We start from the raw sequence: 57,671 nt of genomic DNA on the forward strand, positions 1-57,671 counted from the left end.
CATTACTTACATACAAAATGAAGCCGAAACTGACTTCATTATGAATCTAATGGTGATTAAAGAACTTCTTCAAGAAATTTTTGATGTGGCAATTTATTATTAGCTAAATCAATGGCATACTCCTTCAAGTCTTCAACGTTAGACTCCGCATAATGCTCTACTAAATATTCCACTAACTCATAATCAAACTCCACCGTCTTCCCAATAAAAATCTTCGGAAACACCGGCTTCTTATTCACTTCCTTATCACTCAGAAGCTCCTCATACATCTTCTCCCCAGGACGAATCCCATTAAACTGAATCGGAATCTGCTCTTCTGTAAAACCAGACAGATGAATCAAGTTCTTCGCAAGATCAACAATCTTCACCGGTTCACCCATATCAAGCACAAACACTTCTCCACCACGAGCAAGAGCCCCGGCTTGTAAGACCAATCTCGAAGCTTCCGGAATCGTCATAAAATAACGCGTCATATCCGGGTGAGTAACTGTAACCGGCCCACCTGCAGCAATCTGCTTCTTAAATAGTGGAATAACACTACCACGGCTTCCAAGTACGTTACCGAACCGGACAGCCACAAACTTTGTCTGGCTTTGTCGCCCAAGGTTTTGCACGATCATTTCTGCAATACGTTTTGTAGACCCCATCACGTTAGGCGGGTTGACCGCTTTGTCCGTAGAAACGAGCACAAAGGCTTTCACCCCTGCATGGTGTGCAGCTTCGGCAACGTTTTTCGTACCGATGACATTGTTCTTAACTGCTTCTTTCGGGTTCGCTTCCATTAATGGCACGTGTTTGTGAGCAGCTGCGTGATAAATGTAGGATGGAGCATAATCCTGTACAACTTGGAAAATGCGCTCTCTGTCCTGAACATCGGCAATAACAGTCACAAGTTCTGCATCGATGTTGTATTGTTTTAATTCCATATGAATCGTATAAATGCTGTTTTCACCGTGCCCCAGTAAAATGAGTCGCTCCGGACCGAACTTGACGAGCTGCCGGCAGATTTCTGAACCGATGCTTCCACCCGCGCCTGTAACCATGACCGTACGTCCTTTGACTTCGGATTCGATGGAATCGATGTCAAGTTCGACTGGCTCACGGCCGAGAAGGTCTTCAATCTGTACGTCTCTAATTTGGTTCACTGACACATTACCCAAGGCGATATCCTCAATCATGGGCAGTGTCTGGACATTTTTAACAGATTTTTTTGATATTTGTATGAGTTTTTTTATCGTTTCCTGCTTAACAGATGGCATCGCCATGACGATATGATTGATATAGTGCTTATTAGCTAGATGTTCAATTTCATCTGTTCTTCCAAGGACAGGAAGTCCTGCAATCGTCAGATGGTGCATGGTTGCATCATCATCGACAAAACCAATCACTTCCCCCTTGAATTCTTGGGAGCTATTCATTTGCCGGGCCAGCATTCTTCCTGCAGCCCCTGCTCCTACAATTAGAGTGCGTTGGTGGTCAGGGTCTAAGTTGACGATTTTAGCTTTTCTTAATTTAGGGGTCAGTGTTATTCCATAAGTTTTATAATATTGCCAGGCGAAACGAACTCCACCGATGAGTAAAATATGTAGCATCCATGTAATCGTTAAGGCACGTTCATATACGTTTCCAAACGCTAACCATTGGACAAGTACGGCCGATAGAATCGATAGCGTGACCACACCGATAATACCAATTAATTCTTCTGTGCTGGCATAACGCCACTTTTTCTTATACATACCTGTAATACTGGAAATAAAATGATGGCTGATTAATAAGGTGGCTGATAGAACAATCATGACTTGATCGAAAACAGCAACGTAAGGGTTTAAAAAGAAGTGGGACATATAGACGGAGAAAAATACGATAAAGGAATCGATTAAGATTAATAATAGGAGTCTTCTTTTATAAGCCGTGGTCAACAGGAACCCTCCTTTTTCACACGTAATATCTTTCGTTGTTTCAAAGCGTTACCTATTTCTCTTTCTATTAGAGACAGTTTTTCATCCGGAGCTTCATACTTGATGTAACGTATGGTTTTCATCGCGGACTTTGGTAATTTTTTCTCTTTCAATTGCATTTCACGACCTTTATTCACTTTAGTTGGATATGATTAACATTTCATTGTAACTTTTTTGTAACATATGTATTGTATCAGTAAGTTAGTAACTGTGGAAGGGAATTTTTGCGAGAATTTACAACTTTTTTATATTTTTTGTAAGTGGATGTTATAAAGCGTTTTCACATGGCGTTTATTGTTAAAATAAAAGTGATTTTGCGAAGAATGCCAAAATCACTTTTATTTGTTTACCTGCCAAACAATCCGAATATTTTTTTCTTTTTAATATGTTCGGGTGGTTCTGCCTGCATTACGCGGCCTGCGATGACATCTTCAGCATTTTCAGAAAGCAGGTATACCATATCCAGTCCATAATTGCTCCTTATTTCACTATAAGCTTCTGTCAGGCAAAAACCTCGTGAACTTGTATTATGAGCATCATTGGCGATCAAATGGGCTAGGTTTGCTTCAAGAAGCTGCTCAGAGAACTTCTTAATCTTCTTCCCAAACTTCCCACAGACACTGGCGGATGTCAGCTGTACAAAAGCCCCTTTTTTCACAAAAGAATAGAGCAGATCAGGATTCTCTATGATAGCCTTATTTCGTTCAGGATGAACGATGATTGGCTGATACCCTTCCACTTGCAGATCAAAAAACAGTTGAGAGGCAAATCGCGGGACAGAATTCGATGGAAATTCTACAAACAAATAGTTGGTATCGTCATTAATAGGTAGAATCTCGTTCGAGCTTAATGCTTCGACCATCTCACCAAAAACTCTCGTTTCCTGTCCAGGAAGCACTTGAAGATCTATGCCTCGTTCCTGGAAAGTTCGGTTGAGCTCGGCAACCTGAATCTTAATATCATTCTTGTAATTGTCATACGCCCCGTTCTGGTGATGCGGGGTGGCTACAATGTGTGTAATGCCATCTGCTATCGCCGCTTCTGCCATTTCAATGCTTTCTTCGATGGTTTGGGCCCCATCATCGACACCTGGTAGGATGTGACTGTGAATATCAATCAAAAGACCTACTCCCCTCATTTATCTATCTGGAATAATTAATAATAACATGAAAAGTTATAATTGTGATTATACCAATAATAGACAACTATTTGAATAGCTTGGATAAATATTTTGCAAATATTTACGAGTTTTTAAAAAATATCACAAATCCATGTTTCTTTTTGTAGGTTTTTAAACAAAAAGAAGAGCCGCAGCTCTCCCTTTAATGGCCATAATAATAGTAATAATTGCTGGATTTAACATCCTGATCATTCAGCACGACACCTAAAATGTTAGCCTTTGCCTGGTCCAATTGTTCTTTAGCTTTAACTGCTGCTTCCTTCTCTGTCTGTTTGCTTCGTGTGACGAGCAGTACACCATCAACAAAGCTCGCTAACACCTGGGAATCTGTCACCGCAAGGACGGGTGGCGTATCGAAGATGATCATATCGTACGTCTGTTTGGCTTCCTCTATGAATTGCTGCATTTTCTTTGAACCAAGCAATTCAGATGGGTTCGGTGGGATAGGGCCACACGTAATGACATCCAGGTTTTCGACATCGGTTTCCCGGGCTAATGCAGTGACTTTCTCTTTCCCCACCAGGTAATTGCTCAATCCACTCGTATTGGAAACTCTGAACGTATAATGGACGGTCGGCTTCCTCAGGTCAGCGTCAATCAAAAGCGTCTTCTTCCCTTGCTGGGCAAAGACGACCGCCGTGTTAGCCGTTGTGATCGACTTCCCTTCCGAAGGGCTTGCCGATGTAACCAACATCGTTTCCAATTCATGATCAACGGTTGTAAATTGCAAGTTGGTACGGATGGTACGGAACTGTTCAGCGATAGGTGATTTTGGGTTTTCATTGGCAATGATATTTCTGCCTCTTGTATTAACCATTTGTTTCTTCTTACGTACCAACAGACTCACCCCTCATTTCTGTAACGTTCGACTCTTTTCTGGACCGGCCTGGCGCTGGCAGGTCATCTGCGGTAATAGTTGACACGACGCCTAGTACAGGTAAACCAAGGTTCTCTTCAATGTCATCTTCACTTTTGATCGTGTTATCTAAATACTCCAGCAAGAAAGCAATTCCTACACCCAGCATAAGCCCGACAACCAGGGCAATCGCAATGTTTAAGGCTGGATTCGGACTCACTGGAGAAGGATCCGGGCCTATTTCAGCACTGGATAGAACATTGACATTATCGACATTCATTAATTGAGGGACTTCTTCCTTAAATACTCTTACAGTCGTATTCGTCAGCTCAGCTGCCAGTGTCGCATCGCTGTCTGTAGCTGTCACACTTACTACCTGGGATTGATCCGAACTTGATACTTGCAGCTTCTCTGCAAGTAAAGCTGATGAATAATCCACTCCGGTTTCATCAACGACAAGATCAAGAATACGAGGACTTTTAATGACGTCATTATATGTATTGATTAATTCCACATTTGTACGAATGTCATTAATATCGTAGGGAGTATTCTGTTGTTGATCCTGTGACTGGCTGACAATGAATTGTGATGATGCCTGGTACGTAGGTGTAACTAAGAAAAAGGTGTATGCCGCACTTATAGCTGCAGCCAAAACGGCTAAACCGATAATAAGACCTATTCTTTTTTTCAACACCTCGAAAATTTCTTTCAAGGAAATCGTTTCTTCCATGGATAAACCTCCTGTTGTTTGTCAAATAAAACAGATATCGACATTATAGCATATGTCATCTTCCTATCGACCTTGAATTCTTGAATATTTAACTATTTTTTTACATAACCTATGAATCTTTCTAAACAGTATTATCGGGTGGCTTTCTTCCAGGTTGTAGAGAAATCCATGAAATACCGTCTATTATCCTAGTAGCTTATATACTTAAGTGAGTGTAAAGATACATATCAAAGTGAATATATGGAAAAGTTATATAAATACTAATTTCATTCAGAGTATTTCAAATCGTTTTTTCACTCCTGTTTATTTATAAGGGGACCTCGAATTTTAGTTCTATTGTGAAACTATTACATAGAAAAAGACCTTTTTCTTCATTTTTCTATTCTATGTTGCTTCATAATTATATAGAAGAAAGAAGTCGATTTTTGACATCAAGTCATAGTCGTAAAACTGGTGTAATACCATCTGAAGGCTCACTCATTTTTCCTCTTGCATCCTTACATGAACAGCCCCATCTAAGATGAAAAACCTATATTACTTAAAGCTCCTCCCCTATGAAATGAAGCTGGATCACTAAATAAATCGCTCTATATTCCCGCTCAAATCAACAGTAAAACCTATGAAACCTAAATGTTACACAACTGTAAAACTATGACGAATATTGTTGTGTTACGCTTGTAAAGGATTAAGAGGTTACATAAAAAAACACAAGGGGAGTATTACTAAAATGAGAAAAGTCTTGACGTCACTTGTCGCATTCGCCACGATCTTTCTACTATTTACACCTAACGCTTTTGCCAACCAAAAGGTTCGGGACCAAGTAGTAGATATTGCCTATCAGTATTCTGGTTCACCATATGTTTACGGGGGAACTTCACCAAGTGGATTTGATTGCTCCGGATTTGTACAGTATGTTTTCGGAAAAGCAGGAATCGACCTTAACCGAACTTCTCGTTCACAGTACCATCAAGGCGAATACGTCAAACGTTCGGACTTGCAGAAAGGGGACCTCGTTTTCTTCGGCAGCCCGATCTGGCATGTAGGAATATACATAGGGAACAACAAGATGATTTCAGCTGAAAATCCTGGCGATGATATTGAAGTTGCTTCTCTTAGCGGTTACTGGGGCCGTAACTATGCAGGTGCAAAACGTGTCATCGATGACGAGCCTGTAGAAGTTGCAGAAACAAAACCTGAAACCCTTGATCAATACAGTGATGTGCCTGTTAACTACTGGGCAGCGGATCACATCGAGCATATGAGCGATGAAGGGATCATCGAAGGTTACAATGGTTCATTCATGCCGACAGATCAAATTACTCGTGGTTCCGTTGCGAAGATGTTAACAACGGCACTTGGCATCAGCCCTTCAAGCGATCAGCAATTCTCTGATGTTCCTTCTTCCCACTGGGCTTCCGGTCACATCAACGCTCTAGCGAAGAAAGGCTATATCACTGGATATGAGAATGGCACTTTCGGTCCGGATTCAGATATTACACGTGAAGAGATCGCTGCTTTATTCAACAAAGTTTTCGATTTGAACGGTACGACTTCAAACTTCAATGATGTCAGCAGCCAGCACTGGGCATACGATGACATCCAAAGTCTTGCTGCTTCCGGTGTGACCCACGGTTATCCGGACAACAGTTTCAAGCCTACAAAAGAAGCATCAAGAAGTGAATTCACAGTATTCTTGTACCGCGCACTCTATTAATTAAAAAAGGTTCACAGCTTATATAAGCTGTGAACCTTTTTTAATGGAAGAAAGAATTTCAACGATACACCTATATAATAGAAGAAACTCATCATCCCTTCACAATTCCTATATAGTTCCAGTAATAAGAGAAACGGGCATCTAGAGATCCAAACGTTTAGATGAATATAAAAAAGGGAAGTCGGTACTGTAAGCACTCGCCTTCCCTTTTTTATGTTAACTCTCTTTCCATTCGTAATAATCCATGATCCCTTCGGAAATTGCCTTCGCTGCTCTATCTCTCCAGTAGCTGGAGCCAAGCTTGGAAGCGTCGGAAGGGTTTGTTGTAAAGCCTAGTTCAACGAGTGTAGAAGGAATAGGTGTACTTCTAATCACTCGGTAAGGAATGTCTTTCACACCACGATTGCTGGTGTCGATCGCTTTATATAAGCGGTTCTGTATAAATGTAGCGAGCTGTTTACTATCTGTCACTCTTTGGCTTTGGGAGGAATAGTAGGTTTCCGACCCATTAGCGCTCGGATCACTGAATGCATTGGAATGGATGCTGACGAACGCATCAGCTCCCTGATCTACGGCATAACTGTTTCGTTTATCAAGTGCGATGAACGTATCATCTTCCCTTGTCATCACAACTTCTACGCCGGCATTTTCCAAGTAATCTCTAATCCGTTTACTAACATTCAAATTAATCTCTTTTTCAACAAGTCCGTTATATGCAGCTCCACCATCGGGGCCGCCATGACCGGCATCAATAGCGATGACTCTGTTACCATTTGACTTACGGGCTGTATAATCACCATGTACATAACCATTCAAACTGCCTGTCGAGATTTTCAGCCACTTTCCATCCACCTGGTGGACCTTGACTGTCGTTCCTCTGGTAAGCTGGCCGACACGGGAATATGAAGTGCCCGGACCTGAACGTACGTTCAGGACACTTGTCGTAACGACACGTTCTTCAATCGTAGAGTCGTCTTGAGAGACTCTGTAATCATCATTCATTCCGCGTGCAACGAGTAGAGAGTATTCGGTTCTAGTAATCGATTTCGCAGGTCTGAATGTACCATCACTGTACCCATTGGCAATCCCTGCTGTCGATATTTTATTGATCGCTTCGTATTGAGATCCTGCACCATCGACATCCTTATAAGAAACAGGGCTTTGATCTTTAAGTGAAAAAGCTTTAGAGATCAGATAAGCCATCTCTCCGCGTGTCATCGTCTTTTTCGGCTTGAATGTTCCATCGGGGTATCCTGTAATGATTCCTTTTTCATAAGCTGACTGTATGTATCCTGATGCATAAGAATGGGCATCCACTTCCGAGAAAACGGTCTGCCTTTGATTTCCATTTAACCCTAAGGCTCTTCCTACCATTGTAGCCGCCTGCTCTCTTGTTACTTCATCGTGCGGCATAAAATCCCCACTCGGATATCCCTTAATAATTCCTCGATCCACTAAATAATTGATTTCCGTTTCATATTTACCAGGTATGTCATGCATCGCAAATGCTTTCCCCTGCGGCATGAGTACGGCAACAACAAACATCAGAAACCCAAGACTACCATATAACCATTTTTTCGACATGTTCGATTATGCTCCTCCTTTATTTTACGTACTTCTGTACATCCATATCTATTATACTATCTTTTATTCGCTAATAAAGAGGATAAATCGACTCATTTCGTAAATTTTCCAGTACTTCTTTACCTGATTGTCACAAAATGAATGGGTAAAGACACAAAAAAAAGGACCATTCCTCGGAAGAATGGTCCTTTTTCTTGTTATCTCTTATTCTTTGAAACGATCATCTTCTGCTCTAGCTAAGAACATGGCGAACTCTGATCGTCTTGTCTCATTACTAGGTTTGAACGTGCCATCTGGATAACCAGTGGTGATTTCATTCGCTGATAGTGTGTTGATGTAAGGTGCTGCCCAGCTTGACGGGGAAACATCCTTGAAGCGTTTCGAAGTCTTACCTTCAAGATCATACGCTTCGACTACGATTTTCGCCATTTCAGCACGGGTCAGGGTCTTATCAGGCATAAATTCGCCTTCATCAGAACCTACCATAATGCCGGCATTAGCAATAGCTGCAATTTCACCATAAGCACGATCATCCTCATCTACATCCTTCAAACCTGGATTCTCAACGTTCGATGTATCCAGATCGAAAGCACGGACGATCATTTGAGCAGCCTGGCGACGGGTGATCGGATCATTGATTCCGAAATCACCGTCCGGGTAACCATTGATGATACCTGCTACATTCAGTTTCTGGATCGCTTCTTTGCCCCAGTATCCATCGCTGATATCATTGAAGTTTTTCGGTTCATCGTCGCTGTGGTAGACCGTAACGGTTTGTTCCGTCATGTTACCAGCAGCATCTTCCACTTTCACTTGGAAAGTATTCTTGCCTTCTTCCAATTGAACCGTATGCGTATAATCTTTCTCTGTAGACTTCATGCTGTAAGGTGTTTTATTCCCTTGAGCATACACTTCATTTCCATCCATATAAAGTCTGAGAGAATCATCGTTATCTTTCATATTCGCATGCAGGTCAATTTCGCTTTCACTTGTAATATGCGGCCCCTCAACGGTAAGTTCAGGACTTGTAGAATCAAGAAGGAAACGACGCATGAATGAAATATCATTTCCGCTATCATCCACAGCCACGAATTCAATCTCTTTCAGACCATCTGACTTGAATTCTACGGTCGTATTGAAATCAAAACGCTTCTCAGCGGAGTTCCAGGTCAGTTTGACTTCTTTTCCATTGACAGTAAGGCTTTCCACTTCAGAGTCATCGGTAACATAACCAATCACCGGCACAGCACGATCCGTCTGGAATTCAAGAGCCAATGGAGTCAACGCTGTCACATAAGGAATCGTATCATCGTCCACTTCCAGGGCACTTTCCGTTGTACTGTTCCCTGCATAATCGTGAGCGACTACTCTCACATTTTCCACTTCTTCTGTATCAAGCTCGAAGGACTCCGTATTTGCAGATAGTGGTTCTTCCGTAACGCTGTTTCCGTTAACCAGAATTTCAAAGTGAGAGAGGCCGGCACCTTGATCGGTTGCTTCCCATATCACTTCATTCGTTTCGCTGTCGTAGTCGACATTAAGTTCTGGAGTTTTTGTATCCACGCGCACCGGAATTACTTTAGACTGCCAATCAGCATCTGGATAATCAACAACAGATTTAATTTCATAGTAATACAGGCCATCTTCTACAACTTCACCGTCCACTTTTCCATCCCATGCGGCCTGGTCATATATATTATAGGAAGGACCTGCTCCTCCGTCAAAGTAATTCTTTCGCACTTCATCTTCCGTACGCAGGGTACGAAGTTCGTTCTTATCTTCATCCAGAATATTGAACTCAACTTCTTTCGCGTTTCTTAAGAATGATAGAATCGGCATGACCGTATCTGCCATCTGATCTCCATCTGGAGAGAAACCGATATGAAGTTCAGAACCAGTTAAGGCATCTTCTTCACCAAGGAGTGGATCGACCCCTAGATAAAACAATTCTGCCCCGAATGGTGTTAATAGACCTGTTTGACCATAGAAGGATTCTCCTTCTGTTTCGTAAATGGTATCATCCACAATTGGTGCTTCGTCCCAATCGCCATTGAATCCGACATATGGAACGTTCAATGTAGGATTGACATCCGCCGGGTCGACCAATTTAACGAATCCTTCCACGAAATAACCATTTTCAAAGATTTCTTCGAGCGGCATGTTGTAAGCCCAATCGACTGTGTTTTCAAGATCAATCTGTACATTGATGTCAATGGAAGAGCCGGCAGGAACGAACACTTGGTAATCATCATTGACCTGACGTCCATTTTTCGAGGAAACTTCAATCGGATATTCCCCAGTAAATGGTGCCTCTTCACTGATTGTTCCTTCTTTATAAATACCCTGTGCTTCTTCTCGGCTTCTGCCTTCGACAATAAGGTCTGTCTGTACAGTGCTCTCTACATTATAAGTCGCTCCTTCATCACTGAAGTTCTCGACTGTCAATGTAAAGGAAGCTTCATCATTGATTTCTTTAAGGGCGACCTTTCCAAGTTCGGTTTCTTTCTCCGTCACAATGGCAGGAGTCTGCATAGCCGCATGCAAGTCCATCAATCCTGCTCCCTGTCTTCTTGGAGAGAATGGCAGACCGAAATTATAGGCGTCGTTGAATTGACCGGTATCCATCTGCGGAACAGATGTGTTCATCATGATATTCTTCGCCATTTCGACACGGTCTTCACCAGCCAGTTCAAATTCATCGTTGATTCGCTGCATGACTAGAGCTGACCCACCGGCAACGTGTGGAGCTGCCATGGAAGTCCCACTCATCAATCCATATTCATCGTCTTGAAGGGTAGATAGAATATTGCCACCAGGTGCCGTGATTTCAGGTTTGAAATCAAGGTTCGGTGTTACCCCCCAGGATGTAAAGGAAGACAAATTTCCGAAGTCTGGGTTAAGCGACTGGACTTCTTCGCCTCCAAAAGCAACTTCCACTGTACTTCCGTCTAATAATTCGTCCCTCAAATTCTGACCCAGGTCTTTCATAATGGACAATTGCGGAATATTGATTTCTCCGCTGGAAGCCATACTGATATATCCGGAAACGTTATTGAAAATAATGACACCTTTGGCTCCGCGTTCTTGAGCGTTAAGTGTTTTACTGACAAAGGTAGACTCTCCACGCTGAATCAGCGCGATTTTACCTTCGACATCGACATCTTCAAAATCATTCGCTTCCGGTGATGCATCAGAATCACCAGGCGTTCTTCCTAAACCAGCATAGACCAGTTCGTGATATCCTTCTTCGAGAGAATCAGGATGTACATCACTGGCTGAAAGGAAAGGAATCGGTGTTCCTTCTTCTCCATTAATCTTCGTGTTCATTCCATCAAGCATCAAATATTTATTTTCGAATGATGCTACCTGCAGGGAGTCTGTGGATAATCCCGGTGCACCAACAAGACCGATGTCAGGGTTGGAAGCAAGCGGGCTATCGAAACCTGCACCGAATTTGGCAGAGTTTCCTGCTGAAATGGCCATCATGACGCCATTGTCCACAGCTCTTGCAATCGCTTTCTGTTCAGGATCTTCTTCATCTACAAAGCTTGCTGTAGAGCCGAGACTCATATTGATGACATCTGCTCCGAGAAGGATGGCATCATCAATAGCTTTTACGTAGATGTCTCCATATGTTGATGGCATTTCAGGATCATTACCAAATACTTTCAACCCAAGAATCTGAGCTTCTGGTGCGACCCCTTTAATGCCGCCATTATCTTCGTCTCCATTGGCACCGACTGTTCCGGAAACGTGCATTCCGTGCATGCTTGCATCCGGCCCGATGTCCAATACTTCGTTATTCTCATCGGCATAGTTATACCCATAAGGGACTTTCTCTGTGAAGTACTTCCCATCAAGCTCGCCTGAATCCGTCAGTGTCTCGACATCAGAAGGGCTGATTTCAGGGTCTGTACCTTCACTTAGGACCATGTCCTGATGTTCAGGATCAATTCCTGTATCAATGACACCGACCGTCATACCTTCCCCTTTATAGCCATACTCCTGCCACGTCTTTTGAGCATTCACCAGTTCTTTACTGTAAAGCATTTCCGGCTGCTCTGTCGGACGTTCGTATTCATTTGTGATATGTACTTTCCCAACATTCGGTAAGCGTTCTATCACTTCGACAGATTTGTATGTCACAGTACCACTGAAACCATTGACTACAGTTGTAAAGCTTTCTTTGTAATCCATCGGAATGGATTCACTTTGAATGGATGCTTTTACCTGTTCCTGGGCATCCAATGCAGCTTTTCTCAATTTCTGTTTGTTCGAATTAGATAGTTCGTGATAACTCTTACCTAAACTTTGCGCGGAATAGATCGTTGGTTTATCTTCCAGTTCTACAATGACTCGGACTTCTTCATTAGGATCGAATTCTTTTTCCTGCTCTTCTGTTTGAAATACTCTTTCCGTACCTTTTTCTGCCCGCTCATCATTGGATTCTCCTAAACTCTTATGGCTTGGAAGACCACTGGCTGCGAAGGCAGAGTTTGAAAAGGCCAGAAGGAAAATAAAAAACAAAATCAAGCTCTTCTTTAGATTCAAAAGGTTTCCTCCTCTTTCTATTTTAATCGATTACGAAAGTCTCCTCTCCTTTCTATTATTTTACAACCTCAATTATATTCAAATTATTCTAACAAATCAATGAAATCGACGAATTATTTCGATACTGAAAATAGTTTGATCGGGAGGAATGTAGAAAAAAAGTCTTAGAACATGCTAATATATGAAGTAATGACTATTTTTTCAAGGAGCGTCTGTATAGATGATAGATTCAATGAAAAAGATTATGCCCACCAAGAAGGAACGTCAATGGAAGAAATATGAGTCATCTGTCCAGTCCATCAATAAGTACGAAGAACAAATGGTAGATCTTTCGGATGATGAATTGAAGTGTAAGACCTTACAATTTAAGCAGGCGATACATAATGGGACATCAATGGTTGATATAAGAGAGGAAGCTTTCGCTGTTGTCCGTGAAGCCGCGAAACGTGTGCTGGGCTTGCGTCATTTTGACGTCCAGCTCGTGGGTGGACTTGTATTGACCGACGGCGATATTTCTGAAATGGCTACAGGCGAAGGAAAAACTCTAGTCGCGACTCTTCCCAGCTATTTAAGAGCATTGGAAGGGAAAGGTGTCCATGTGATCACCGTTAATGAATATTTAGCAAAACGTGACTTTGAAACCATGGGTCCGCTCCATGAATTTCTAGGACTGACGGTTGGCCTGAATGTCCCGGAACTTTCCCAGTCTGAAAAGAAAAAAGCTTACGAAGCAGACATCACATATGGAATAGGGACTGAATTCGGCTTTGACTTCCTCCGTGATCATATGGTCAATGATCTGAGCCAGAAAGTGCAGCGTCCCTATCATTTCGCTATTGTCGATGAAATTGACAGCGTACTGGTCGATGAAGCAAAAACCCCCCTGGTTATCGCAGGACGGATGGAGTCGAGCGCCAACCTTCATAAAGTGGCAGCGAGATTAGCCCGTTCCTTCCAGCGTGAGGAGCACTATCAATATGATAGGGAGACGAAGAGTGTCTCCTTGACCGAAGAAGGTATGACCAGAATCGAACGCGCTTTCGGCATCGACAATTTATTCGATATCGAGCATCAAACCCTCTATCACTATATGATCCAGGCGGTACGAGCCCTCGTCATGTTCGAAAGAGATGTCGATTATATCATCGATGATCAGCAGTTAAAGCTTGTCGATATGTTCACCGGCCGCTTAATGGAAGGACGCACGATGTCCGATGGCCTCCACCAGGCTTTAGAAGCTAAAGAAGGGCTGGACATCACTCAGGAAAATAAACCACAAGCTTCGATTACCATTCAAAATTATTTCCGCATGTATCCGACATTGGCCGGGATGACAGGAACAGCAAAAACGGAAGAAAAAGAATTCCAGACCGTCTATGGAATGGATGTGATCCAAGTTCCGACCAACCAGCCGGTGGTACGGGAGGATCGTCCGGATAAAGTGTTTCTTACCAAGGAACAAAAATATGAAGAACTCGTCCGGGAAGTAAAAGCGGTTCACGAGACAGGACAGCCGATTCTCATCGGGACCTCCTCCATCCTCCAATCAGACAAAGCGGCAGAGTATTTGGGGAAGGCTGGCCTTTCTTATGAATTACTGAATGCCAAAAGCATCGAACAGGAAGTGCGTCTCATATCACTTGCCGGTCAAAAAGGGACGATTACGATTGCTACGAATATGGCAGGGCGCGGAACGGATATCATGCTCGGTGAAGGTGTACAGGAGCTCGGCGGTCTTCACGTCATTGGAACGGAACGTCATGAATCCAGAAGAATCGATAACCAGTTGAAAGGCCGTTCCGGTCGTCAAGGAGACCCGGGGTCATCTCAGTTCATCATTTCTTTAGAGGATGACATGATTGAAAGATTCTCCCAAACGGAGCGGGATCGTAAACTTAAATCTGTTAAAACGGACGATCAGGGCATGGTATTGAATAAAGACCTGCACAAGTTCATCGATACGGTCCAAAAAATTAGTGAAGGCAGCAATTATAATATCCGTGAGTTCACGTTAAAACTGGATGATGTCATTAATGACCAGCGTAAAGTGATCTACGAGCTACGAAACCAAATTCTGAAGGAAACGAACATCATCACCCTTGTCTCCCCGATGGTTTCAGATTACCTGCAACACGAAATTGACCGCTACTGTCCGGATACCGTCGTCCCTGAAAATTGGCCGCTTCAGCACTTGGAGGAAGAACTGCAGCGTGGCATTCCTCCTATCCAGGAGGCTGGACTCTCAGAAATCACTTACGAACACACGGATGATTTGAAAGAGAAACTCTCGCCCATCGTCGATCGTTATTTGAACGAATTAGGGAAGTTTAAAGACCATCCCGCCATTCAACATCGATGGAAACAGGAAGCGTTGAATGCACTTGACCAACACTGGGTCCGCCATTTAGAAATGATGAATCGATTGAAAGAAGGAATCGGGATCCGCCAATACCAACAGGAAGACCCCCTCCGACTTTATGAGAAAGACGGCCTGGACATTTTCCAACATAACTTTAACCAGATAAAGAAGGAAATGGTCACCCTCATGGGCATGTTGTCCCGTCCACCGAAGAAGAGAACAACGAAGGAGGGAGAGAAACATGTTTAATTTCTTGAAAAAGAAAGACAGACAAGGAAACGGTCCCTTTGACGAAGGAGCCGTCCATGTGGGAGACTTCATGGACGGAAAGTCATTGAACCAGGAGGATGAAGAAGTCTTTACCGACCTTTCCATCCACCCTGAATGGCGCCTCCCGGAAGAAGAGATCTATGTGTACCGCTTCTTAAATCAAGAACTTCCCCCATTACGCCCGAATCAAGTAAGCGTGTATGGAGTGGACATTCAAGAAAAAGATGGTGGCATCATCGTTGATGGTTTCGTTCGAAATTCCTTACCCAAAGGCATTCAAATGAAACCCGCGGCTATACTTGTCCTTGATAAACAGGGAGGAGTGATCGCCCGTAAAACTTTCGATTTGAATGCAGTAGGAACTGTCCCTGGGAAGTCCAGTCGGCCCTGGACCTTTTTATTCCCTCCTTCCACCGTTCAAACGGAAAATAAACTTCCTGTTCACGGGTGGCGTTTAGCTTTGGAGTTGAAAAAGAAACCCGCCAAACACACGCTCGATCTACCCGATCACTGGAAGGAAACCCTTCCCTTGGAAGAGGTGCAAAAACTTCAGAGACTCGTAGATTCCATGGAAACTCCGAAAGCAGGAGAAGTGAATTTCTTTGGCCTCGATGCCAGACAAGCTGAAAATCATGATCTCCATGTCACTCTTTTGATCCGGAATGGGACAGAACAGGATATAACGCTTCGGCAGCTGCCTCTCCGTTTTGAAGATGCTTCCGGAGAAGTCGTGGCAGAGGGAGGTTTCAAATTGAAGCCGCTTCACGTCAAGATGAATACGAGTAAACCCTGGACATTCATCTTTCCTGCAAATCGTATAAACAAAGAGACGCTGGATTTGACGAAATGGAAGGCTTACCCGGTACAAAAATAATCAATTTTAAAATGTAAGGCACAATAATTAAAAGAACCGCTCCCTTCAAGGAAACGGTTCTTTTTTTATGAATGATTCTTATATTGATTCTCTAAATTGGTTTTAATCAATTCATACATATTGAACTGTTTGGAGGCGGACGAGCTCTCAGCATGAGTCAATTGCCTTAAGAAAAATTGTGTGGAAAAGGACATGAAAGCACTCTTGCTGATTCCCAGTTCTTTCGCTTTTTTCTCAATCTCCTGATTCAAGCTTTCTTCGATACGAACACTCACCTGTTTCTTCATACCATTGTAACCCCCTACGAAAGTCTAAGATGTAACAAATATGTAAGTCTATCCATCTCATATTATACTTAAAATACCAGTTATTTGCTAGCATTCTACTATCTTCATTTAACCCCCAACCATATTATGGTACTCTAGTAGGTGCGAACATACTAGAAAGGGGACGCCATACATATGAAAAAAATCCTGGCAAGTGTCATAACGATCGCTGGACTGTTAACTGTTCCGATGTTTTCAGCCCATGCAGCGGAGACCATATCTGAGAGATGTCATTTGGAAAATCTACCCGAGGATAACCCTGACTTACAAACGGTCAACTGCTTATTGACTGAAACGGCTCTCAAGTATGAGATCCCACCTGAAATCGTCAAAGCTGTTGCTGAGAAGGAAAATGGAGATTGGAAACACTTTGATGAAAAGGGAGATCCGATCGTCTCTGAAGATGGAGGCATTGGACTGATGCAGGTAACCAACAAGCCCTTATTGGATGAAAAACGACTGAAGTACGACTTACCCTACAATATTGAGGCAGGAGTTCAAATCCTTGATCAAATGTTTGATCGAAAAGATCTGCCAACCATAAACGGTATGGAAAGGAACGTCATCGAACATTGGTATTTTGCTGTCATGGCCTATAACGGTATCAAACCAGTGAACAGTCCTATCGATCGTGATGGAGAATATAACGCCAATGCTTATCAGGAGCAGGTTTTTCAAAACATAGAAGATTTCAGTAAAGTAAACCTTGTGTCCCTGCCGTTTGAGAAGAGTGATTTCGCGTACGACCGTGAAAGCAGCGATAACATTACATTCAAAACCATGGCTTACGATATTGAACTTCCGTTGACAAAAACCCGTCATCACTTAGAAGATGGGTACCAGGCGGAAGTTACCACCGCTACAAAGCTCAGGAAAGACCCTACGACAAAAGACAGCGATGTCATCACTGTCCTTAAGGAAGGTGAAAAAGTAGAGATCACCGGGCCCTTTGTTTATGAGAAAGTAGAAGATCGTAAAAATCATTTTGTTTGGTATCCCGTGAAGACAGAAGAGGGAAAGACAGGTTTCTTAACTTCTATGTACATCGCCTTTTCCTTCAGTGATGTGAGTGATGATTATTATGCAAAGGAGCATATTGAGTATTTGTACAACCGGAACATCATCAATGGAATCCCTGGCGGAAAATTCGGGGTCGGCGATCCGTTAACCCGGTGGCAGGCCGTTCTGTTAATAACCAGAGCAAATAACACAACCATTGGCGATCGACCGGATCCCGGCTTTGAGGATGTCTCAAAAGATTATGCCTATTATGAGGAAATTGCCGCAGCCGTAGATGAAGGGCTGTTCAAAGGTACAGGAGATCATAAGTTCAAACCTTCAGCTACATTGACACGAGCGGAGATGGCCGTGGTGCTGCAGCGATTGTATGAATTTCCGGAAACCCATGAAGGTCACCCTTTCTCAGATGTGAGTCAATCATGGTACACAGATGCTGTGAACAGACTGTACCATGCCGGCATAACAAATGGATACGGGAATCTTCATACATTCGCTCCTAAAACAACCGTGTCACGAGACCAATTTGCTGTATTTATGACCCGCTCCATCGACACAGCTTACCGTATCCATTAAAAACATGAAAAGAGGCGCAACCTTCAGTGAAGGTTGCGCCTTTCTCATATTTATTCTCCTGCTGCATCTTCGATTCGATTCTCGATTACTGGCTCTACTGTCCCTTTATCAGCTACATATTCACGGAAGACTTCCCAATCGGAAAGGCCAAGATCTGTTACACGACCTTCTTCATATGCTTTCGCAAAGACGTCATAACCGTCCCCGCCCTTAGCTGTAAAAGCATTCGTTGCGATGACATACGTTTCATTATTGTCTAATGAGACCCACCCGCCATCTTCATGCAGCTTAACTTCTTGTACACGTTCTCCTGCAGACTCGGAGCTATCGTACGTATAGTTTAATCCGGCGACCTGCAGGAAGCCACCGCTCTCATTCGGAGCATTGCTTACACTATGTTCCAACGCTTCTTTGACTTCAGCACCAGTCAGTTCCATCGTAGCAAGGGTATTCCCGAAAGGCATGACAGTTAGAATTTCACCGATAGTGATCGGCCCCTGGTCAATAGAAGTACGAATGCCACCGGAGTTCTGGAAAGCAGCAACCGTTTCACTGTTAAATTCCTGAGTTTTATCCAGCATACCGTCTGTGATCAAGTTTCCAAGTGCTGTTTCGCTATTTCTTACACTCGTCGAACCATTCCCATCGGAAATTCGCGGGTTAGGAAAAGCTTCTACAGCCACTCCGCCACTCTCTTCATTTCTTACTTCATCGACTTGTTTGGAGTATTCCTCCAGAGCCTTCGCAGCTTCCGGGTCTTCCTCTACTTCGGCTACGTCAATCAACTCACCTGCATATCCGACAACAACTCCATCTTCGTCAAATTCTACATCCAAAACGCCTAAATCGTCTCCATATTGACCGGCCTGGACAATAATTGTCGGATCTTTAGGATCTCCGTTCTCATCTTTCGTCACTTCCACCGGCTCATCTAAAACCGTATGGCTGTGACCACCGACAATAATATCAATACCGTCTACTTCTGCCAGCATTTGATCATTATCATAGGCTGGATTATCATCATATCCGATATGAGTAAGGGCAACGATTTTATCGACACCAAGTTCCTCCAGAGCTTCCACACGATCCTCTGCCGACTCGATGTAATCTTCAAACTGAATCTCCGCCGGACTGGAAATGTCTGCCGTTTCTTCTGTTGTCAAACCAAAGAAACCGACTTCTTCTCCATTTACCTTTTTGATGATACTATTATAAGCCATACCATCTGAAGGTAGTTTACTTATATATTTTTTGTACAGCCCATTCATGTTTTCATCTTCACTGAAATCGACATTGGAACTTACAAATGGAAACTCCGCACCTTTGACGAATTCAGCTAAGGCTTTGTGACCTTCAGGACTCGATCCGAGGTCGAACTCATGGTTGCCAAAAGTCATCATGTCGTATTCCATCATGTTCATGAACTGAAGATCTGCCTGTCCTTTGAACTCGTTGAAGTAAAGCGTTCCTGAAAAGACATCCCCTGCATCAAGAAGGAGTGCATCCGGCTTTTCTGCACGTACTTCTTCCACTGCTGTGACTCTACGGGCGACATTGTCTAAATGACCATGGGTATCGTTCGTGTGCATGATGGAAAGCTCATAATTTTCAGGTTCCGGTTTCGGGAGCTTGTTTCCATGTTTATAATCGGTAGTCGCTAATAACCAGGCAAAATCGCCTCGTTTGATTTTATGGGCGGGTCCGAATTCTGTTTCAGACAAACCGGAAATCAACCCATGGGCATACAGCGTTTCAACAGCTGATTCATACCAGGAACCTTCCTCCAAATCTTCAAAAGGGTGGTCAATCTCCTTCCTTTCCAGTTTGTAGGCATCCACAATCAGTTCAGCAAACTCGGCACGGCTCATCTCTTTATATGGAGCAAACTTATCGTTTCCAATCCCATCAATATAGCCCGCTTCGCTTAATGCATGAACGGATGCTGCATACCAGGCGCTTTCGGGAACATCGGTAAATCTGGATTTTGAAGTACTCATATCCAGGTCCAGCATCTTGGCCATCATTTTTGCGGCTTGGGCTCTTGTGACGGGATCTCCGGTATGGAATAAACCATCACTATACCCATTTACAACACCTGCCTCATACAGGTCATGAATAACACCATGGTACATGTGATCTTCAGAAACATCCGGGAAAATGTGGTCAGCAGATACGGTAACAGCGGGAGTAAGAGAAGCAGCGAGCATAGCAGCTCCGACAGCTGTAATGGAAACTTTTCCTTTGTTCAAGTTCTTCATAATGGGAACTCCTCCTTGAATATGGTTTCAGTTCATAACAAAAGCTACGGATATACAAGTGACCCTTAGGATTCTCCTCTAAAGTTCTTAGAGACTATGTATCTATAATTTAATATTACAAGAATTTCCGGTAGATTCCTACATATATTCTTCTAATATGACAGAATTTTTACATACTGTTTATATTTTGATTTTCATTCAAGCTCAAAAAGCAGCCCGGCTATGATTCTTAATCATAGCCGGGCTGCTTTATTTCGATTAATCTTCCGGATGTCGGGCCTGTTGATATTGTGCAATGGTCTGCTCTTCAAACGTACTATCGACCATTCCGCATTCTTCAATATCATTTTTAATCGTATTCGTTATCTTGTAAAGATCAGATAATGTTCTCACCTTTGTTAAGTCTGCCGGAGATAACTGGCTCACGACCTTTTCTGCCAGCCTCTCACTTTCAAATGTAATGTCAAGCTGTTGGAGAATTTGAACCTTATTCGTCATGTCTACCTGCTCATTCAAAGTAGACAGATGTTTCTGTAACCTCGTTATTTTTTCATTGACTTTGCTTACCATTTCTTCCTCTGGCAGGGCTAGAACCTCTTCTTTATCCAAGCGAGTCATGACCCACTTTCTTCCTAAGGATCCTAAATTAATAAAATCCACAAGCTTTCTATTAATGAGTTCGTCCTCCAACGTATTTTCCTGGTTACTTTTCTCTTCTTTTTGCTTATAATTGTACTGTTTTTGCAACTTCCTCAGCTTGAAAAGCCCTTCTTCGTACCATTCTGATTCAGGAACAAGTCCCACTAATAAGGACCTGAATTCTTCCAAATCTTCTTCGAGCAGAAGATCTTTCGTTCGCAGATATGCGTATTGCTCCTGCATTGTTTGATACTTGTAACGGGGGGTTGTATATGGAGTGGACGTGAATGTAATTTTTTTCAGTTTAATAGGTTGGATTCGGCCGGAAGCTCTCGTTCCAGTCTCAGTTGTTAAGTTCATCATCTTAGATTACTGCCTCCATTTATGTAAGAAAGAAGCCAACCAAATGGTTGGCTTCTTAAATATAGATTTTAGATTAGAAGTTTGCAACGATAGATGAGATGGAAGTATAACCTTCTTTATCATCGTCACCATCTACATAATCAGGACGGGCATCTAGTACGTTTTCTGCTACAGCTAGCTGTTCAGCAGCAGAAAGCGCTTCGTACTCTTCAATGTTAAGAGCTTCTAGAGCCTGATCTGTTTCCGTAATAGATTCAGCATCGTTAACGTCTTTAATCAGCTCAAGATATCCTCTTTCATCTGTATCAACATCGTTAGTGATGACTTTAGTCAGAGCATTGGAAATATTTTCAGAAGATGTGTAATCATCCTCCATGTCTTCAAGATCAGCTAAGAACCACTCTGCTACTTCCAGACGTTGTACACCTGAAAGATTGTTGAAGCTTCCATTCTCAAGGTTTACAAGAGCTGCGGCAAGATCTTCTGCCGTTTCAGCATCGTTAATAGAACTCACGAGTTCAAGTTCTTCCGTCTCCGCTACAAGAGCTTTTGTTGCCTCTTCGATATCCGCTTCTACCTGCGTATCCGCATCAAGAGCAGCTGTTACAGCTTTATAAAGATCGGAATCTTCATCTCCACCTGCCGCAAGATAAGCTTCCTGTGCAGCCTCAGCTTCAGCTACTGCTTCATTTAGGGATACAGAGCTTTCTGTAGCCGCCTCAAGAGCAGTTGTCGCTTCAGTTAAATCACTAGTTACATCTGTAAGAGCACCTACACTGTCATAGTCAACATCTTCAGCAACTTCCAGTTGATCTTCTACAGCTGTGTATAGATCATCTTCTTCACTGCCACCTGCATCAAGATAAGCTTCAAGAGCATCTTCAGCAGCCGTTACTGCTTCAGAAAATTCTTTTGTAGCAGTTTCCAGATTTTCGAAGCTGGTCTGGTAGCCTTTGACCACATCAAGAAGCGCTTGTTCTGCTGGAGTAGCCGTTGCGTTATCATCATCATCTTCTTCACCAGTCATTGGCACAAGTTCTTTCAGTGCATCAAGATCCTCTTGAGTTGTTTCAGCATCTACTGTGAAGTCTTCTACTGTGTTTTGGGCGTTCACGAAGTCCACTACATACTGAAGGTCTTCTACTGTGATTGTATCCACGTCGTAATCAGTCTCATCGACAGTTACAGAGCCTTCTAATGCTGTTTCGTAATCTTCAATGTTATCTTCATTTACATTTTCAAAATCAGCCGTTAGCAAGTTGAATAGTTCCACTTGTGTTTTCGCCGATAGAACGGGCTCAACAACGTTCACATAGTTTTCAACTACTTCTACAGCGTCATCAAGGCGCTCTTGAAGGTCTTGTGCTGCTGTTTGGTCATCATCTTCGTTTACTTTGTAGTCAGCAGGAAGCTCATCAATAGCTTTTTGCGCTTTTTCTACCATTTCAGCGAAGTCTTCTTCATCGAAGTTATCTGTATTGTAGGAACCTTCATTCACTTGATCTTCCAGTGTTTCTAAAGCTTGTACAGCTTCAGTAGCAGCATTAAGATCCGCTTCTACTTCAGCATCAAGCATAGCTTTGTTTACGTCATCAATGACTGACTGGATACTTTCCACTGAATCATATCCAAGTTTGTTGTCTTCATCATCTGTAGGTTCGTTCTCCTCAAGTGCTGTCACGTAAGCACTGATATAATCTTCGTTTACGTCCATGAAAGGCTTAACATCCAGCGCACGGAATGTTTCCAGTTCACCCTCTGCATCGTTTACAGCTTCGATGATGCTGTCAAGTTGATCTTGAACGTTGACAAGACGAGCGTTCAATAGAACTTTAGCGTCAGAGTCAGAAAGCTCATCCACTAGCTCTTGTGCGTCAGCTAGATCCTCTTCAAGTAACGTCTCTTCAGCTGTTTCTACAGCTTCTGTCGCTTCTGCGATAGCTGCCGCTTCTGCTTCAAGAGCTTCGATTGTTTCTTCAGCTGTTACAAGAGTTTCAAGACCCTCAATATCAGCATCTTCATCCATTTCATATACAGCTTCTACTAGTTCACGTGCCATTTCTACTGCTTCAGCATCTTCCAGGGTCAACTCTTCCGGAAGTTCTTCAATCGCTTTTTCAGCTGCTTCTACAGCTGGAGCAACTGCATCATAGTCAACTGTTACTGTGTAATCGACGCCGTCCACATCAAACGTTACTGTGTTTTCGCCGTTTACTAGAGCTTCGTCTAATTCCACAGTAGTTGTTTCTCCATTACTCCAAGTAACTTCAAGAGTCATAGCGTCTACTACTGATGTGCTTTCGATAGAAAGTTGCTCTTCGTTTTGCATAGCACGGTAGACCATTACTGCGAAATCTTTACGCGTCACGTTATCTTTAGGCATGAACTCACCAGAGCCATTCCCTTTAATGATGCCATTTTCAGCCGCAACTGCGATTTCATCTTCTGACCAGCTGCCCTCTTCAACATCAGAGAAGTTATGGTCAGTATCTCCTGTAAGCTCGTACGCACGCACGATGATTGCTGCTGCTTGTTCACGAGTCAAATTATCGTAAGGGCTGAATTCTCCGTTATCCCCTTCGAAAATCGCTGGAGAAGTTGAACGAACGGCGTTATAGAACCAATCATCTTCATCTACATCTGAGAAGTCTTCTGTCCCACCAGGAGTGATTCCTTTTGCTTTCATTAGTACTTCAGCAGCAGAGGCACGGATGATATCTCCGTCCGGGTTGAAAGTACCATCTCCAGATCCTTGAAGAATCCCCTGATCTGCAAGTTGTTGAATAGCTTCTGAGTAATATTCGCCATCTTTTACATCACTGAATTCGTGGTGGTCGGCGGATACAGCAGCTGGTGCTACTGCGGATGCTACGACTGCTGTAGTAAGAGCTGTAGCGTAAAATTTACGGTTGGATTTAGGTTGGTAAGACATAGTGTTGTTTCCTCCTAAAGGTATTTTTCAACTGATTGAGCCCAATTGGCCCCTTTGAGGGTAGAGGGACAAAACCAGCAGATTTAATTAAGTCATAAAACCCAGATCTCACATTATGTAGGTATCTTTGATGCCTTTATGAGACTTACAGATTACTAAATTGGATGTTTTTATCTGTAATGGATTAAATTTTCTCAATTACTAATTTTACAAGATTTCGATTTTATTTCAACCAATAAAATCCTATTTTTGAAATATTTTTGGAAATGGTGTCGATAAAACCCCTACACACAAGTGTTATATCGACAGGAAACTCTAAACATTTAACCCCTTTTCTGGTATTTATTAAAAAAATTCTGATTACCTACCTGTAATAGTTCAGAATATTATTATTTCACGCAGAGTCTATGAACCCAAGTCATAAGTCCCCAATTCATAGTTTCCAGCTATTTAAAAATACAATTGTACTTGAAAAGTGATAGAATATAACTTGGCATTTTTTGTGTGTAATTCCTAATTAATATGGTGGTGCTTTATGGTCTTCAGTCATTTAGTCTTTTTATTTTTCTTTCTTCCCGTGATCATCCTTGCGTATTTTATATCACCAAAAATCCTAAAAAATTCCGTTTTACTGCTTGGGAGTTTATTCTTCTATGCGTGGGGCGAACCAATCTATATTTTCCTGATGCTGTTTTCCATTCATTTGAATTATTTCTTCGGGTGTTTGATTGGGAGGGGTTCTGCAAAGAAAGGGATGTACCTCACATTAGCGATTACCGGAAATCTGTTGATTCTCGGTTTTTTCAAATATGCGGACTTTTTTATCATGAATACGAATCGTTTGTTTGGCACTTCGTGGAATTTATTGGAGCTTCCGCTTCCTATCGGGATTTCCTTCTTCACATTCCAGGCCATGAGTTATGTGATCGATGTGTACCGGAACGATGTGGCACCACAAAGAAACCTGATTTCTCTGGCTCTATACATATCATTCTTTCCACAATTGGTGGCTGGGCCAATCGTTCGTTATCATTCCATCAATGAACAGTTAAAGAGTCGCAAAGTGACCCTGGATAAGTTCTCTTATGGAGTAAAACGGTTCATTACCGGCCTTGCTAAAAAAGTACTCCTTGCAAATGCCTTTGGTGAAGTGGCTGATGCCGTGTTCAACAGTCAGGCTGAAGAATTGAGTACAGTCATGGCGTGGATTGGAATAATCGCCTATACACTTCAAATATACTTTGATTTTTCCGGGTACAGCGATATGGCTATTGGACTTGGTAAAATGTTCGGGTTCGATTTCCTGGAAAACTTCCGATACCCATATATCAGCAGAAATGTGACTGAGTTTTGGAAAAGGTGGCACATTTCCCTCGGTTCATGGTTCAGGGATTATGTATATATCCCCTTGGGAGGCAACCGGGGAGACACAGCAAAAACCGTACGGAATCTCCTGCTGGTTTGGACGATTACCGGGTTCTGGCACGGAGCAAGTTGGACGTTTATGGCCTGGGGATTTTACTATGGAGCACTTATTACGCTGGAACGCCTTGGTCTGTCTACTTGGTTAGAGAAATTATGGCGTCCCATCCAGCACCTCTACCTCCTGCTTATGGTCATGATTGGATGGGTCTTCTTCCGGGCAGACGATTTCCCTTATTCCCTATCTTATATTCAGACCATGTTCGGAGGAAGCCGCATCCTTATCGACAGTCAAAGTTATATTTATTTAAACGACTATTGGTATATTTTCCTTTTCGGTATGTTATTCAGTCTGCCTCTCCTCCCTTTCGTCCAGGAGAAGACCGGCCGGTTGTTGGAACATAAATCGATCCGCTTCCTCTATCCAATGGCAGCCGCTGTCTTTTATATGATGTTAATGATCGGTTCAATGCTTCAACTGGTGAACTCCACCTACAATCCATTCATTTATTTCCGTTTTTAAAGAGGAGGGGATTTTGTGAAAAAAACAACGAATCTATTGGTCACGGGGTTTTTCCTGTTCACTATTTTTTTGTGCGGCATCCTTGTCATCGTCACTCCTTCCAAAGACACGTCTTTCATAGAGAATCGAACACTTGCTACGCCTCCTCCCTTTAAAGGGGAAGAGTTCATAAATGGAGGGTTCATGGAAGATTTCGAAACGTTTTTCACAGACCAGTTTCCTTGGCGGGACCAATGGCTGGAAGCTTATGTAACTCTTCAGTCCAGTCTTGGAAAAACGTTTCTGCTCGGCTATTATGTATCGGAAGATGACTGGATTACGACAAAACCTGATCCTTCTTTTCCTAAAGAAAAATTGGATGAAAAGGCACACCGAGTCAATGAATTTCAACAAGCGCTGAATGATCGTGGCATTGACTTTTATTACGTTCAGACGCCACATAAAGTGAGCAATATGCAATTTCTTCTTCCCGATTACATTGATAAGGGAGCCTATGATTCTGTACGGGAACATTTCCAATCCTCCCTGTCTCCAGAAGTGCAGAAGCTTGACTTGTTGGAAGCATTCAATCAATCGTACTCAGAGAAGGAAATGAAAGAGTTGTTCTTTAGAACGGATCACCATTGGAATGCCAGAGGAGCTTTTGAAGGATATAGAAGGATCATCGAGTGGTTGGATGAAGAACGAGAAGGGTTTCTATCTCAACCTGATAAGCTTCAATTGGAGAACTACAAGGAAAGCTGTTTACCAGATAAAGAGTTTATCGGCAGCTTCAACAGACAGTTGTATCTAACCGTAGAAACAGAGGAAAGAAAATGTGCGTACTATCCAAAAGATGAAGGTTTCACTGAATTTCTCGTTGAGAAAAACGGGAAAACTACCAATGGTGAACCTATATATGGACAAGCTTTCCACCAGCAGGAGGACAACGTGTACTACAGTACCCTGCATACCGGTGATTACCGTGAATTGAAAATTACCAACCCCGCACTTGAAGACAGAGGGGATCGTGTTCTCATCATCAAGGATTCTTATGCGAACGCTCTGTCTTTTCTATTTGCCCAGCACTTTCATGAAACGACCTATTACGACCAGCGCCACAACAAAGACCGCTCTCTGCTTGATTACATCGATGATCATGAGTTTGACTTCATTCTCATGATGTATACAGACCCTTCGAGTGAAGGAGCAATCTATGAATTCAGAGACCCACAGGAATAAATCAAAAGAAGCGTGGAATCATGATAAACATGATTCCACGCTTTTTAGATCAGCGGTTATTTAACGCTCTCGCTAGAATAGTTGCAAACTCTGAACGTGTTATATTTTTACCCGGACCATACGTTCCATCAGGAAAGCCCGTTACAATTCCTGAAGCCCACACGGCATTCACTGCATCATAGCAGTAACAATCGGAAGAAACATCAGGAAAAGGCTTTTCTCCATCTGACTCTAATTGAAAAACCCGTTCAATGATGACGGCGACTTCTCCTCTCGTAATCTTCTGTTTAGGAGCGAATGTGCCATTCGGCAGCCCTTTAATGAATCCTTCTTCTACAGCAGACGCAATATACCCGGAGCCGAAAGTTCCTGGATCAACATCCGGGAACGGCTTCTCGCGCTGTTCACCATTCAGGTCGATACTTCGCCCTACCATGGTAACGACTTCTTCTCGGGTAATCTCTCCTAAAGGTGCGAATGTGCCATCTTTAATCCCTTTTACCGTTCCATCCTTATAAAGTTGTTGGATGAACGAATAATAGTAGTTTTGATAGGAAAGGTCAGAAAAAGGCTGATTCAGCGCTTGAACCATCCCGTGTCCATAATCGAAGTCCTTCCCTTTCTCACCTAAATCAATGGCATGGTCTATCAGAAGTTCCTTAACAGAAGTCAAATCTGTATTTGGATAGGCCTGCATCGTCAAAGCCAATGCACCACTTACGTACGGGGCTGCCATAGATGTTCCATTCATACTGTTATATCCATCGGGATGTTTTTCGTTCGTAATATAAGTACTGTACACTTTAGTCCCCGGGGCTACAAAATCCAAAGAATCCCCGCTGTAGGAAAAAAGTGCTCTCGTGTGCTTCTGGTCGATGGCCCCAACACTGATTACACTTTCATAACGAGCCGGATACATAACATCATCCAAATATTCTCCACTGCACAGCACGCCATTTCCAGATGCAGCCACGACAGCAATACCTGAATTTTCAGCGCGTTGAATGGTATTCTTCATGGCTGTGGATGGCTGACAGGATGTAAGACTCAAGTTGATAATATCAACCTTTTCTTTAATCGCCCAATCAATTCCTGCGATAATTTCACTTTCCCATCCATCCCCTTCTTTGTCCAAAGCTTTGACAGCGTATAAATCAACTCGTGGAGCCATACCGATCGTCCCGATTTCATTATCTTGAGCACCTATGACTCCAGCAACGTGCGTGCCGTGACCATTGTCGTCGATCCAGCTATTATGCTCATCCAGTACACTGATGCCTTTAGTAACGTTCAAATCAGGATGTTCTGGATCAATACCGGTATCGATGATGGCGACTTTCACACCTTCCCCATCAAGGCCCCAGGTCTCGGAGTCAACCGCGCCCGTTGCTTCATATCCCCATGTTTCTTTTTGCGTACTGGTTTTCACCTTTTGATCTCGCTCCACCCACATGATATCCGGATGGGATTGCAGTTCCTCCACATCTGCTTCATCCAGTGAAGCAGCAACTGCTTTCATATTTTCATATGTATGGTGAATATCAAAATCCTGTAGGATCTCCTCATTAATAGATCCATGAAAGCCAATGATGACACGCATGGTACCTTCCTGCTCAGCAGCTGAAACGTTTCCCCCGGTTGAAATGATGAACAATACCATGAATAAGAGTACGAGTTTCTTAATTTCCTGATGCATAAATTTTCCCCTCCCGGATGATAAAACAAATAGGAGCGAACAACCGTCCGCTCCTATTACCTTATTCTTTCCAATTATAATAGTCAACAATCCCCATAGCTATTGCTCTGGCCGCTGCTTCTCTATATTTTTGCGTCTTCAGTTTAGAAGAATCTTCTCCATTGGTCAGAAAACCAATTTCTGTGAGTACCGCAGGAAGAGGATTGGCTTTAATCACGCGGTAACCAACGTCCTTAACCCCGCGATTATGCATATCCATCTCTTTATACAGACGATTGTTGATGAAATGCGCTAGTTTGTAACTTGCATACTCCCGGTCTGATAAACCTGACGCATAATAAAAAGTTTCCACTCCTGTGGCACTCTTCAAAAAGGCATTTGCATGAATGCTCACGAACGTATCTGCATGATGATCTTTTGCAATGACCACTCGTCCATCCAGGGATGGATACCAGTCACTCTGGCGTGTCATCACCGTATCGATGCCTGCATTCTCTATATACTCCCGGGCTTTCAGGCTTACGTCAAGAACTACTTCTTTTTCGATCAATCCATTAGCTACAGCACCTGGGTCCTTCCCACCGTGACCAGGATCAAGAGCAACCTTCCAATCCCCTTTTGGTTTATCTAAAAGATAATAGGAATGAACGTACCCTTTGAGGTTACCGGACTGAATATATCTCCAGTCCCCTTCTTTTTTATAAACGGAAACCGTCTCTCCTGTCATGAGCTTACCGACGGTTTTGTGAGAGGTGCCTGGACCTTGGCGAACATTCAAAAAGTCAGCATCGACGACTTTTTCGCCGAGCACTTGTAAAGGCTCTTCATCTTCTTGCGAAACTTTGAAGTCAGCATTTAATCCTCTAGCTAAGAAAAGGGAAAATTCTGTTCTGGTAATCGTCTTATCAGGCATGAAATCACCAGCCGGAGTCCCTTGAGAAATTCCAGCTGTTGTTAACAAGTTAACCGGTAAGGAAACATTACTTCCTTCCTGAATATCACGATAAGAAACGTCACTTGTCTTCTCAAGCTTGAAGGCATTGGAGATCAAGTAGGCCATTTCCCCACGGGTCATAATGGACATCGGTTGATAGGTTCCATCTGGATACCCTTTTATAACTCCCGCTTCAACCGCTGATTGTATATATCCAGAAGCATAGGATTCCTTAGTTACATCCGGGAATTTCGTTTCTCTCTGTTTCCCTTTCAAACCTAATGCACGACCGACCATTGTTGCGGCCTGCTCTCTTGTTACTTCATCATCACCGTGGAAATGACCGTCTGGATATCCTTCGATAATAGCTTTCCCAGTCAAGAACGTTATTTCATTCTCGTAAGCAGATGGAATGCCCTTCACAGCAGCTGCAGAAACTCCCATTCGCTCACTTTGCCCTACGACTAAACTCAACAGCAGAAGTCCTATCAACAAACTAGAAACTTTCTTAATCATTATATCGTTCTACCCCTTTATGATTTTATCCCAGAAGCGTATTTCGACAGTGTAACGACCGTATCCTTCCCTCCGATCTAATGAATTCCATATTATGTAATAAAAGCCAACATCTAGTTGTTCATTATATCGGAATATACGACACGTTTTTCATCCAACTATATTCCTATTTTTCCAATTTAATAGGAATTCCCTCACTTTTATAGTTTTTTCGACGATAAATAAGGGTAAGAGATTCTTTTTTTACCATCAGTCATTCAATCAAACACTTCTGACCCTTTACCACTTGGAAGAGAGCAGGGCCGGAGAAGATTATATCCAGCTTAGAAAATATACTAAATTTTACTAAAGTATAAAGAAATAGTGCTATTCAGACATTCGACTTTCTGATAGGTTAATTGAAGAATCTACTATTCGACAGGGGAGGAAAAAATTACATGAAAAAAGTGCTTCTTATGTGTCTGACTCTTGTCTTTTTAGCCGGAGTGGTGGCACCAATCACTTCTGTTGCCGAAGAAGATGATATAACAGGTACGCTATTTGAAGAAGACATGAGGGCTCTTATAGACGCGGGAATTATGCAGGGATATGGGAATGGACATTACGGGCCGGATGATAAAGTCACGCGCGCCCAATTTACGACATTCATCGTCCGTGCTCTGGACATCCAATATGGGGAAGAAGAGATCTCAGAAGTTACTGCTTCTGAAGATTATAATTATGAAGACGTTGAACCTTCCAAATGGTATTATCCATTTGTCATGGCAGCTACAGAAGAAGGGCTGATCAAAGGTTACCCTGATGGGAACTTTGGACCGACCGATTACATAACTCGACAGGACATGGCTATGATCATGGTAAGTGCCGCCGAGATGAAAGGCGTCATCAGTGAAGCTCAGGAACTGGTATTTGATGATGAAGAAGAAATCAAAACGTATGCCCTGGAAGCCGTCAAACGATTAGTAAACCTGGGTATCATTAATGGGAAACAGCAAAAGGACAGCCTTTACTTTGCCCCGTTCGATAAAACATCCCGTGGGGAAACAGCAGCGGTTATCAATCGGTTGTTGAAAGTATTGGATCCACCAAAAGAACTGGACTACGAAGTGGCCAGCCTTTCCACAGAGAAAGATCCCGTTATTCATAAGAAATTTGAGACTTATGATGAAGCCGTTTCTTATGCAAGCGAAAATCAAGTCGTTTTAAAAGGAAAGAACATCGTATGGATTCCAGAAGGTAAAGGGACGACAAATGCCTTCACCATTCTTTATACTTCCGAAGCCTTTTCTTCCAACTCCACCTATGTAACAAGCGGAGTGGACGTTGAGTTACTGGAAATCAACGAAGACTGGATCAGAATCCGTTTGGCTGACACCGAAGGCTATGTGGATCCTCAGAAGGTTAATTTAACACCTGACCATATGGTGAAAGACCAGTCATATTATGAAGTGAAAAATGGGCTTCTTTACCACCGTTTGTATAACGCCATTACAGAAAGAAGCTCCAGCTACTTGTATGGGGAAGCTGCAGATTTCATGAAAGAGAATGGAAAATATTACAGTGATAATGGGAATACATTCTATAATGAAAATGGCAAACTTATGGGGGAAGCTTATCAATATTTCAACCGATTGCCCCTTTATTCCAAGACATCCTATACAGGAGAACAATTGGACGAGTATCTAACTCACATTTCTCCGGACAGTCCCTTGATCGGCACTGGAGATGCTTTCAAAAAAGCTGAAGAGGAATATGGAACGAATGCTCTTTATTTACTCGCGCACGCTATTCACGAAAGCAATTGGGGAAAAAGTAAGATTGCAAGAGATAAGAACAACCTGTTCGGAATTGGAGCGAACGATGGGAATCCATATGAAGACGCATGGGAATATGAAAGCTATGAAGACGGAATTCTTGAAGCTGCCGAAACCTTTATTGTCCCTCGTTACTTCACCTCGGGATCTTCCATTTATAATGGGGCTCACTTAGGAAATAAGAGCTCGGGGATGAACGTCAAATATGCTTCCGACGCTTACTGGGGGCAGAAAATAGCCGGTCACATGTTCCGCGCCGACATGTACTTAAGTGGAAAGCTTGAGCAATCACCGGAAAACGGAGCTTATAAATTAGCACAAACTATTACCCCTTATGTGAATGTACGTTCTGCTCCTGAAGTTACGGACAATAAACTTTATCAAATCCCAAGGAACGGGGTCACACTCCAAGTGTTGGACAGAGTGGAAGCAAAGGGAACATGGTATGAAATCACACCGGAGAACTTCAATAGAACAAAAAATGAAAGATACGAAAAAGCATTTGTATACAGCGATGGCTATAGTACTTACGGTACAAGCCTGAAACAATTACCGATTGCTGATGGATCGGATTCATAAACGAACAAAGCTCGTAGAAAATCTCTTTTTCTACGAGCTTTGTTTCTTAACGCGAATATCCACTCCTCTCCTTCTTTCAGAGGAAATTCCACCTGTATCCTGCTATTCTTAAATAAGTCAGGAAAAAGGTCACTAATTGACGAAGAAAGTCTAATGCTTGAAGTGAACATCTATATCGTACTGCCAGATTTATGTTATTATTATTGGGAGTAGGATTGTGTAATTTAAAGGAGTCACAACATAAAATGAAGCAGGTAAATATATTAGGGATACCATTCACAAACATGGACCATGTCACGTTAGTCCAACAATTACAACTGCATATTGAACAAAGGGAAAAGTCTTTCGTTGTTACCGCGAACCCTGAAATTGTGATGCGTGCGCATGATCATCCCCATTATATGGATTGTTTACAAGCCGCTTCATACATAACGGCTGATGGAATCGGTATTGTGAAAGCCTCACAACTTCTTAAAAACCCTTTACCCGAACGGGTGACGGGATACGATATCATGATGGAATTCCTGAACATAGCTGACCAGCAGAAATACCGTGTCTTCTTACTGGGAGCCAGAGAAGATACATTGAGACGAGCAGAACATAATATACATACTCATTACCCTAACGTGGAAATTGCCGGTTCAAGAGACGGCTACTTCGATTGGGATGATCCAACAGTAGCTGAAGATGTCCGCCAGGCAGACCCCGATATTATATTCGTTGCGCTTGGAGTACCTAAACAGGAACGGTGGATTGCTGAGAACTATTCCAAATTCAACAAAGGAATTTTCATCTGTGTCGGTGGGAGTATAGATGTTGTAGCTGGAGACGTAAAAAGAGCCCCGATGCGCTGGCAGAATATGAACCTTGAATGGCTTTACCGTCTCATGAAACAGCCGAGCAGGTGGAGAAGGATGCATGCCCTCCCCCGCTTTGCCTATCAAGTTATGAAACAACAAAAGGCTGGTCGTTCGTCATGAGGCCGGGCGATTTTCTAAAAAGCACGCTGATTCTGACGATTGCCACTCTATTGTCCAAGTTGCTGGGCAGTTTATTTCGTGTACCGTTGCAGAATATCGCCGGGGATGAAGTGTTAGGAATTTTCAGTCTCGTCTACCCTATTTATATGGTAGCGTTGATCCTTTCTGTTGCCGGCATTCCCATTGCAATTTCCAAACTGATTGCTGAAGCTAGATCCACCGGAAAAGAAACAGATATTTTTTATATACGAACAACAGCCCGTACGTTGGCCCTATTGCTTGGCATAAGTAGTATGGGCCTTCTTTTGATTGGATCCAGACCATTATCTCAAATGATAGGAGGGGACTCTACAAGACCCGCATTGATTATGGTTTCATTCACCTTATTGTTCGCACCCTATATGGCTGTAGACAGAGGTTATTTTCAAGGGTTTGAGGACATGCGTCCTACTGCCGTATCGCAAGTTCTGGAGCAGTTTGTTCGTGTGTTATTCTTATTGGTCATCGCCTACACGTTGTCTGTTCTTGAGTACAGCCATTCTATTATAACCGGCGGCGTAATGGCCGGATCTATTTTTGGAGCCCTGACTTCTCTCGTATATTTGAAGCTCCGTTTAAATCGTTCAGAAATCTCTATAAAAAAAGACTATCCCTATCCTTTTTCTCAATTTAAGACCTGGAGCTGGAAAATCCTTTCCACCTCTATCCCGATTGCGATAGGAACATTAACGATGGCTCTCTTTAATGTAGTGGATAGCTTAACTGTTCCTATTAATTTACAAATGACATCTAACACAAATGAAATTCCGTTCGTATATGGAATTTACGGGAGAGGACTCGCTCTTGTGCAGATTGCCACGGTTTTCGCCACATCCGTGATCCTCCCGCTGATTCCTTCACTTACGAAGAAGTTGAAGGATGGGAAGCTCAACGAAGTCCATCATTTGATTGAAGGCACCCGCTGGTTAACCCACACAATAGGCTGGCCTTTAGCCATTCTTTTAACGGTCTTAACGATACCGATGAACATCACTCTGTTTACGGATGCTCAAGGAAGTCTGATGATCGGCATTATGAACATCAGTTCTGTTTTCATTTCACTTACTCTGGTAGGAACAGCCATTTTACAAGGGTTGAATGCTGCTCGTTTAGCAGCATTTTTGATTCTCTCAGGAGCTTTCATAAAAGGCTGCCTCAACTTCATTTTTGTTCCAGAGTTCGGGGTAGAAGGGGCTGCCCTGGCTACTTTATTCACTTATATGGTCTTAACAGCACTTCATACATTTTTGATTCATAAACACATCCAAATTCCCTGGATGCCTCCACATCTTCTTAAGATTGTGATGATAGCAGGGTTTCTGGGAGGATTGCTATGTTTCCTTTATGTGTTCACCGAACCCCTATCCTGGGGGAGAAGCGTGTCGTTAAGTGTTATCCTCATTACCGGGTTGCTTTATATGATTCTGTATATATGGATCTTATTCAAATGGAAGGCAGTAGATGAGCGGATGGTAGCACAGGTTCCTTTCCTGTCGAAGCTACGACGTTAACATCAATGAAAGTAGGTTAAAATATGAAGATCGTCTTATCTGGATATTACGGTTTCCACAATACGGGGGATGAAGCGATTCTCCAGTCCATCATTCAGCAATTAAAGACTCATAGGCCGGATATCCATATTATCGTCCTTTCCCAAGATCCTGTTTATACAAAACAAACGTATGAAGTGGATGCGGTCAATCGATGGAACATGAGGGAGATCATAAAAGCATTGAAGCAATCGGACGGTTTCATCAGCGGAGGAGGAAGCCTCCTTCAGGATGCAACCGGACCTAAGTCCATTCTATATTATACAGGTGTCATCCATTTGGCCAAATGGTTGAAAAAGCCTGTCTACGTTTATTCACAAGGCATGGGCCCGTTTCATATGAAAATAAGCCGTCAGCTGGTCAAACTGGCTTTAAATCGTGTGGATGGTTTATCCGTACGCGATAGGCTTTCCAAGAACCTTTTAGAGAGAGTAGGGGTTTCAGAAAAAATCGAGATCATCCCCGATCCAGTATTTGCTATGTCGCCTCCAGCCTCTTCTGGGCAAGTTTCAGAAACGCAAAAAATAGCCGTCAGTGTCCGGGATTGGAATAACGCTGACCACTATCTCCCTAAAATTGCAGCTGCTCTGGACCAGTTCGTCAACCTGGGGTATGAAATTGTCTTTGTTCCTATGCATGGGGAAGCAGATGTAAAGTGTTCTAAACGATTAGCGTCTTCTATGAAAGAACAATCTTCTATCTACACAGGAAACTCCACTATAGAGGAGAAGTTATCCTTCATCGCATCTTCTGCTGTACTTATTGGAATGAGACTGCATGCGCTTATTTTTGCAAGCATCTGCAACGTTCCATTCATGGCTTTATCCTACGACCCCAAAATCAAAGCATTAACGGAGCAGCTTGGTTTTCCAGTAACAGCCGATGTAGAAGATGACACATGGGCAAGCCAAACCATAGTCGAAGGTATTGAAGAAATTCTTCATAATAGAGACACTCACCAGAGCGTGTTGGCTGAAAAGACAGCTTTACTCAGGGAAGGTGCTACGTCCGCTCCCTTAAAAGCTCTCCACTGTTTTCAATCCTATAAATAAAGAGCCGTTGTCCAATGGACAACGGCTCTTTATTTTTTCGACTTCCAAACTTTCACCAGGAAAGTAGGAAGTTTAATTTGTCGTTTTATTCTCCATGGCTCTTTGATCAATCGATACAACCATTCCAAACCTAACTTCTGAAAACCAGCAGGCGCTCTTTTCACTTTACCTGACAGGACATCGAAGGATCCTCCGACTCCTTGAAAAATACGAACATCAAGCTCATCCATATGATCGACGATCCAATGCTCCTGCCTAGGGCTGCCTAAGGCCACAAATAGAATATCAGGCTTAGCTTCATTAATCGTCTCTTTGATCAAATTCTGATCCTTCACGTAACCATCGAGAACACCGGCAATTCGCAAGTTTGGATATTTTTCAACCAGACGGTCTTTCGCTTCTTCCGCTACATTAGGTTTAGCCCCATAGAGGAAGACGGATTTATCATGAAGGGAAGCCTGTTCACATAAGGCCAGTAACATGTCAATACCGGTTACTCTCTCTCGAATGGAACCGCCCTTCAGTTGCGATGCGATAAGAATACCAACCCCGTCCGGGATTTGGTACGTCGCTTTATTCAAGAGGTTCAGCAAATCCCTATCCTTCTGTGCCTGAAGGATTTTCTCAGGGTTGATCGCCACAATAAAGGACTGACGTTTCTCATGGATATCCGATATGATATTGTTCTTCAACTGATCGTACGTAAAGTTGCTTACGTCAACCCCTAAAAACTTTTCCTTCATGATTTCACCTAGACCTTATCCGTTTTTTGAATCTCCTAAGCGTTTAGCTATGAAGCCAGCTTGCTTCCACTCATTCAACGATAGCGCATTTTTAGTATCAAAAACAAGTCTATTTTTCATTTTACCTTGTATATATTCAGGGTCAAGAGCTTTAAACTCATCATGATCTGTCAAAATAACAAGAATATCCGCACCATCCAGAGCTTCATCCATACTCTGTGTCTGATTGGAAACGACATTCTCTTTAATATGTGGGTCAAAGGCAGTAAAGCTGATTCCTTTCTCCACTAATTCCATGATTACTTTCAATGAGGGACTTTCCCGCTGGTCATCGATGTTTGCTTTGAAAGAAAGACCGAAAAGCGCTACCTTAGGATCTTGAATAAACTGTTCTTTCGTCAATTTTTGTATTTGCTCTGCTGTATAAATCGGCATGTGGTCGTTGGTATTACGGGACAGCTGAATCATCTTGGATAAATCCGGTTCAATTTCTGCTAAAAACCATGGATCTACAGCGATGCAGTGACCCCCAACCCCAGGCCCCGGCGTGTGGATATTTACACGAGGGTGGAAATTAGCCAGCTTGATCGCCTCCCATGAGTTCACACCAATCTTATCACTGATCAATGCCAGTTCATTGGCAAAGGCAATGTTTACATCCCGGTACGTATTTTCAATCACTTTCGCCATCTCAGCTGTCGTTGCATCTGTAAGGTGAATATTACCTTTAACGAATGATTCATACAGCTCTTTCGTCATCTTTGATGACTCTTCGTTAATCCCACCAACGATTCTGTCATTGTCGACTAATTCCTGAAAGACTTTACCTGGAATGACTCGCTCAGGAGAATGGGAAACGAAAAGCTCTTTTCCAATCTCCAAACCTGTCTTTTCCAGAACAGGAATCATAACGTCTTCTACTGTACGTGGAGGGACGGTTGATTCCAAAATGACAAGGTTTCCTTTTTGGACATAAGGAACGATTGCTTCTGTGGCTTTTCTCACATAATCAAGGTTTGCTGTCTTATCTTCTCTGATAGGGGATGGAACAGCAATGACGAAGACATCCGCTTCATCAGGTTCTACGGAAGCTTTAAAGTTTCCTTCATCCACAGCCTCTTCCAGACGCTCCTGCAAACCATTTTCCTCGATATGAAGTTGTTTAGCATTAATCATTTCAACAGCTTTACGGTTAACATCGACCCCATGAACTTTGTGGCCATGTATAGCGAACATAACAGAAGTCGGCAGACCAATATAACCTAACCCGACGACACATAGTGACTTTTTCATTCAAATACTCCCTTTCTTACTATCCCACATCTTAAGGTGATTAGTCTAAATGATTGATAACGAATTTATGTTTTCCACCCTTAGTCTTTTCAAATTGCTCCGTAATGATGATTCGAACATCATCTAAATCTGCTTTCTTCTGAATCTGATTCTTAATGGAATCCAGCTGCTTCTCAAAAGCAGAGTCTGATAACTTCAGCTTAATGTCAACGGTCCCCGCTTTTTCCTGGATGACTTGAAATTGTTCCACTTCCTCATATTGTCTGAAGGTGGTGGAAAAGAAGCCTCCGTGCACTTTCCTGCTCCCTTTAGCATAAATGAATTCCTGCTTTCGACCTTTGATATGAGTGAACCGTATCAATCCGCGTCCGCACGGGCAAGGGGCTGTATTCAAGGCGCCGTAATCTCCGACTTCATACCTTATAAACGGCATGGCAGCGTTCGTAAGGTCTGTGAGCAGGATGCGCCCTTCCTCACCTTCAGGAACAGGGTTACCATCATCATCGACGATTTCCACTACACATCGTTCCATACCTATGTGCATGCCCTCGTGTATGTCGCATTCAAAAGCGGAAACTCCACCATCATTGGCTCCGTACTGATCGAAAACAGTCGTTTGAAAGGCCTTCTCTATCGCATCACGATAATTCGGCATAAGCACTTCAGATGTAGTAATGACTCCTTTTAACTTAATATTATATGAATGCTTCAAGATATAATTGGCCAGTTCATAAATCGACGAAGAATAACCATATAAGAAGTCCACATCATCTTCACGCAGCTTCTTTATGTATTGTTCCATCGTCTCTTCCGACATATCATAAGAGGAAAATGGAATCCAATTATTCAAGTAGTAGTAAATCTTCCTTTTATAATCAAATCCAGATAATAATGATCCTCCTGCTAGCACGGCAACCTTGTCACCAGGTCTGTACCCTGCCGCATTCCAACCACGCCATATATTTGCCCACATGACAGAATGAGAGGTTTTCGGAACATAGTACTTGAGGGGCTCACCAGTGGAACCCCCTGTCCGTTTTTCCTCAGCTTCCATGTCCTCTATATCCTTCGATAAAAAATCATTTTTATGGCGTTTTAATGTCTCTTTATCAATGATAGGCAGTTGCTGAAGTTGATCCAATGATTGGAATGAACTTGGATTGATATTATTTTCCTTCATATAATTCCTGTAAAACGGAACTTTCTCATATACATTTTCTATTAAAGTCAGTAAGCCGTTTTCCTGTTCTTTGATAAGATCAGGTGTATGTTTCCATTGGTTGCTTTTATATTCATGATAATAACTCATGGCATCGGTCTTTCTCATTTTTTCCATGAGTTTGATTTTCTTATGGTTGATCCAACCCATTAGATTCTCTCCTTAGTTGGTCGTTGTCGTTGATTGGATGGATGAATTCTTCAACTATTCATTGTATCTTAATTTCATTTCAATATCTATTCATGCCTTATATGCATATGGTCTAATTATACGTCTTCTATATTTGCTTCTTCAACAAAATTATTCCTTAATCATCAACTTCAGACAAAGTTATTCGCACATAGACAGTCATTTAGGAATGGTTTATACTTCACTATGTCCCACCTATTTTACTGGGGTAAAAATTATTGAGGTGTTATAAATGTCAAGATTGTTTCAAAAAGAGTTTTTCACTAAGCTTTTGCTCCTATTTATTATTCTACAACCCATCCTTGATATTCTTACATATTTATCTCTACGGACTTTTAATATCAGTTTAACCGTAGGTATAATCGTCCGAATCTTATTCATGGGAATTTCCATATGGTTTATTCTCTTTGGGAATTCCAGCAAGTTCAAAAAATACGTCATCGGTTATTTAATCATGATGGCGGTTGTTTTCGGCATCGGTTTGATTTACAACTACTTTGCTAAGCCTATTTTCAATCCTTTCCTTGAACTTCAGTTCTTAGCTAAAACTGTCTATTTTTCTGTTATGTTAGCTGCCTATTTACTATTGTTTACCACACTGGAGGAGATTTCATCCGTCCGTATGGAAATATTAAAGGCGATTTACATCGGTATGTTGATCGTTTCGACAACCATGTTTCTAGCCGTCCTTACAGGAACAGCCTCTCAGACATACGAGTGGAATAAATTCGGCTTTAAAGGTTGGTTTTATTCCGGGAATGAATTAGGTTCCATCGTAGCCATCAGTTTTCCACTCGTTTATTTGTACACGTTAAAGAAAGTGGAAAGCATACGAAAATCCTATTACTTTATACCATTAGTCATGTTAGCGATCGTTTCGATTCTTCTTGGAACAAAAGTAGGGTATTTCGCCGTTCTTGGAGCTGCAATCATCGTTTTTGCGAGCTACTTCGTTTACTGGATCATCCATTTCTTCAAGCAAATAAAAGAACCTCTCATCCATTTACGGTTGATTTCATCTTTTATATTTTTAGTTTTGCTATTAGTTGTAGCGCCCTTCTCTCCTGCTTTTACGAACGTAAGTGGTGATGTTGGCCAAATTAATGAAGAACGAGAATCCACCCAACAGGAAGAAAGCCAGAATGGCGGGGAAACAGGTGAAGAATCCGGCGAAGAAACAGGAGACGGGGAAACCGTCGGAGGAAATGATGCAGCTGCTGCACTGGGAGAACAGGCTTTGATGGAATCCCCGATCCTGCAGATCATCCTGAGCTCAAGAAACATCTATTTTTCTCACATTTATGGAATGTATGAAGACGCAGGCCCTGTCCAGAAGTTACTGGGAATGGGGTATGCAGGAAACTATGAAGAAATTCGCAAATTAATCGAAATGGACTTCTTTGACCTGTTTTTCTCTTATGGGATTCTAGGAATAGCATTAATCCTCGTTCCTTTCTTGATCATCATCGGACTGTTTATGCGATTACTCTTTAAGGTCCCTGGAAAAATGCTACATCCGGAGAATATCCTGATTCTATTATCGATCGGTTTCGGTACAGGAATTGCTTTTCTTGCCGGTCATGTCCTATATGCCCCGGCAGTCAGCATATACCTTGCCGTCAGTATCGTCCTGTTGATGATAAATATGCTTAAAATGAATAGAGAGACCCGAGAAGCTTAAGTCTTGAATGTCAGGAGCATACCCATGAAAAAAAGAACCGTGTTGCACGTCGGACCTCTCCCCCCACCCATTGGAGGCATGTCCGTCTTTTTACAACAATTAAAAGAAATGAAAAGTGATAAATATGAGCTTCGCTTTTTCAATATCTTCCCGAAAAAAAATAAACCGCTTCATAAAGCGGCTTACAACGCAATCGTTTTATTCAAATTCATTTTAACTCTACTAACAACAAGACCTGATCTGATTCACATCCATACAGCCGGATACCGTGCCTTTACTAAAAGCAGTTACTTCGTGCGGATCGCCAAAAAGCTTGGTTTTAAAGTTGCCCTGCACATCCATAGCGGAAAATTTGTGGAGTTTTATCAAACCTCCCTCCCTAAGAAGCAGCGTCAAATTCATTCAACTTTATTACTTTGTGACAAATTGATCTGTCTTTCCGAGACCTGGAAAAAGAAGTTCAGCACAGTATTTGCTATAGAAGAAAGTCGATTCGAAGTATTAAAGAATGCAATATTCGTTGATGAATTTGAAGGTGTCACTCCTGCCTCTCCGGAAGGTGGGAAAACCATACTTTTCGTTGGAAAACTGGGAGAAAACAAAGGGGTGCTTGATATTATCGAAATGGCAAAGCTTCTTAAAGACCACAAAGATGTGAAGTTTTTATTGATGGGAAGCGGGCCCCTCAAAGATAAGTTACGTCAAGAGATCCAAACGCATGACTTAAATGTAGAGCTACTGGGCTCATTATCAGGAGAAGAAAAGATCACCCATTACAAAAGAGCCAACCTCTTCCTTCTTCCTTCCTACTTTGAGGCCTTGGGATTATCCAACCTTGAAGGTATGGCAGCAGGACATGTCATCCTCACCACCCGGGTAGGAGGGATCCCTGATATCATTCACGATGGTGAAGAAGGTTATCTGTTCGACCCAGGTGATGTGGAGGGCTTTGTAGATAAGATTCTGTCCCTCAATCCTGAAACGATGAGTAAAATCAGCATCCATAACCAAGCTGCCATCCAACACTATGATTTCTCTGTATTAGAAAAAAATTTAGAGAACATCTATGATCGTCTATCTATTTGAGCTGCACCTACCTCCAGCTCTTTGTTATTCATTAGGCTCTGTTAAATGTTAAAGTTCAGTGTTGACATTTGCACCAACGGATGGAAGGGACCATAAATGATAGGGTGGTAAAAGAGAATTTATTTCCAAGTGTCGAAAACTTTAGTTGATCTACTTTCACAATGTAACCATTGAACCTTGTTGGATCATTATTTCGAAACTGCCCCTTATCATCTCCCCAACTAGAATTGCTGATTATGCATGAAGGGGTTTCGAGACACTGATCTAGCCAAGGGGCGGAGGGGGATGGCGAGACTCCTATCTTAAGTGTGCAGGCGCCTCGTTCAGCGGCGTATGGACTGGACTGAGCTGGCGGAGATAAAGGAAACACGAAGAACGAAGGGATTCGATGTTGACTTATCGTACAGAAGCGAGGGAAGTCTCACTAGCCGCTAGGCGCAGAAACCGGATAACTACGAGGAAAAGAGTGCTTGGTGAGACCCCGCAAGGCGTAAGCCTGAGGAAGCTCACCGCGCTCCCACGGAAAGCGAGTCATCCCCCGCAGCCCCGAACTACCGCACAAACACCTCCAAATAAAGTCTTCAAGAAAAGGGAGCCTTAGTTGAATAAGCCAAATATAAAAAAGAGGTTCCTGATCAGGAACCTCTTTTTAATTATGAAGTTTTAGATTTTCTTTTTCGCACAATCTCGATCAGTTTATTAAATCCTTCTCTATAAAACAGGTATAACCCCACAACATATGTCACGGCTCCGATTGGAACGAGAATGGACAATTGAATAAGGGAATATAACTTTTCAATCGGTGTAAAAAACTCAATAAGCAGAATGGGAAGAGCCATTAATGCTGTTGGCAAAGCTACTCTTCCAACAAGCTTTATTAACCTGGAAGCTTCTCCATTCGGCATTTCTTTATAAATAGCATAAGTTACAAATGTTAAATAATATAAGGATACGACTGAACTGGATAGTGCTAAACCTGGATACCCGAATGGGATTAAAAATAGATAGTTCAGTAAAGCATTCAATAAAATCGTTGTTGAACTTATTTTCAAAAGCTTCTTTGTAGCGCCAAGAGCGTACATTCCTTTTATAGGTATCATAATCAAGCCTTGGGTGACAATTAAGGGAATGTACATATAAAGGACTGTGACTGTATTTTGAACGTCCTCTGCTGTATAAGCCCCACGTTCAAAGATAAAGGATATGGCCTGCTCTCCGACAAGCCAAAGACCGATGGCAAGTGGCATTAAGGCAAGTAATCCCACCTGATAGCCCATATATAAGGTATCTTTGAATTTCTCTTTATTGCCGCTTTGCTCAGACATTAATGTGAATATGATCGCAACTATGGTCGTCTGGAAGATGGCACTCGGGATACTCATAAGCAAAGATGAATTGTTCAAATAAGTAACCGCCCCGCTGACTGTACCAGACGCAAACATTTTATTAACAAAAACATTGATATGCCCAACAGACGAGTGCATGATAGCTGGCACTAGCAGAACGAAAAAAGCCCGCGCAAACTGAGGGTTGATCTTAAAAGTAAGAGCCCAGCGGTACCCATATTTATATAAGTAATAAATCTGAATCAACAAGCCCACCGCTAATCCTGTTATGAAACCATAGGCAATACTATAGATCCCCCACACATCTGCAAATAGAAGGATGAATAAAGTAGCTACCACTGTTCCTAACAAGTTAACAATCTGGTTAGGAACAAAGCTTCTTACAGCCTGCAGATAAGACTCAAGAACACTAGTCAGACCAATAATCAACGTAAATAAAAAGAAGATTTTAGTCATTCGAATTGCAACCATCTCTGTAGTTTCTGTCATGGAGCCATAAACTTGAACGATATAAGGGGTTAGGAAATAGCAGGATATTGTGATAATCATCAAGAAAACAATCGTATAGTTGAGCATACTATTGGCATTTCGATCGGCTTCTTCAGGACTCTCCCGCTGATTCCTTTTATATTCCGGCAAAAATACAGAATTAAATCCATTCTTTATCAACGTTTTCATCAAGGTGACAAAAGTAAAAGCCAAGATGAAACCATCCGTATAATCTGTAGCCCCGAACTCTTTTGCCATGATGCTTTCCCGTAAAAAACCGATAACTTTCAATACCAGGGCCAGTAAAGTAATCCATATGGCCGTTTTTTTCAGTTTAGACATTTCTCTACCTCTTTTTTCTTTCTTTATGAACGCTAACCAATATCGTAGCATCTTTTCCAGTAATTGAACAGATACAGAAAAAGGGGTTCATGTGCATCCGTTTAGAATTTTGATATACTTTAACAGTGTGGGTTCATACCCCGCCCCCGTTGGATTGCAACATATTTCCACCTCTTTTTTTAAGCATAATTGAAAGGAAAGAATACTATGTCAGTTCGATTCTACCAACCAGGCGATGAACATCAGATTCGCTCTTTATTTAATCAAACGTTTAACCATGACCGATCGCTGGATGAATGGGAATGGAAATTCATCCATAACCCCAAACAGGAAGAACCCTTCATTCTCGTCTTCGAAGAAGACCAGAAGATTTTAGGCCATATAAGCTTATGGCTGACAAAAGCCTATTTAAAAGGAAAAGAGTCGGTCATTGGTTTACGTGTGGATACAATGGTGGACCCTGAAGCCCGGGGCAAAGGCATTTACAAAAAATTAAACGAAGTCCTTTTAGAAGAAGCCATCAAAAGGGAAATTGATTACATCTACGGCTTCCCCGCTCCAAAGGCTAAAGAACTATTCATCCGTTATACGAATGCTGTTCATCTCACAGATATGCCAAGATGGATGCTTGTCCATCGACCGTTCTCCCTGTTATCAAAAAAAATTAAACCAGTCCGTGCATTCAAGCCTTTGGATAAATTAGTCATTAGGTTCAGAAAGAAAACTCAGGTTGATTCAGACAGTTACCTGGAAGAAATCACACGCTGTAATGAATCCTTTGACGATCTAGCAGAAAAAATGAAGGATTACCAAGAAGGCATAGTCGTGCGTGACGCTGACTACCTCAATTGGAGGTATTTCGATCACCCTACAAATAACTACCAAATGTTCGCTTCGTTCCGGAAAGGAATATTACAAGGATACATTGTCCTTAAGAAGCAAAAGAAATCTTTTAAGAACGGTCTCATTATCGACTGGCTTGCCATCGATCCAAAAACCTGGGAGATGCTACTGAATAAAGCAATCATCGAACTTGACGATGTGGATCTTATCCAATCATGGGCACTCCCCCATACCTCTGCCGCCCAAGTGATGAAAAAGAAAGGTTTTTTCCATAAAGATAGCCCGATGCCTCTCGTCGGTTTGGAAATAAACATGGATTATACTGAACTGAACGACCCTCATAAATGGTATATCACTCCAGGAGACGTCGATTCATTTTAAAAAGGAGCCTCCGTGAAATGGATAAACGAAAATTATTGAATAAGGCTTTGCCCATCATTCGACCAATTAACGAACGGATGATCAGCAACTATTATAAAGCAGATCTTCCCGTGCATCTCTCTTGAAACAGATAAAAGGGTCTTGTTGCTTGCCCCTCATGTGGATGATGAAACCATAGGGGCAGGAGGTACTCTGATGAAGCATGTGGAAGAGGGCGCTCAAACACATGTCCTCTTTTTAACAGATGGATCCGGCAGCTACACGACCGGATCCAGAGAAGAACTCGTGGAAAAACGGAGAAAAGAAGCAAAAGAAGTTCAAAGACTCATAGGTTTACATTCCATTGATTTCTACAAGGCGAAAGATGGACAGTTAAAAAGTGATGCCCCTACAAAAGATTGGGTCAAAGGTAAAATAGCATCAGTCAAACCAGATGTCATTTATGCCCCCGTGTTTGTCGATTGTCACCCTGATCATATTGCTGCAGCCCGAATTGTCCGGGATCTATTAGAAGAAATGGACGCCCCTGCCATCAAAGTCCGCCTTTATGAAATTAATACCCTCCTCCCAAAGGAAGAGATCAACTGTGTTATAGATATCACCTCTTATATGGAAAGGAAAAAGAAGATCATAGATATTTTCCAATCACAAACGATTGATTTTGATGGATTTCTCGCGCTTCAAAAAATTAAACGCCAACTGCTTTCCACTAATTCTCCAGATGCTGTGGAGACTTTCCTTCAATTAAGTCCCGAAGAACTCATCAAACGATTCGATCAAATAGAAAACCAGTACAATTACAGCGAACACTTTAAACAGGTAAATAAAGAAGCCACCCTCCTCTATGCGCTATATAAAAATCTGAAGTTCAAACAAAAGGTATATAAGAAGAGCGAAGCCCGCAAATAAAAAAAGCTTGTTGACTATTTGAACTGTAACCTCAAAAATGGACAGTTTAATAAAAAGTGCTAGGCTGCTAGTAGGTGACCTCGGTATTGTACCGGGGTCATTTTTTGTAAGGACCACTGATATCGACCTTCATTGTAATACTCCATGTATTCTTCAATCGCTTGCTTGACTTCAAAAACAGAAGTGCATGTTTTAAAATCTATCCCATCTTTCATGTGCCCGAAGAAGGACTCCACCGGGGCATTATCCCAACAGTTACCGCGACGGGACATCGACTGATCCAAACCTAGATTACTGACTTTCTTTTGGAATTCCGGATGCGTATAGTGCACGCCCTGGTCGGAATGGATAAGACAGTCTGGGTGGGGAATAAAGTCTTCGCGTTCCATTAAGTTATCAAGCGTCGTGTACACAATGTCCATCTTTAAGGATGTTGAAAGATGATAAGCTAGTATTTCTCTTGTTGCGCCATCTTTAATTACGGATAAATAAGCTTTCTTCCCTTTCGCATAGTAGATATAGGTAATATCTGTTAGAAGGACTTTGTGTGGTTCTTGTTGATCGAATTGACGCTCCAATTTATTCTCGCACGTCTTATGCTCTTGTGTTGCTTGAGCGATTTGCTTATAAGGGTTTGATCTCCGAATACGGCACACCAGACTGTACTTCTTCATAATACGGCGGATACGCTTATGGTTCATCACAACGTTCTCTTCGTTCTCTAAAATCATTTTGATTTGGAGGGCTCCCACTTTTCCATTTTTCCGGATATACACGTTCTTAATCAGCTTGTAATCCGCCTCATCTTTCTGCTCTCTTTTTGCGCGGGTACCTTCTGATTTTAACCAATTATAATAACCAGAGCGACTGACGCCCGCTAACTCACAAAAATATTGGACCAACTCTGGGAAATTATGATCTCTTACCATTTGTTCAATAAGCTGAAATTTTTCTGATGTCGTTACTTGTTCTTCTTCGCCTGCCTTTCGAGTTCGTCGAGCTTTTTTACGAAGTCCAGCTCCGCCTCTAGATACGCAATGCGCGCTTCTGCTTTCTTCAGCTTATCTTCAGAGGAAAGCTCTTTTGATGAGGGGCGCCCTGTCGCACTTTTCCCTCGGCGTTCGGTGTAAAACCCATCTTCTCCGTACTTCTGAAACGTTTCTCGCCAGCGCTTTATACATTGTTTTGGCTTTTTAACACCAATAATAGAGAGATCGAATCCATGTTCGACAAAGATTTGGTGAGGTCCTTTCCCTTTCTCGTTTTCCTTCACAGCTTTCACTTTGAAATCAGGAGAATAGGTGATGGATCGATCTGAAACTCTTAAGATGTTTGGGTTGGACTCAAGTTCTCTTCTTTGTGATTCAGTAAAAATAATCTTAGGCATGTTTATCCCTCGCTCGCATTAGTTAATTCGATTATAAATGGACAATCGAGGTCATGAAACACAAAAAACCCCGAATAAGGGCACTTTTTTATCAGTGTCCATTATTCGGGGTATAGTTCAATTTAAAGTCAACAAGCTTTTTTATTCTCCTTTTTCTTTTCTCTTTCGTCTTTTAGAGAATAGGTCAATGACGGGTCGTTTTCCACGATACACAACCCCTGTCATTTCTGCAAACAAATGCAGAAGGAAAAGCAGAACAAACGTAATGATCAGAGATACTCCAAAAGAAGTTAACGAGAACAGCAACGCAAGAAAACCGAATACAGCACTGAACCCATAAATAATCAAGACAGTCGTTCGATGGCTGAAACCTGCGGCTAGAATTTGATAGTGAATGTGTTTATTATCCGGCATCATGATCTTTTGTTTGTTTATCAATCTACGAATAATAGAGAACAATGTATCAAATACCGGTATAGCCAGCACAATGATTGGAATGACAAAACTGAAAAGAGTTACATTTTTAAATAACCCGACCATAGATATAACAGCCATGGAATATCCAAGGAATAGAGAACCCGTGTCCCCCATATATATTTTTGCCGGATAGAAATTGTGAAAGAGAAAGCCTATGTTGCTTCCAATTAGAACTACGCACAAATAAACAATGGCTACTTGTGGTTCGATGGCCAGGGCCATAACTGCAATACTGATCAAAGAAATTGTAGAAACACCTGCGGCCAATCCATCAAGACCATCGATTAAATTAATCGCATTAGTAATCCCTATAATCCATAAAAACGTAAAAATAATGCTGATCGGTTCATTAAAAGAAACCATTCCTACAAACGGAATGCTCAGTACGTCTATTTTCAAACCTGAAAAAATTAAAATTGCCGCCGTCAAAACTTGCCCTGCCAGCTTAAATATCGGTCGAATTTGAAAACGGTCGTCCAGCAATCCGGTTAGAACGATAATGATGGCCCCAATACATATCGGGATAATGTAGGGAAGTTCAGGACGGATGAATATAACCCCTGCTGCCGCCCCGCCAAATATAGCAAGACCACCCATCCGAGGGGTAATTTCTTTATGGATTTTCCTCAACTCAGGATAATCCATCATCTTCCATTTAACAGCTAGTTTCATAACAGGAAAAACAAGTATATAACTGACGATCATAGATAGTAGAATTGCTATTGTCATTTCTAAATAGATGTTCATAAGAATCCTCACTTATTGTTAAATATCAACGAAGTCATCAATGCTATTCATTATAACATAGGAAAACTTCTTACCCACTAGGAATTTGAGCACAAGAAGCCTCTTGAAAGGCTTCCTTTTCAACTATCGGTTGGCATTCACTTTTTTATCATAGCATTACAAATAGAAAAGGAAAACTATGAACTGCCCACGTTAACATGAGCCCGCCGGACTATAAAAAGTGTTTGTAACCTAAAGGCATTTTTTGTATGATAATAAAATGGCATTATAACTATATTAATAGCTAAAGGGATTTGGTATATTTGAAACTTATTACAATTTTAGTTCCCGCTTACAATGAAGAAGATGTTCTTCATCACTTGAATAAAAGACTGGAAGAAGTCCTTGCATCAGTTCCTGATTATAGATTTGAAATTCTATTCGTCAATGATGGAAGCAGCGATCAGACAATGTCTATTATTAAGGAACTACGAGATAACGATCCAGGGATCTCCTATGTGGACCTTTCCAGAAACTTCGGGAAAGAGACAGCCATGATTGCGGGATTAGATCATGCGGAAGGGGATGCTGTTATTATCCTTGATGCAGATTTACAAGACCCGCCCGAACTCATACCGGATATGATTTATTACTGGGAACAGGGGTATGACGATGTTTACGCTAAACGAAAAAGTCGTTCCGGGGAAACGTGGTTCAAAAAGACCACCTCTCATATTTTCTACCGTGTATTGAAAAGGATGAGTCAAGTACCTATTCAGGAAGATACAGGAGATTTCCGACTGTTGGACAGAAGATGTATTGAAGCCATTAAGCAATTAAGAGAGTCGCAGCGATACACTAAAGGAATGTTCAGCTGGGTTGGGTTCAATAAAAAAGAAATCCTATTCGACAGGGATCCCCGTATATCCGGAGAAACGAAATGGAATTACGGAAAACTGGTAGATTTAGCTATCGAAGGTGTCACATCATTCACCACTGCTCCATTGAGGATTTCATCTCTAGTTGGAGTTGCCGTTTCTATGTTCGCGTTCATCTATATGATCTGGATTATATCCAAAACTCTCATCTTCGGAGAGCCAGTGGCAGGATATCCTTCACTCATGACTGCCATTTTATTCATCGGTGGTATCCAACTGATTGTTCTTGGAATTATTGGAGAATATTTAGGCCGCGTCTTCAATGAGACAAAGCGCCGACCATTATACTTTGTGAATGAATACAATGGAGATAAGTCTCGTATTTATCCATCCGCACCAAGTGCAGAGTACAAAGTAAAGGAAATGGATTATTATGAGAAATAAGAAGCAACTTACTGAGATTTTTCTGTACTTGCTATTCGGTGGATTGACCACCCTTGTCAATATCATCTCTTACTATGGCTTCTCTTTATTTAGTGATTACCGTGTTGCTACTGCCTTAGCATGGGCAGTAGCCGTTTTATTTGCCTTCATCACAAATAAACTCTATGTCTTCCGCAGTGAAAATTCAAGTTCTAAAGAAATTCTCCCTTTTCTCGGGGCGAGAGTCTTATCACTGTTTTTAGACTTAGGGGTTATGATTGTTTTAGTGGACATCATGAATCAGGATGACCTGCTGGCAAAAATTCTTGCTAATGTACTTGTCGTAGTTTTCAACTACATGGCTAGTAAATTTTTCATATTTAAGCAACCTGTTGGAGAAAGGGAAAATGCTTCATGGCCAAAATCTTAAAAATCTCACAAATCTTTTGCGTTCTTGTTATCTTCACATTTGGTCTCTTTTATTTCGGTGGAGGAACCTACTTTAATTTACTAAAGGTTAGAGAAATCTTCAGCGGAACAGAAATTCTGTTCCTTCTCGTCCTGGTCCCTCTTACTTTAAGTACCCTTTACTTGGTAAGCCTCCTCCCCTTTAAAGGGCGGAAATTCTTACTCCTGTTATTACCAACTGCGTTTATCATCAGACTAGTTTGGATTATTTATGCACCAACTGAACCGACATCAGACTTCTTAATGCTTCACAACGCGGCAGTTGCCACCGTTGACGGTAATTTCAGCTATGCGGATAATGCCTACTTCACCAAATGGGTATACCAATTGGGCTTTGTTATGTATGAAGCATTCGTTATCGCTGTGTTCGGAAACGAAACGTTCATATTGAAGCTATTAAATGTCTTATATAGCACCGGTATCGTATGGGTCATTTATGAATGCGCCCGCTACATCTTCAATGAAAAAACAGGAAGGTTGGCAGGAGCTGCCTATACTATCTATATTCCTGCTATTATAATGACATCCGTTTTAACCAATCAGATTTTATCTACGTTGTTTTTTTACAGCGGTGTTCTTTTATTACTTAAACGCTTTGAAAAATCCCGTTCCGCCTGGATTTTCATTGGACTACTCTTCGCCCTTGGTCACATTATAAGACCTGTGGGATCATTAATACTGCTGGCTACCGGGTTCTTTATACTCGTGATCTACCTATTTAACTTTAGAAAACCTAAAAGATGGTCAGCAACGTTGAAGTTTGCAGGGATCTTAGCCGTCTATTTATTGACTCTCACTCTCTCGAGTCAAGCTCTGATGGCTGCCGGCATTTCTGATTATCCACTGGAAAATAGAGATCCTAAATGGAAATTTGTCTTAGGATTAAACCAAGAAACCACGGGGCAATATTCTAACGAAGATTCAAAAAGTCTGAAAGGTCTCGCCCTGGACGAAAGAATCAAAAAGGAAGAACAGATCATAGAAGAAAGACTTTCTGATAAATCAGCTCTCCTCCCTCTCTTCCTAGATAAATTTGAAATAATGTGGAGTGGCAATGACTCATCCATCTATTGGAGTTATCAAGGAGAAAGTGAACGAATAAAAAACCTGATGTATGAAGCAGAAAAGGTATTATTCACCATTCACTTCATTCTCGGACTTCTCAGTCTTGGAGCATTATCCTGGAACGTATTATCAGATCAAAAAGACTCTAACTACTATTATCTTAATGCCTTGTGGTTCACCCTCTTTGTTGTAGGATATGCGATGATTCATTTGGCAATTGAAATCCAGACGCGCTATCGATTCGTGAGTATACCAAGTATCATCATTATTCAAAGCTTTGGACATTATCTTATCTTCCAGCTTCGGAAAACAAAAAAGTCCCTTTCATCTTAAATGGATGGAAGGGATTTTTGTTTTAACTATCTTTTTCATCATTCTACTATTGTTGTAAGTGCTCAATCAGCTGATCAATCACTTCTTTTGATGATAGCAATTCCGAGTTTTCGGTGCGCTTAATGATGTTCTGTAAGACCTCTTGTAAATTATCCATGCTACCCACCTTTTCCTAAATAATCAATTAATCTTCTATTTACTTAAACGTTCGTCCCTAAACGACTTTTTCTGACGGCTTATACTGTTTCTAGTAAATTAGACGACATAAAATAATAAAAGTTTCAAAGATTCATTTATTTCCGGGGAAATATGACGAAAATAGTAAATGATTCTTATATCATAGCCCATTTCCTATTTTTTGAAAAGACAAATATACTATTCATTTTTATGTATGGTATACGTAAGAAAACCCGGGATGCTATCACCGGGTTTATCCAGATTTAGAAATAGTGGCCCACGTACGTTGAAGAATTTTCAATTTGTAGCTTCTATAATCGAACCGGTGGATATGCTTCTGTATGACTTGAATCCCTTCCTGATGGTATGTGAAGAATATGACTGCTGGGTGTTGAAGAGAATCATAGAAGAAAATAGGATTGAAGCTTCTTAGGCTTTTTTCGAAATTCCAGCTGCCGAACAAATCCAGGGTGGAAATGTATTCATCATCTACAATTGCTTGAGAAAACACATCCGTTTTAAGGTCGCTATATTCCATAAGGTGATGGTAGCAGACAGCCGCCTGCAAATAAGATAATGGAGACTCGTCGCCAATAACCCCTGCCATTAATTCTTCATAAGGGACACGTCTTCCACGATCAGCCGCATAGACCTTTCCACGATCAGCATGAATGGTCCATCCTGGCTTTCTTTTCAATTGAGAGTATTGATCAACCACCTCACTCAATTCAATTATTTGCCGTTCTTTCACACAAGGCAGAGGTGGAAGGATATCTGCCCTGACATTCTTATATGCAGCTTCACGTCTGAACATCGTTTTATTTTTCACGCCCGCCCTCCTCGTTTTACGAATTACTTAATACCCTTATCATTCTGATCAGCGTACTTATGTGTTAATAATTCTTCCAAGGGTACATCCAATGTCCTGGCCAGTTTCCCCATAATAATCAAGGATGGATTCTTTTGGACTCCTCTTTCAATATTACTGATGTAAGACTTTGAAACGCCCGATTTCTTAGCGAATTCATTTACAGAAAAGCCTTTTCCAACACGAAGCACACGAATTTTTTCCCCAATAGGTGTCATTACGGTTTTCCCCTCACCTTCTAATCCTGAATTTTCGTTCTCTATAAAGAATATTATAAACTTTAAGTTCTCAAAAAGAAACAGTTAAATATCATTATTAAGAACATACCGCAGTATCCTTCTACTAATATCTTGAAAATACACGCATTTATTCGTTTTAAAGTTTTACATAAAAAAAACCGGAGCATAGGCTCCGGTTCTTATTCTTCATTCATTTTATATTTCTGCCTGAACTCTTTTGGCCCCATGCCTTCAATACTTTTGAAGACCCGTGTGAAGTAGCTCTGGCTGTTGTAACCAAGCAGCATGCTGATATCCATCAAAGAGTGATGAGTGATACAAAGCAGTTCTTTCGCTTCTTTTATCCTCTGTTGATTTATGAAATGGGAAATGGAAACCCCTTTTTCTTTTGCAAAGACCCCTGATAAGTAATTCGGATTCACCTTCAACGTCGCTGCGATATCTTTCAAAGAAAGGTCACTCGTAAGGTTTTGGAAAATGTATTTTTGAGTTCTTTCAACGAGCGGAGAATGAAAAGGCTGCTCTTCCACTTTCCGTATGCGATCAAGAAAAGACTGCAGAATATTAAGCTCCAATGACTTCAAATCTTCCATGCTTTCTTTGGTCTCAAGGAAATTAATATAAAAGTCACAAAGCGAATCGACTTCATTTTGATGACAGCCTTTTTCAATACAAATATAGCCTAATTCTGCCACTAGTCTAATCAACTGGTTTTTAAACATTCTTTCATCAGGATTTGCAAGTACTTTTCCTCTATATGTTTGATACTCTTCGAGAGCCTGCTCCTCTCCCTTTTTAAATAACTCAATAAAATCCTGTTTTGTAGCAATGATTTCAGGGTATGATTGAACCGACTGTGTAAATTTTTGGTATTGTTTAGTAATTTGTTGTTCTTCAAAACCCTGGCGGTATTTTTTTTCTTTCTTGGGTAATAGTTGGTTTAGCAACCGTTTGATCGACTGAATCTGAACTTGATTGAATGTTGGTAATTGTTCAAAATACTGAACAAACTGATCTTCAAATTTTGAATCGAGGTCGTTCATAATCAAATTCATTTTTATATGTTTCCTTAGCATATCCTGTTGTAGAAAAGGTCCGATTCCTAAGATATATTGATTCCCTTCCACTTCCATAGGGTAAAGGAAGAGGTGCTGGTCATAGGGATCCGTGAAAAGTTGGATAACATATGGACGCTTTCTGCTTTCGTTGATGTAACTCTTATGTAAATCTCTTAATACTTCCGGCGGTTTTTGAAAACTGTCCGGAAAGTGATAGGCCAGTTGATTGCGATCGTTGATCAGTATGACCGGGATGTGTAGGGCAATCGAACAATCCTTTAACAGGTTAATCACTTGATATTTCGTCATAAAGGCCCCTCTTTTCACTACATCTTTTTACTCATCATCTATCATGTCAAAAAAAGAACACCCTTTCAAGTAAAGGGTGTCAGACCGTATTCTTATCTTTTTGGTTCAATTGTAAAAAGCGTTTGACCTCTTCCGTGCTTAACCCTAAGTCTTTCGCTTCTTTTATTAGTGCAATCCACTCATCATCCAACATATATTCCCTAGGCAGTGGCTCCATCCGGTTAACCTCCCTAATTTGTTCTGTGTGATGGTGTGGATGAGCTCCCAGCTCGGTGTTACCCGTGATTCTGAGTTCTCAGCTCCTTTTCGATGTTCTTCTAGGTACTATTATAATGGATAGCAGGGAGATACTTTTTAACAAAACTCATTATTTTTTCACATTTTACATATAAATTTTCAGACTTTTCATAAAGTTATTGTATTTTTTTGTAGAATAAAGTACAGAAAAAAGCCAGGTATTTTTGGAACATACCTGGCTTTACGTATACATGTTATTCCATTTTTCAGTAAGAAGACGAAAAGTTTCTTCGTCATTTTGATCGATCGCCCGGTCGATGAGGCGTCGAAGGTTGTTTTTCTCTAATTCGCGGATGATTTCTTTCACTTCTTTAGATGATTGCTGACTGATTTCGATCCCCTCTTCATAATACGGCGACACAATCGAATGAAGGTGCGTGATGAACTCCGGGAGTTGCAGCAGATCGGAGACAGAAACATAGACCATTTTCTTGCCTCTTTGAAACACGAATATATCGAAAACGTTGTGCACCCGCTGGCGATTGCGGTCGATTATTATTTCTCTTGATTCCATAGGAATGAATTGATACAACTCATTGTCGATGAACAGCGAAAAGTACTGGTAGGCGAGAACGACTCGAATGAAGCGTTTGTCTTCTTTAACATAGTATGGTTTAAGCATCTTTATGTTCAACATGGGCCCACCCCTTTTTTATTAAATCTGAATTTTCAGTATTTTATTCTATTATCGCGCATTTGTCAACAAAATGAAAGCGATTTACAAAGAAGGGGCGCCGAATGGAATTTCTAACAGAAAAACCCTCCATCCCGTTCTGACGGATGGAGGGTTTCTGGTATTAAATCAAGGCATGCAAGCGTTCGTTAACGGTTGCTTTTACAGCTTTCAGGAGCTCTTCACTTTCTTTTCGTGTATTGGATTTCACACCGTAATAAAACTTAATTTTTGGCTCTGTGCCTGATGGACGCAGGCAGAACCAGCAATCGTCCTCGAGGATGAATTTGACGACATTTGATGTCGGAAGGTCGATTTCTTCTTCTGTACCTTCTTGGACATGTTTACGGATCGTCGTGGCATAATCTTCGACAGCGACGACTTTTTTGCCACCCGCTTCTTTGATTTCCGCATTACGGAAGTCATCCATGATGGCACGGATTTGATCTGCTCCTGACTTTCCTTCCAGTTTCATGGACTGGAGGTCCTCCAGGAAGTACCCATGCTTTTCATACAATTCATCCAGAGCATGAAGCAGCGTTTTGCCCTGGTTCTTCCAATGGGCTCCGACTTCTGCTGCCAGGACTGCTGCTTGCACAGCATCCTTGTCCCGTGCGAAATCTTTAACAAGATAGCCGTAACTTTCTTCATAGCCGAACATGAATGTATGCTCTCCTGTTTGTTCGTACTCCCGGATTTTCTCTCCGATGAATTTGAAGCCGGTCAATGTATCGAGCGAACGAATACCGTAGGCGTTCGCAATGACGCGGCCGAATTCAGAAGTTACGATGGTTTTAATGAGCATGCCGTTCTTCGGAAGCTGTTCCGATTGGCCAAGAATATAATCGAGCAAAAGTGCACCGGTCTGATTTCCCGTAAGCACGACGTATTCCCCGTTTTCATTAGGAACGGCAACTCCAAGGCGGTCAGCATCAGGGTCTGTAGCCATTAGCAAATCTGCACCAATCGCTTTCCCTTGTTCAATCGCCATTTCGAACGCCTGGTGCTCCTCCGGGTTCGGGGATGCGACTGTCGAAAATTCAGGGTCCGGTTTTGCTTGTTCTTCGACGATATGAATGGAAGTAAAACCACTCTGCTCTAGCCCTTTTTCCACGAGGTCACGCGCTGTCCCGTGCAGAGGTGTGAAGACAAGGGAAAGATCTTTTTTAATGTCAGACTGAACGGTTACCCCTTTAAGTGCTTCCAGGTAAGCGGCGTCCACTTCCTCACCAATCCAGCGCAACAGTCCTTTTTCTTCA

41 protein-coding genes (1 of these 41 running past the window's edge) are annotated in these 57,671 nt (G+C 41.8%); 17 read left to right on the plus strand and 24 right to left on the minus strand.

The genetic code is table 11. The features are described from left to right. Positions 1-56: 56 nt before the first annotated feature. The 4 genes from ACXADE_RS16950 to ACXADE_RS16965 form a co-directional block, all read right to left on the minus strand. Positions 57-1,919 (minus strand): polysaccharide biosynthesis protein, encoded by a 1,863-nt coding sequence (locus tag ACXADE_RS16950; protein WP_474981599.1) that lies wholly within the window; start codon positions 1,917-1,919, stop codon positions 57-59. Positions 1,920-2,304: 385 nt separating this feature from the next. Beyond that, positions 2,305-3,078 carry a tyrosine-protein phosphatase gene (locus ACXADE_RS16955; protein WP_474981600.1) on the minus strand — a complete coding sequence of 258 codons (774 nt, stop codon included), beginning with the start codon at positions 3,076-3,078 and terminating at the stop codon, positions 2,305-2,307. A 202-nt stretch (positions 3,079-3,280) separates the two neighbouring features. Next, complete coding sequence (locus ACXADE_RS16960) at positions 3,281-3,976, minus strand: CpsD/CapB family tyrosine-protein kinase (protein WP_474981601.1); 696 nt, start codon at positions 3,974-3,976, stop codon at positions 3,281-3,283. Beyond that, positions 3,966-4,724: a YveK family protein gene (locus ACXADE_RS16965; protein WP_474981602.1), complete on the minus strand. Its 759-nt coding sequence runs from the start codon at positions 4,722-4,724 to the stop codon at positions 3,966-3,968. Before ACXADE_RS16965 ends, ACXADE_RS16960 begins: the two co-directional genes overlap by 11 nt. A 727-nt stretch (positions 4,725-5,451) precedes the next feature. On the opposite strand from ACXADE_RS16965, the gene ACXADE_RS16970 reads away from it, so the two are divergent. Beyond that, positions 5,452-6,438 carry a C40 family peptidase gene (locus tag ACXADE_RS16970; RefSeq protein ID WP_474981603.1) on the plus strand — a complete coding sequence of 329 codons (987 nt, stop codon included), beginning with the start codon at positions 5,452-5,454 and terminating at the stop codon, positions 6,436-6,438. 216 nt (positions 6,439-6,654) lie between these two features. Here the strand turns inward: ACXADE_RS16970 and ACXADE_RS16975 are convergent, their stop codons facing one another. Beyond that, entirely contained in the window at positions 6,655-8,022 is a 1,368-nt protein-coding gene (locus ACXADE_RS16975; RefSeq protein ID WP_474981604.1) for an N-acetylmuramoyl-L-alanine amidase, read from the minus strand. A 204-nt stretch (positions 8,023-8,226) separates the two neighbouring features. Then, complete coding sequence (locus ACXADE_RS16980) at positions 8,227-12,573, minus strand: S8 family serine peptidase (RefSeq protein ID WP_474981605.1); 4,347 nt, start codon at positions 12,571-12,573, stop codon at positions 8,227-8,229. Between the two features lie 220 nt (positions 12,574-12,793). On the opposite strand from ACXADE_RS16980, the gene secA2 reads away from it, so the two are divergent. Next, positions 12,794-15,181 (plus strand): accessory Sec system translocase SecA2, encoded by a 2,388-nt coding sequence (gene secA2, locus ACXADE_RS16985; RefSeq protein WP_474981606.1) that lies wholly within the window; start codon positions 12,794-12,796, stop codon positions 15,179-15,181. Continuing rightward, on the plus strand, positions 15,174-16,076 hold the full coding sequence (locus ACXADE_RS16990; RefSeq protein ID WP_474981607.1) for an accessory Sec system S-layer assembly protein: 903 nt from the start codon (positions 15,174-15,176) through the stop codon (positions 16,074-16,076). Before secA2 ends, ACXADE_RS16990 begins: the two co-directional genes overlap by 8 nt. A gap of 65 nt (positions 16,077-16,141) precedes the next feature. On the opposite strand, the gene ACXADE_RS16995 is transcribed toward ACXADE_RS16990, so the two are convergent. Continuing rightward, positions 16,142-16,363: a hypothetical protein gene (locus ACXADE_RS16995; RefSeq protein ID WP_474981608.1), complete on the minus strand. Its 222-nt coding sequence runs from the start codon at positions 16,361-16,363 to the stop codon at positions 16,142-16,144. Positions 16,364-16,537: 174 nt separating this feature from the next. Here ACXADE_RS16995 and ACXADE_RS17000 point away from each other — a divergent pair, with 174 nt between their 5' ends. Then, positions 16,538-17,995 (plus strand): S-layer homology domain-containing protein, encoded by a 1,458-nt coding sequence (locus ACXADE_RS17000; RefSeq protein WP_474981609.1) that lies wholly within the window; start codon positions 16,538-16,540, stop codon positions 17,993-17,995. Positions 17,996-18,045: 50 nt separating this feature from the next. Here the strand turns inward: ACXADE_RS17000 and ACXADE_RS17005 are convergent, their stop codons facing one another. The 3 genes from ACXADE_RS17005 to ACXADE_RS17015 all read right to left on the minus strand — a co-directional run bounded on the left by ACXADE_RS17005 (position 18,046) and on the right by ACXADE_RS17015 (position 24,187). Then, on the minus strand, positions 18,046-20,253 hold the full coding sequence (locus ACXADE_RS17005) for a 5'-nucleotidase C-terminal domain-containing protein (RefSeq protein ID WP_474981610.1): 2,208 nt from the start codon (positions 20,251-20,253) through the stop codon (positions 18,046-18,048). 258 nt (positions 20,254-20,511) lie between these two features. Next, positions 20,512-21,255 carry a hypothetical protein gene (locus tag ACXADE_RS17010; protein ID WP_474981611.1) on the minus strand — a complete coding sequence of 248 codons (744 nt, stop codon included), beginning with the start codon at positions 21,253-21,255 and terminating at the stop codon, positions 20,512-20,514. A gap of 73 nt (positions 21,256-21,328) precedes the next feature. Continuing rightward, positions 21,329-24,187, minus strand: coding sequence for an S-layer homology domain-containing protein (locus tag ACXADE_RS17015; protein ID WP_474981612.1), 2,859 nt, complete (start codon positions 24,185-24,187; stop codon positions 21,329-21,331). A gap of 535 nt (positions 24,188-24,722) precedes the next feature. Here ACXADE_RS17015 and ACXADE_RS17020 point away from each other — a divergent pair. Further along, a complete protein-coding gene (locus ACXADE_RS17020) occupies positions 24,723-26,132 on the plus strand; it encodes an MBOAT family O-acyltransferase (RefSeq protein WP_474981613.1) in 1,410 nt (469 codons plus the stop codon). 15 nt (positions 26,133-26,147) lie between these two features. Then, positions 26,148-27,353 (plus strand): DHHW family protein, encoded by a 1,206-nt coding sequence (locus ACXADE_RS17025; RefSeq protein ID WP_474981614.1) that lies wholly within the window; start codon positions 26,148-26,150, stop codon positions 27,351-27,353. 49 nt (positions 27,354-27,402) lie between these two features. Here ACXADE_RS17025 and ACXADE_RS17030 read toward each other — a convergent pair whose 3' ends face one another. Together ACXADE_RS17030 and ACXADE_RS17035 are read right to left on the minus strand one after the other, a co-directional pair. Further along, a complete protein-coding gene (locus ACXADE_RS17030) occupies positions 27,403-29,049 on the minus strand; it encodes a S8 family serine peptidase (protein ID WP_474981615.1) in 1,647 nt (548 codons plus the stop codon). Between the two features lie 61 nt (positions 29,050-29,110). Continuing rightward, positions 29,111-30,499 carry an N-acetylmuramoyl-L-alanine amidase gene (locus ACXADE_RS17035; protein ID WP_474981616.1) on the minus strand — a complete coding sequence of 463 codons (1,389 nt, stop codon included), beginning with the start codon at positions 30,497-30,499 and terminating at the stop codon, positions 29,111-29,113. A 437-nt stretch (positions 30,500-30,936) separates the two neighbouring features. On the opposite strand from ACXADE_RS17035, the gene ACXADE_RS17040 reads away from it, so the two are divergent. The 4 genes from ACXADE_RS17040 (at position 30,937) to csaB (ending at position 36,513) form a co-directional block, all read left to right on the plus strand. Further along, positions 30,937-32,892, plus strand: coding sequence for an S-layer homology domain-containing protein (locus ACXADE_RS17040; RefSeq protein ID WP_474981617.1), 1,956 nt, complete (start codon positions 30,937-30,939; stop codon positions 32,890-32,892). A 245-nt stretch (positions 32,893-33,137) separates the two neighbouring features. After that, positions 33,138-33,872, plus strand: a complete 735-nt coding sequence (locus tag ACXADE_RS17045) for a WecB/TagA/CpsF family glycosyltransferase (RefSeq protein WP_474981618.1) — start codon at positions 33,138-33,140, stop codon at positions 33,870-33,872. Continuing rightward, on the plus strand, positions 33,764-35,422 hold the full coding sequence (locus tag ACXADE_RS17050; RefSeq protein ID WP_474981619.1) for a putative polysaccharide biosynthesis protein: 1,659 nt from the start codon (positions 33,764-33,766) through the stop codon (positions 35,420-35,422). Before ACXADE_RS17045 ends, ACXADE_RS17050 begins: the two co-directional genes overlap by 109 nt. 23 nt (positions 35,423-35,445) lie before the next feature. Next, the gene (gene csaB / locus ACXADE_RS17055) at positions 35,446-36,513 is read left to right on the plus strand and encodes a polysaccharide pyruvyl transferase CsaB (RefSeq protein WP_474981620.1); all 1,068 of its coding nucleotides are present in this window, start codon (positions 35,446-35,448) and stop codon (positions 36,511-36,513) included. 29 nt (positions 36,514-36,542) lie between these two features. Here csaB and ACXADE_RS17060 read toward each other — a convergent pair whose 3' ends face one another. From ACXADE_RS17060 to ACXADE_RS17070, 3 genes are read right to left on the minus strand one after another with little or no spacing between them, the layout of a single operon-like run. Beyond that, positions 36,543-37,256 (minus strand): WecB/TagA/CpsF family glycosyltransferase, encoded by a 714-nt coding sequence (locus ACXADE_RS17060; RefSeq protein ID WP_474981621.1) that lies wholly within the window; start codon positions 37,254-37,256, stop codon positions 36,543-36,545. A gap of 15 nt (positions 37,257-37,271) precedes the next feature. Next, positions 37,272-38,549, minus strand: coding sequence for a nucleotide sugar dehydrogenase (locus ACXADE_RS17065; RefSeq protein ID WP_474981622.1), 1,278 nt, complete (start codon positions 38,547-38,549; stop codon positions 37,272-37,274). 40 nt (positions 38,550-38,589) lie between these two features. Further along, positions 38,590-39,918 carry a phenylacetate--CoA ligase family protein gene (locus ACXADE_RS17070; RefSeq protein ID WP_474981623.1) on the minus strand — a complete coding sequence of 443 codons (1,329 nt, stop codon included), beginning with the start codon at positions 39,916-39,918 and terminating at the stop codon, positions 38,590-38,592. Positions 39,919-40,189: 271 nt separating this feature from the next. Between ACXADE_RS17070 and ACXADE_RS17075 the strand changes: the two genes are divergently transcribed. Together ACXADE_RS17075 and ACXADE_RS17080 are read left to right on the plus strand one after the other, a co-directional pair. Continuing rightward, positions 40,190-41,638, plus strand: a complete 1,449-nt coding sequence (locus tag ACXADE_RS17075; protein ID WP_474981624.1) for an O-antigen ligase family protein — start codon at positions 40,190-40,192, stop codon at positions 41,636-41,638. Between the two features lie 24 nt (positions 41,639-41,662). Beyond that, a complete protein-coding gene (locus ACXADE_RS17080; protein ID WP_474981625.1) occupies positions 41,663-42,724 on the plus strand; it encodes a glycosyltransferase family 4 protein in 1,062 nt (353 codons plus the stop codon). Between the two features lie 653 nt (positions 42,725-43,377). Here the strand turns inward: ACXADE_RS17080 and murJ are convergent. Further along, positions 43,378-44,901, minus strand: a complete 1,524-nt coding sequence (gene murJ, locus ACXADE_RS17085) for a murein biosynthesis integral membrane protein MurJ (RefSeq protein WP_474981626.1) — start codon at positions 44,899-44,901, stop codon at positions 43,378-43,380. A 207-nt stretch (positions 44,902-45,108) separates the two neighbouring features. On the opposite strand from murJ, the gene ACXADE_RS17090 reads away from it, so the two are divergent. Both ACXADE_RS17090 and ACXADE_RS17095 read left to right on the plus strand, forming a co-directional pair. Further along, positions 45,109-46,125, plus strand: a complete 1,017-nt coding sequence (locus ACXADE_RS17090; RefSeq protein ID WP_474981627.1) for a GNAT family N-acetyltransferase — start codon at positions 45,109-45,111, stop codon at positions 46,123-46,125. Positions 46,126-46,269: 144 nt separating this feature from the next. Beyond that, entirely contained in the window at positions 46,270-47,034 is a 765-nt protein-coding gene (locus ACXADE_RS17095) for a PIG-L deacetylase family protein (RefSeq protein WP_474981628.1), read from the plus strand. A gap of 59 nt (positions 47,035-47,093) precedes the next feature. Here ACXADE_RS17095 and ACXADE_RS17100 read toward each other — a convergent pair. Next, positions 47,094-48,421, minus strand: a protein-coding gene (locus tag ACXADE_RS17100; RefSeq protein WP_474979588.1) for an IS3 family transposase whose coding sequence is annotated in 2 segments (ribosomal slippage) — positions 47,094-48,049 and positions 48,049-48,421 — 1,329 coding nt in all. Because the reading frame shifts where the segments join, the coding sequence is not laid out codon by codon here. Positions 48,422-48,562: 141 nt separating this feature from the next. Then, positions 48,563-49,645, minus strand: a complete 1,083-nt coding sequence (locus ACXADE_RS17105) for a glycosyltransferase family 4 protein (RefSeq protein ID WP_474981629.1) — start codon at positions 49,643-49,645, stop codon at positions 48,563-48,565. Positions 49,646-49,947: 302 nt separating this feature from the next. On the opposite strand from ACXADE_RS17105, the gene ACXADE_RS17110 reads away from it, so the two are divergent. Genes ACXADE_RS17110 through ACXADE_RS17120 form a run of 3 tightly spaced genes read left to right on the plus strand, consistent with a single transcriptional unit; the run spans position 49,948 to position 52,791 of the window. Beyond that, positions 49,948-50,946, plus strand: coding sequence for a glycosyltransferase family 2 protein (locus ACXADE_RS17110; RefSeq protein ID WP_474981630.1), 999 nt, complete (start codon positions 49,948-49,950; stop codon positions 50,944-50,946). A gap of 22 nt (positions 50,947-50,968) precedes the next feature. Further along, complete coding sequence (locus ACXADE_RS17115; RefSeq protein WP_474982262.1) at positions 50,969-51,355, plus strand: GtrA family protein; 387 nt, start codon at positions 50,969-50,971, stop codon at positions 51,353-51,355. Next, positions 51,340-52,791 (plus strand): ArnT family glycosyltransferase, encoded by a 1,452-nt coding sequence (locus ACXADE_RS17120; RefSeq protein WP_474981631.1) that lies wholly within the window; start codon positions 51,340-51,342, stop codon positions 52,789-52,791. The genes ACXADE_RS17115 and ACXADE_RS17120 overlap by 16 nt, the downstream gene beginning before the upstream one ends. Positions 52,792-53,221: 430 nt before the next feature. Here the strand turns inward: ACXADE_RS17120 and ACXADE_RS17125 are convergent, their stop codons facing one another. The 6 genes from ACXADE_RS17125 to ACXADE_RS17150 all read right to left on the minus strand — a co-directional run. Beyond that, positions 53,222-53,797 (minus strand): hypothetical protein, encoded by a 576-nt coding sequence (locus ACXADE_RS17125; protein WP_474981632.1) that lies wholly within the window; start codon positions 53,795-53,797, stop codon positions 53,222-53,224. A 23-nt stretch (positions 53,798-53,820) separates the two neighbouring features. Then, positions 53,821-54,054, minus strand: coding sequence for a helix-turn-helix domain-containing protein (locus tag ACXADE_RS17130; protein WP_474981633.1), 234 nt, complete (start codon positions 54,052-54,054; stop codon positions 53,821-53,823). A gap of 200 nt (positions 54,055-54,254) precedes the next feature. Further along, positions 54,255-55,442, minus strand: a complete 1,188-nt coding sequence (locus ACXADE_RS17135; protein WP_474981634.1) for an AraC family transcriptional regulator — start codon at positions 55,440-55,442, stop codon at positions 54,255-54,257. A 79-nt stretch (positions 55,443-55,521) separates the two neighbouring features. Further along, positions 55,522-55,659 (minus strand): anti-repressor SinI family protein, encoded by a 138-nt coding sequence (locus tag ACXADE_RS17140; RefSeq protein WP_474981635.1) that lies wholly within the window; start codon positions 55,657-55,659, stop codon positions 55,522-55,524. A gap of 261 nt (positions 55,660-55,920) precedes the next feature. After that, a complete protein-coding gene (locus ACXADE_RS17145; RefSeq protein ID WP_474981636.1) occupies positions 55,921-56,376 on the minus strand; it encodes an IDEAL domain-containing protein in 456 nt (151 codons plus the stop codon). Between the two features lie 160 nt (positions 56,377-56,536). Next, positions 56,537-57,671 carry the 3' portion of a phospho-sugar mutase gene (locus tag ACXADE_RS17150; RefSeq protein WP_474981637.1) on the minus strand. 572 nt of this gene lie beyond the right edge of the window, so only the last 1,135 of its 1,707 coding nucleotides appear in the window; the start codon falls outside the window, past its right edge — the gene reads right to left on this strand; it ends in the stop codon at positions 56,537-56,539.

It is taken from the genome of Halobacillus sp. ABR2_026 (genome assembly GCF_056158545.1).

Coding starts and splice junctions, on each gene's coding strand:
- ACXADE_RS17070 (WP_474981623.1), bottom strand. CDS start 39,918: ATGGGTTGGATCAACCATAAGAAAATCAAACTCATGGAAAAAATGAGA.
- murJ (WP_474981626.1), bottom strand. CDS start 44,901: ATGTCTAAACTGAAAAAAACGGCCATATGGATTACTTTACTGGCCCTG.
- csaB (WP_474981620.1), top strand. CDS start 35,446: ATGAAGATCGTCTTATCTGGATATTACGGTTTCCACAATACGGGGGAT.
- ACXADE_RS17000 (WP_474981609.1), top strand. CDS start 16,538: ATGAAAAAAATCCTGGCAAGTGTCATAACGATCGCTGGACTGTTAACT.
- ACXADE_RS16970 (WP_474981603.1), top strand. CDS start 5,452: ATGAGAAAAGTCTTGACGTCACTTGTCGCATTCGCCACGATCTTTCTA.
- ACXADE_RS17010 (WP_474981611.1), bottom strand. CDS start 21,255: ATGATGAACTTAACAACTGAGACTGGAACGAGAGCTTCCGGCCGAATC.
- ACXADE_RS17120 (WP_474981631.1), top strand. CDS start 51,340: ATGGCCAAAATCTTAAAAATCTCACAAATCTTTTGCGTTCTTGTTATC.
- ACXADE_RS17015 (WP_474981612.1), bottom strand. CDS start 24,187: ATGTCTTACCAACCTAAATCCAACCGTAAATTTTACGCTACAGCTCTT.
- ACXADE_RS17080 (WP_474981625.1), top strand. CDS start 41,663: ATGAAAAAAAGAACCGTGTTGCACGTCGGACCTCTCCCCCCACCCATT.
- ACXADE_RS17135 (WP_474981634.1), bottom strand. CDS start 55,442: ATGACGAAATATCAAGTGATTAACCTGTTAAAGGATTGTTCGATTGCC.
- ACXADE_RS16975 (WP_474981604.1), bottom strand. CDS start 8,022: ATGTCGAAAAAATGGTTATATGGTAGTCTTGGGTTTCTGATGTTTGTT.
- ACXADE_RS17065 (WP_474981622.1), bottom strand. CDS start 38,549: ATGAAAAAGTCACTATGTGTCGTCGGGTTAGGTTATATTGGTCTGCCG.
- ACXADE_RS17140 (WP_474981635.1), bottom strand. CDS start 55,659: ATGGAGCCACTGCCTAGGGAATATATGTTGGATGATGAGTGGATTGCA.
- ACXADE_RS17075 (WP_474981624.1), top strand. CDS start 40,190: ATGTCAAGATTGTTTCAAAAAGAGTTTTTCACTAAGCTTTTGCTCCTA.
- ACXADE_RS17030 (WP_474981615.1), bottom strand. CDS start 29,049: ATGCATCAGGAAATTAAGAAACTCGTACTCTTATTCATGGTATTGTTC.
- ACXADE_RS16990 (WP_474981607.1), top strand. CDS start 15,174: ATGTTTAATTTCTTGAAAAAGAAAGACAGACAAGGAAACGGTCCCTTT.
- ACXADE_RS17060 (WP_474981621.1), bottom strand. CDS start 37,256: ATGAAGGAAAAGTTTTTAGGGGTTGACGTAAGCAACTTTACGTACGAT.
- ACXADE_RS17105 (WP_474981629.1), bottom strand. CDS start 49,645: ATGAACATCTATTTAGAAATGACAATAGCAATTCTACTATCTATGATC.
- ACXADE_RS16995 (WP_474981608.1), bottom strand. CDS start 16,363: ATGAAGAAACAGGTGAGTGTTCGTATCGAAGAAAGCTTGAATCAGGAG.
- ACXADE_RS17045 (WP_474981618.1), top strand. CDS start 33,138: ATGAAGCAGGTAAATATATTAGGGATACCATTCACAAACATGGACCAT.
- ACXADE_RS17130 (WP_474981633.1), bottom strand. CDS start 54,054: ATGACACCTATTGGGGAAAAAATTCGTGTGCTTCGTGTTGGAAAAGGC.
- ACXADE_RS16965 (WP_474981602.1), bottom strand. CDS start 4,724: ATGGAAGAAACGATTTCCTTGAAAGAAATTTTCGAGGTGTTGAAAAAA.
- ACXADE_RS17020 (WP_474981613.1), top strand. CDS start 24,723: ATGGTCTTCAGTCATTTAGTCTTTTTATTTTTCTTTCTTCCCGTGATC.
- ACXADE_RS17050 (WP_474981619.1), top strand. CDS start 33,764: ATGGCTTTACCGTCTCATGAAACAGCCGAGCAGGTGGAGAAGGATGCA.
- ACXADE_RS17005 (WP_474981610.1), bottom strand. CDS start 20,253: ATGAAGAACTTGAACAAAGGAAAAGTTTCCATTACAGCTGTCGGAGCT.
- ACXADE_RS17090 (WP_474981627.1), top strand. CDS start 45,109: ATGTCAGTTCGATTCTACCAACCAGGCGATGAACATCAGATTCGCTCT.
- ACXADE_RS17145 (WP_474981636.1), bottom strand. CDS start 56,376: ATGTTGAACATAAAGATGCTTAAACCATACTATGTTAAAGAAGACAAA.
- ACXADE_RS17035 (WP_474981616.1), bottom strand. CDS start 30,499: ATGATTAAGAAAGTTTCTAGTTTGTTGATAGGACTTCTGCTGTTGAGT.
- secA2 (WP_474981606.1), top strand. CDS start 12,794: ATGATAGATTCAATGAAAAAGATTATGCCCACCAAGAAGGAACGTCAA.
- ACXADE_RS17040 (WP_474981617.1), top strand. CDS start 30,937: ATGAAAAAAGTGCTTCTTATGTGTCTGACTCTTGTCTTTTTAGCCGGA.